This is a genomic window from Microvirga puerhi (assembly GCF_020089865.1).
Taxonomy (GTDB): domain Bacteria; phylum Pseudomonadota; class Alphaproteobacteria; order Rhizobiales; family Beijerinckiaceae; genus Microvirga; species Microvirga puerhi.
Genome location: NZ_JAIRBM010000023.1, coordinates 1 through 56,394 on the forward strand (window position 1 = coordinate 1; position 56,394 = coordinate 56,394).

57 protein-coding genes (1 of these 57 only partly in view) are annotated in these 56,394 nt (G+C 58.3%); 36 read left to right on the forward strand and 21 right to left on the reverse strand.

Annotated features, from left to right (window positions below; all coding sequences use genetic code 11):
• Positions 1–350: 350 nt before the first annotated feature.
• Together K9B37_RS21375 and K9B37_RS21380 are read right to left on the reverse strand one after the other, a co-directional pair.
• A complete protein-coding gene (locus tag K9B37_RS21375) occupies positions 351–1,301 on the reverse strand; it encodes an adenylate/guanylate cyclase domain-containing protein (protein ID WP_224315568.1) in 951 nt (316 codons plus the stop codon).
• Entirely contained in the window at positions 1,291–1,896 is a 606-nt protein-coding gene (locus K9B37_RS21380; RefSeq protein ID WP_224315569.1) for a Pycsar system effector family protein, read from the reverse strand. Before K9B37_RS21380 ends, K9B37_RS21375 begins: the two co-directional genes overlap by 11 nt.
• A 193-nt stretch (positions 1,897–2,089) precedes the next feature.
• On the opposite strand from K9B37_RS21380, the gene K9B37_RS21385 reads away from it, so the two are divergent.
• Positions 2,090–2,518 carry a LexA family protein gene (locus tag K9B37_RS21385; protein ID WP_224315570.1) on the forward strand — a complete coding sequence of 143 codons (429 nt, stop codon included), beginning with the start codon at positions 2,090–2,092 and terminating at the stop codon, positions 2,516–2,518.
• Entirely contained in the window at positions 2,515–3,780 is a 1,266-nt protein-coding gene (locus K9B37_RS21390; RefSeq protein WP_224315571.1) for a Y-family DNA polymerase, read from the forward strand. The genes K9B37_RS21385 and K9B37_RS21390 overlap by 4 nt, the downstream gene beginning before the upstream one ends.
• A 163-nt stretch (positions 3,781–3,943) precedes the next feature.
• Here K9B37_RS21390 and K9B37_RS21395 read toward each other — a convergent pair whose 3' ends face one another.
• Positions 3,944–4,231 (reverse strand): hypothetical protein, encoded by a 288-nt coding sequence (locus tag K9B37_RS21395; RefSeq protein ID WP_224315572.1) that lies wholly within the window; start codon positions 4,229–4,231, stop codon positions 3,944–3,946.
• A gap of 194 nt (positions 4,232–4,425) precedes the next feature.
• Here K9B37_RS21395 and K9B37_RS21400 point away from each other — a divergent pair, with 194 nt between their 5' ends.
• The gene (locus tag K9B37_RS21400) at positions 4,426–4,536 is read left to right on the forward strand and encodes a DUF4113 domain-containing protein (protein ID WP_224315573.1); all 111 of its coding nucleotides are present in this window, start codon (positions 4,426–4,428) and stop codon (positions 4,534–4,536) included.
• 110 nt (positions 4,537–4,646) lie between these two features.
• Here K9B37_RS21400 and K9B37_RS21405 read toward each other — a convergent pair whose 3' ends face one another.
• The 4 genes from K9B37_RS21405 to K9B37_RS21420 all read right to left on the reverse strand — a co-directional run bounded on the left by K9B37_RS21405 (position 4,647) and on the right by K9B37_RS21420 (position 7,098).
• Complete coding sequence (locus K9B37_RS21405; RefSeq protein WP_224315574.1) at positions 4,647–4,931, reverse strand: hypothetical protein; 285 nt, start codon at positions 4,929–4,931, stop codon at positions 4,647–4,649.
• A 51-nt stretch (positions 4,932–4,982) separates the two neighbouring features.
• Positions 4,983–5,552, reverse strand: coding sequence for a thermonuclease family protein (locus K9B37_RS21410; RefSeq protein WP_224315575.1), 570 nt, complete (start codon positions 5,550–5,552; stop codon positions 4,983–4,985).
• 54 nt (positions 5,553–5,606) lie between these two features.
• Complete coding sequence (locus K9B37_RS21415) at positions 5,607–5,939, reverse strand: single-stranded DNA-binding protein (RefSeq protein ID WP_224315576.1); 333 nt, start codon at positions 5,937–5,939, stop codon at positions 5,607–5,609.
• Between the two features lie 655 nt (positions 5,940–6,594).
• Positions 6,595–7,098, reverse strand: coding sequence for a helix-turn-helix domain-containing protein (locus tag K9B37_RS21420; RefSeq protein WP_224315577.1), 504 nt, complete (start codon positions 7,096–7,098; stop codon positions 6,595–6,597).
• Between the two features lie 105 nt (positions 7,099–7,203).
• Between K9B37_RS21420 and K9B37_RS21425 the strand changes: the two genes are divergently transcribed.
• Positions 7,204–10,470, forward strand: a complete 3,267-nt coding sequence (locus K9B37_RS21425) for a calcium-binding protein (RefSeq protein WP_224315578.1) — start codon at positions 7,204–7,206, stop codon at positions 10,468–10,470.
• A 130-nt stretch (positions 10,471–10,600) separates the two neighbouring features.
• Here the strand turns inward: K9B37_RS21425 and K9B37_RS21430 are convergent, their stop codons facing one another.
• From K9B37_RS21430 to K9B37_RS21440, 3 genes are read right to left on the reverse strand one after another with little or no spacing between them, the layout of a single operon-like run.
• On the reverse strand, positions 10,601–11,041 hold the full coding sequence (locus K9B37_RS21430; protein ID WP_224315579.1) for a ubiquitination-like system serine protease family protein: 441 nt from the start codon (positions 11,039–11,041) through the stop codon (positions 10,601–10,603).
• Positions 11,022–12,227 (reverse strand): ThiF family adenylyltransferase, encoded by a 1,206-nt coding sequence (locus tag K9B37_RS21435; RefSeq protein WP_224315580.1) that lies wholly within the window; start codon positions 12,225–12,227, stop codon positions 11,022–11,024. The genes K9B37_RS21430 and K9B37_RS21435 overlap by 20 nt, the downstream gene beginning before the upstream one ends.
• Positions 12,202–12,480, reverse strand: coding sequence for a multiubiquitin domain-containing protein (locus K9B37_RS21440; RefSeq protein ID WP_224315581.1), 279 nt, complete (start codon positions 12,478–12,480; stop codon positions 12,202–12,204). The genes K9B37_RS21435 and K9B37_RS21440 overlap by 26 nt, the downstream gene beginning before the upstream one ends.
• 152 nt (positions 12,481–12,632) lie before the next feature.
• On the opposite strand from K9B37_RS21440, the gene K9B37_RS21445 reads away from it, so the two are divergent.
• The 3 genes from K9B37_RS21445 to K9B37_RS21455 all read left to right on the forward strand — a co-directional run bounded on the left by K9B37_RS21445 (position 12,633) and on the right by K9B37_RS21455 (position 14,577).
• Positions 12,633–13,010 carry a helix-turn-helix domain-containing protein gene (locus K9B37_RS21445; protein ID WP_224315582.1) on the forward strand — a complete coding sequence of 126 codons (378 nt, stop codon included), beginning with the start codon at positions 12,633–12,635 and terminating at the stop codon, positions 13,008–13,010.
• Between the two features lie 114 nt (positions 13,011–13,124).
• Positions 13,125–13,931 (forward strand): ImmA/IrrE family metallo-endopeptidase, encoded by an 807-nt coding sequence (locus K9B37_RS21450; protein ID WP_224315583.1) that lies wholly within the window; start codon positions 13,125–13,127, stop codon positions 13,929–13,931.
• Between the two features lie 202 nt (positions 13,932–14,133).
• The gene (locus tag K9B37_RS21455) at positions 14,134–14,577 is read left to right on the forward strand and encodes a hypothetical protein (RefSeq protein WP_224315584.1); all 444 of its coding nucleotides are present in this window, start codon (positions 14,134–14,136) and stop codon (positions 14,575–14,577) included.
• A 56-nt stretch (positions 14,578–14,633) separates the two neighbouring features.
• On the opposite strand, the gene repC (K9B37_RS21460) is transcribed toward K9B37_RS21455, so the two are convergent.
• Together repC (K9B37_RS21460) and K9B37_RS21465 are read right to left on the reverse strand one after the other, a co-directional pair.
• On the reverse strand, positions 14,634–15,953 hold the full coding sequence (repC, locus tag K9B37_RS21460) for a plasmid replication protein RepC (protein ID WP_224315585.1): 1,320 nt from the start codon (positions 15,951–15,953) through the stop codon (positions 14,634–14,636).
• Between the two features lie 388 nt (positions 15,954–16,341).
• Positions 16,342–16,617 (reverse strand): hypothetical protein, encoded by a 276-nt coding sequence (locus tag K9B37_RS21465; protein WP_224315586.1) that lies wholly within the window; start codon positions 16,615–16,617, stop codon positions 16,342–16,344.
• Positions 16,618–16,830: 213 nt separating this feature from the next.
• Between K9B37_RS21465 and K9B37_RS21470 the strand changes: the two genes are divergently transcribed.
• From K9B37_RS21470 to K9B37_RS21525, 12 genes are all read left to right on the forward strand, one after another.
• A complete protein-coding gene (locus K9B37_RS21470) occupies positions 16,831–17,334 on the forward strand; it encodes a hypothetical protein (RefSeq protein WP_224315587.1) in 504 nt (167 codons plus the stop codon).
• Between the two features lie 3 nt (positions 17,335–17,337).
• Positions 17,338–18,057 (forward strand): transglycosylase SLT domain-containing protein, encoded by a 720-nt coding sequence (locus tag K9B37_RS21475; RefSeq protein ID WP_224315588.1) that lies wholly within the window; start codon positions 17,338–17,340, stop codon positions 18,055–18,057.
• Positions 18,054–18,350, forward strand: a complete 297-nt coding sequence (locus K9B37_RS21480; RefSeq protein WP_224315589.1) for a TrbC/VirB2 family protein — start codon at positions 18,054–18,056, stop codon at positions 18,348–18,350. Before K9B37_RS21475 ends, K9B37_RS21480 begins: the two co-directional genes overlap by 4 nt.
• 9 nt (positions 18,351–18,359) lie before the next feature.
• A complete protein-coding gene (locus K9B37_RS21485) occupies positions 18,360–18,692 on the forward strand; it encodes a VirB3 family type IV secretion system protein (RefSeq protein ID WP_224315590.1) in 333 nt (110 codons plus the stop codon).
• Positions 18,682–21,048, forward strand: a complete 2,367-nt coding sequence (locus K9B37_RS21490) for a VirB4 family type IV secretion/conjugal transfer ATPase (RefSeq protein ID WP_224315641.1) — start codon at positions 18,682–18,684, stop codon at positions 21,046–21,048. The genes K9B37_RS21485 and K9B37_RS21490 overlap by 11 nt, the downstream gene beginning before the upstream one ends.
• Before the next feature lie 22 nt (positions 21,049–21,070).
• A complete protein-coding gene (gene virB5 / locus K9B37_RS21495; RefSeq protein WP_224315591.1) occupies positions 21,071–21,772 on the forward strand; it encodes a P-type DNA transfer protein VirB5 in 702 nt (233 codons plus the stop codon).
• Positions 21,773–21,784: 12 nt separating this feature from the next.
• Positions 21,785–22,741, forward strand: coding sequence for a TrbL/VirB6 family protein (locus K9B37_RS21500; protein WP_224315592.1), 957 nt, complete (start codon positions 21,785–21,787; stop codon positions 22,739–22,741).
• Between the two features lie 488 nt (positions 22,742–23,229).
• Entirely contained in the window at positions 23,230–23,940 is a 711-nt protein-coding gene (locus K9B37_RS21505; RefSeq protein ID WP_224315593.1) for a VirB8 family type IV secretion system protein, read from the forward strand.
• Positions 23,937–24,782, forward strand: coding sequence for a P-type conjugative transfer protein VirB9 (gene virB9, locus K9B37_RS21510; RefSeq protein WP_224315594.1), 846 nt, complete (start codon positions 23,937–23,939; stop codon positions 24,780–24,782). The genes K9B37_RS21505 and virB9 overlap by 4 nt, the downstream gene beginning before the upstream one ends.
• Before the next feature lie 9 nt (positions 24,783–24,791).
• Positions 24,792–25,943, forward strand: a complete 1,152-nt coding sequence (gene virB10 / locus K9B37_RS21515) for a type IV secretion system protein VirB10 (protein ID WP_224315595.1) — start codon at positions 24,792–24,794, stop codon at positions 25,941–25,943.
• On the forward strand, positions 25,943–26,995 hold the full coding sequence (gene virB11, locus K9B37_RS21520) for a P-type DNA transfer ATPase VirB11 (RefSeq protein WP_224315596.1): 1,053 nt from the start codon (positions 25,943–25,945) through the stop codon (positions 26,993–26,995). The genes virB10 and virB11 overlap by 1 nt, the downstream gene beginning before the upstream one ends.
• A gap of 11 nt (positions 26,996–27,006) precedes the next feature.
• Positions 27,007–27,795, forward strand: a complete 789-nt coding sequence (locus K9B37_RS21525; RefSeq protein WP_224315597.1) for a hypothetical protein — start codon at positions 27,007–27,009, stop codon at positions 27,793–27,795.
• Positions 27,796–28,569: 774 nt separating this feature from the next.
• On the opposite strand, the gene traA is transcribed toward K9B37_RS21525, so the two are convergent.
• Positions 28,570–31,803, reverse strand: coding sequence for a Ti-type conjugative transfer relaxase TraA (traA, locus tag K9B37_RS21530; RefSeq protein ID WP_224315598.1), 3,234 nt, complete (start codon positions 31,801–31,803; stop codon positions 28,570–28,572).
• Between the two features lie 242 nt (positions 31,804–32,045).
• Between traA and K9B37_RS21535 the strand changes: the two genes are divergently transcribed.
• Genes K9B37_RS21535 through traG form a run of 3 tightly spaced genes read left to right on the forward strand, consistent with a single transcriptional unit; the run spans position 32,046 to position 34,477 of the window.
• Positions 32,046–32,339, forward strand: coding sequence for a TraC family protein (locus K9B37_RS21535; RefSeq protein ID WP_224315599.1), 294 nt, complete (start codon positions 32,046–32,048; stop codon positions 32,337–32,339).
• Positions 32,329–32,592: a conjugal transfer protein TraD gene (locus K9B37_RS21540; RefSeq protein ID WP_224315600.1), complete on the forward strand. Its 264-nt coding sequence runs from the start codon at positions 32,329–32,331 to the stop codon at positions 32,590–32,592. Before K9B37_RS21535 ends, K9B37_RS21540 begins: the two co-directional genes overlap by 11 nt.
• Positions 32,573–34,477 (forward strand): Ti-type conjugative transfer system protein TraG, encoded by a 1,905-nt coding sequence (gene traG / locus K9B37_RS21545; protein WP_224315601.1) that lies wholly within the window; start codon positions 32,573–32,575, stop codon positions 34,475–34,477. Before K9B37_RS21540 ends, traG begins: the two co-directional genes overlap by 20 nt.
• A gap of 46 nt (positions 34,478–34,523) precedes the next feature.
• Here traG and K9B37_RS21550 read toward each other — a convergent pair whose 3' ends face one another.
• The 4 genes from K9B37_RS21550 to K9B37_RS21565 form a co-directional block, all read right to left on the reverse strand.
• Positions 34,524–34,979: a hypothetical protein gene (locus tag K9B37_RS21550; protein ID WP_224315602.1), complete on the reverse strand. Its 456-nt coding sequence runs from the start codon at positions 34,977–34,979 to the stop codon at positions 34,524–34,526.
• Between the two features lie 170 nt (positions 34,980–35,149).
• A complete protein-coding gene (locus K9B37_RS21555; RefSeq protein WP_224315603.1) occupies positions 35,150–35,545 on the reverse strand; it encodes a type II toxin-antitoxin system VapC family toxin in 396 nt (131 codons plus the stop codon).
• Positions 35,545–35,793 (reverse strand): hypothetical protein, encoded by a 249-nt coding sequence (locus K9B37_RS21560; RefSeq protein ID WP_224315604.1) that lies wholly within the window; start codon positions 35,791–35,793, stop codon positions 35,545–35,547. Before K9B37_RS21560 ends, K9B37_RS21555 begins: the two co-directional genes overlap by 1 nt.
• A gap of 103 nt (positions 35,794–35,896) precedes the next feature.
• Positions 35,897–36,451 carry a hypothetical protein gene (locus K9B37_RS21565; protein ID WP_224315605.1) on the reverse strand — a complete coding sequence of 185 codons (555 nt, stop codon included), beginning with the start codon at positions 36,449–36,451 and terminating at the stop codon, positions 35,897–35,899.
• 605 nt (positions 36,452–37,056) lie between these two features.
• Between K9B37_RS21565 and K9B37_RS21570 the strand changes: the two genes are divergently transcribed.
• On the forward strand, positions 37,057–37,656 hold the full coding sequence (locus K9B37_RS21570; protein WP_224315606.1) for a hypothetical protein: 600 nt from the start codon (positions 37,057–37,059) through the stop codon (positions 37,654–37,656).
• Between the two features lie 512 nt (positions 37,657–38,168).
• Here the strand turns inward: K9B37_RS21570 and repC (K9B37_RS21575) are convergent.
• The 3 genes from repC (K9B37_RS21575) to repA all read right to left on the reverse strand — a co-directional run bounded on the left by repC (K9B37_RS21575) (position 38,169) and on the right by repA (position 41,772).
• Entirely contained in the window at positions 38,169–39,317 is a 1,149-nt protein-coding gene (repC, locus tag K9B37_RS21575) for a plasmid replication protein RepC (protein WP_224315607.1), read from the reverse strand.
• A 185-nt stretch (positions 39,318–39,502) separates the two neighbouring features.
• On the reverse strand, positions 39,503–40,561 hold the full coding sequence (gene repB, locus K9B37_RS21580; protein WP_224315608.1) for a plasmid partitioning protein RepB: 1,059 nt from the start codon (positions 40,559–40,561) through the stop codon (positions 39,503–39,505).
• Positions 40,558–41,772, reverse strand: a complete 1,215-nt coding sequence (gene repA / locus K9B37_RS21585) for a plasmid partitioning protein RepA (RefSeq protein WP_224315609.1) — start codon at positions 41,770–41,772, stop codon at positions 40,558–40,560. Before repA ends, repB begins: the two co-directional genes overlap by 4 nt.
• A 233-nt stretch (positions 41,773–42,005) precedes the next feature.
• On the opposite strand from repA, the gene K9B37_RS21590 reads away from it, so the two are divergent.
• Entirely contained in the window at positions 42,006–42,467 is a 462-nt protein-coding gene (locus K9B37_RS21590) for a WGR domain-containing protein (RefSeq protein ID WP_224315610.1), read from the forward strand.
• A gap of 203 nt (positions 42,468–42,670) precedes the next feature.
• On the opposite strand, the gene K9B37_RS21595 is transcribed toward K9B37_RS21590, so the two are convergent.
• Positions 42,671–43,567: a recombinase family protein gene (locus tag K9B37_RS21595; RefSeq protein WP_224315611.1), complete on the reverse strand. Its 897-nt coding sequence runs from the start codon at positions 43,565–43,567 to the stop codon at positions 42,671–42,673.
• An 858-nt stretch (positions 43,568–44,425) separates the two neighbouring features.
• Here K9B37_RS21595 and K9B37_RS21600 point away from each other — a divergent pair.
• The 12 genes from K9B37_RS21600 to K9B37_RS21655 form a co-directional block, all read left to right on the forward strand.
• Positions 44,426–45,772, forward strand: a complete 1,347-nt coding sequence (locus K9B37_RS21600; RefSeq protein WP_224315612.1) for an aspartate aminotransferase family protein — start codon at positions 44,426–44,428, stop codon at positions 45,770–45,772.
• A gap of 436 nt (positions 45,773–46,208) precedes the next feature.
• Positions 46,209–46,886, forward strand: a complete 678-nt coding sequence (locus K9B37_RS21605; RefSeq protein WP_224315613.1) for an MtnX-like HAD-IB family phosphatase — start codon at positions 46,209–46,211, stop codon at positions 46,884–46,886.
• A gap of 64 nt (positions 46,887–46,950) precedes the next feature.
• Positions 46,951–47,862 carry an arginase family protein gene (locus K9B37_RS21610; RefSeq protein ID WP_224315614.1) on the forward strand — a complete coding sequence of 304 codons (912 nt, stop codon included), beginning with the start codon at positions 46,951–46,953 and terminating at the stop codon, positions 47,860–47,862.
• On the forward strand, positions 47,859–48,209 hold the full coding sequence (locus K9B37_RS21615; protein WP_224315615.1) for a DMT family transporter: 351 nt from the start codon (positions 47,859–47,861) through the stop codon (positions 48,207–48,209). The genes K9B37_RS21610 and K9B37_RS21615 overlap by 4 nt, the downstream gene beginning before the upstream one ends.
• A gap of 12 nt (positions 48,210–48,221) precedes the next feature.
• Positions 48,222–49,073 carry an alpha/beta hydrolase gene (locus K9B37_RS21620; RefSeq protein ID WP_224315616.1) on the forward strand — a complete coding sequence of 284 codons (852 nt, stop codon included), beginning with the start codon at positions 48,222–48,224 and terminating at the stop codon, positions 49,071–49,073.
• Positions 49,070–50,215: a GNAT family N-acetyltransferase gene (locus tag K9B37_RS21625; protein ID WP_224315617.1), complete on the forward strand. Its 1,146-nt coding sequence runs from the start codon at positions 49,070–49,072 to the stop codon at positions 50,213–50,215. Before K9B37_RS21620 ends, K9B37_RS21625 begins: the two co-directional genes overlap by 4 nt.
• The gene (locus K9B37_RS21630) at positions 50,212–50,610 is read left to right on the forward strand and encodes a DMT family transporter (protein ID WP_224315618.1); all 399 of its coding nucleotides are present in this window, start codon (positions 50,212–50,214) and stop codon (positions 50,608–50,610) included. Before K9B37_RS21625 ends, K9B37_RS21630 begins: the two co-directional genes overlap by 4 nt.
• A gap of 120 nt (positions 50,611–50,730) precedes the next feature.
• Positions 50,731–51,969, forward strand: a complete 1,239-nt coding sequence (locus tag K9B37_RS21635) for a class I SAM-dependent methyltransferase (RefSeq protein WP_224315619.1) — start codon at positions 50,731–50,733, stop codon at positions 51,967–51,969.
• A gap of 111 nt (positions 51,970–52,080) precedes the next feature.
• A complete protein-coding gene (locus K9B37_RS21640; protein WP_224315620.1) occupies positions 52,081–52,608 on the forward strand; it encodes a DUF2147 domain-containing protein in 528 nt (175 codons plus the stop codon).
• A gap of 12 nt (positions 52,609–52,620) precedes the next feature.
• On the forward strand, positions 52,621–54,381 hold the full coding sequence (locus K9B37_RS21645; protein WP_224315621.1) for a sensor histidine kinase: 1,761 nt from the start codon (positions 52,621–52,623) through the stop codon (positions 54,379–54,381).
• Entirely contained in the window at positions 54,356–55,732 is a 1,377-nt protein-coding gene (locus K9B37_RS21650; protein ID WP_224315622.1) for a sigma-54-dependent transcriptional regulator, read from the forward strand. Before K9B37_RS21645 ends, K9B37_RS21650 begins: the two co-directional genes overlap by 26 nt.
• A gap of 6 nt (positions 55,733–55,738) precedes the next feature.
• A protein-coding gene (locus K9B37_RS21655; protein ID WP_224315623.1) for a MipA/OmpV family protein crosses the window boundary here: on the forward strand, positions 55,739–56,394 show its 5' portion. The gene runs 214 nt beyond the window's last position; only the first 656 of its 870 coding nucleotides appear in the window; the start codon lies at positions 55,739–55,741; its stop codon lies off the right edge, out of view.

Below are 56,394 nucleotides of genomic sequence, written 5' to 3' on the forward strand. Positions count from 1 at the left end.
CCCACCGGGGAGATGCGAAGCGGCTCCCTGGCCGCCGTAGAGCGGTCCTGGCAGGCCTTGAGGCCGAAGGATGGGGACACCGCCGCGACGGGTTGCTGGGGAGAGGAGGGCAGAGCCCTCGCTCCCCACCAGAGGCAATGAAGAAGAAGGGCACCCGCAGGAGCGTCAGCATAGCGAGGGCTTTAGCCGGGACGCGGTATCGAGTGCCGGCCGATGGGTGGGAAAAAGTGCAGCCGCAGGAGTGCCAGCATAGCGGCGGCCGGGCACGGGACCGACTGCACCCGACACAACGGCGCCGCTCAGGTTTCTTGAGCCCAAAATCAAATGGAGCCTTACGAGACGTAGAGCTTCTACGGATCTTTAAAAGCTTTCTTGATTACATCACCACCATAAACTGTTCCAGAATAGCCAGGCACGGAAATTGACACGGAACGCCACCAATTATTTGCGATCGTATCGGCCTTGGGGTTGGCTGCTTTGTAGCCTTTGTAGACAGCCTCAGTCATCAATATCGGAGGCGTCGAGCTCCCAGTTGTTTTTTGAGAGAGGCAACATGCTCTGAAATAGTTATTTATGTGAACAAGGTGATTGTTGAGGTAAGTAGGCTCTACTCGTTTAAAGAAATCAGGAACATCTTGCTGTATCCAAGACCACTGATCTGTGAGTGGATAATATAAGCCCTCTTGTACAACAGGTTCGGTTTTGTAGCTGGTCTTATTTGCTAAGTCAGTCAGCTTTGAAGCGACGTTCGCTGGACGACCCAACCAGACTAATGACCGATAATTGTGCTTTTCCGCTCCATGGCGTCTAATACCCGTCTTTGTGGCAAGCATCCGGCCGTAGTCGAGCCCGATACCACAGGAAACCTCGTTTTTGGTAAAATGCCTATTGATTACGTACTGAGCGACTGAATTCATCAGAATCGCAGTTTCAACAGCATCAGTGAACGAGGTGGAAGGATTAAAAATCACCATCACCCTGTCGCCAATGATACCCCTGACATGTCCATTGTAATACGTGGCACACTGGGTCATTGCTCGGACGAATGCGGAGTATAGCTTAGCGACCGTTTGGGGTTTATGCTCAAGGTTTAGTTCGGTTGACCGCCGAATATCGATGTATAGGACTGCTGTTTCGATAATCTTACACTTCTGTATCTTCTCATCCAGATTAGGGAATGTGATACCGCTATCACTTGCGTGAGGAACGCTTTGCGTATTTGTGACTTCGATTCTGAAGTCTTTCCCTAGGATTGTCTCGACATCGGACGAGACCTCCTCTTTGAAATCCTTAAGGCCCACTCGCGCGCTCCAAGACAATGGCTGCAAACATGATTGCAGGCACAACAACTATCATCATGAGGAAGGCGACTATCACTGACGAGATCGCCCAATCGAAAAGGCGAAACTTCCGCTCAACAATAGTGCTGATGACGACAGTTTGAACGGAAATATCGCTAACGAAGCCGTCGGAGATGGCGCGATTTTCCGGAGGCACGTAGCGCCCGCGGAGCTCCCGTGCTGCACTCTCCGGAGAGATGGCCTTTAAATCTCCGAAGAACATAAGGTTCTTATGCGTTGCGGTCGCCTTATGTTTCTTTGGAATCCCTTTGGATTGTTTACCGAAAAACTTAATCAGAACGGTTTGAGGCACGAATGAAAACAAGGTGATAATGACTGCTAGAAGAAAGAACGGCAGTCCCGCGCTGGCACTGGTTTTTACGGCCTCAGACACAACTTTATCGCTCGTGATGAAGGTGAAGAGAGCGATGACCCATGCGGACGAGAACGTTAGGAGCGCTGCGTTCTTCGTCTCTGCGAATTTGAGCATGTCGATGATGCGACCCAAATTCGCCGTCAGAACCTTTTCCAGGCTGCTGTCTTGATCCTTATTCATGGGAGCGTCGGCACCAAATCATTGTTATGAAGTTTCGAAGCCCCAGCCGCGCTCCTTTCAAAGAATGGCGGAAATATTCGGATCTGCAACGGCTTACGCTCAGTAATCCACATTCATCAACATCCCCTGTTTGACGAAATCTAAACTTTTATGTTCTTCATTCGTTCTCCTGGCGGAAAACGGGTGACGGGCGATGCTTGCGAAGGTCGTTCTCGGTGCTGAGGTCGTCGTACCTCTCTATATCGAAGGCCTTTGCGCGGGATTTCCGTCGCCGGCGGACGATTACATAGACGAGCGGATTGATCTCGCTCGGCTGCTGGTCCGGAATCCGGCCGCGACATTCCTATGGCGCGTGTCCGGATGGTCCATGAAGGATGCAGGCATCTACGACAAGGATATCCTGGTCGTCGATCGGAGCTTGCAGCCACGGCACAATGATGTGGTCGTGGCAATTGTGAATGGCGAGCGATCGTTAAAGCGGCTCCTGGTCGAAGGCGGGCGGCCGCGCCTGGTCTTCGAGAACAAGGCCCTGCCCTCCTTCACGCTACCGGAGTTGGCGGAAATCGAGATTTGGGGCGTGGCCCGCTGCAATGTTCACATGCTGCGGAAGGGCCGTTCATGAGCAGGACCCTCGCCCTGATCGACGGAAACAGCTTCTATTGCTCATGCGAGCGCGTGTTTGATCCCCGTTTGCATACCCGGCCGGTCATTGTGCTGTCGAACAATGACGGCTGCGCCGTCGCCCGCACAAGCGAGGCGAAGGCGCTCGGAATCAAGATGGGCGAGCCCTTCTTCAAGATCGCGGATCTCTGCAAGCGAGAGGGCGTCATGGTCTACTCGTCGAATTATACGCTCTACGGCGACATGTCGGCGCGCATGAACGACGTCTACCGGACATTCACGCCGGATGTCGAAATCTACTCGATCGACGAAAGCTTTCTCGATCTGTCCGGTTTCACCGGGCGGGATCTTCCGGCAATGGCGCGGGATCTGCGGTCCACGGTTCGCCAGTGGACCGGGATCCCGACTTGCGTCGGGCTCGGCCCGACGAAGACCCTGGCGAAGCTCGCCAATCACATTGCCAAGAAGAACCCGGAATTGAATGGAATTTGTGATCTGACGATGCCGGCAGCGCGGGAGGCATGGTTGCCTCGCGTTGCGGTGTCGGACGTGTGGGGGATCGGCTCGGCCTCAACCTACAAGCTGGCCCGGATCGGCGTCACGACCGCCGCGGACCTGGCGGCGCTCCCTCCTCGGGAGGCCCGCCAGCTTCTGTCCGTGATCGGAGAGCGGACGGTCTTCGAACTCCGGGGCGTCTCATGCCTCGCCCTTGAGCTGGTTCCGCCACAGCGAAAGGGCTGCGCCGTGACGCGATCCTTCGGAGCGCCGATTACCGCACTCGAGGAGATGCTCGAGGCGGTATCTGCCTATGCCACGAGGGCAGGGGAGAAGCTACGCCGGCATGGGCTTGCGACAGGGCACGTGTCGGTCTTCATGCACACGTCGGCATTCAACACGGATCCGCGCTATTCAGCCTCGACGACCGTCGAGCTGCCGGAGGCCTCGAACGACACCCGGGATTTGATCGGAGCCGCCAAGCGCGGAGCGCGGCGGATCTGGAAGGACGGCTATCGCTTTGTGAAAGCCGGAATCATCATGGACGATCTGATCCGGGCGGCGGATGCACCGCGGCCTTTGTTCGAAGCCAGAGACCGGGAGCAATCTGTGAAATTGATGGGTGCCGTGGACAGCATTAACCGTCGCTTCGGCCGCGGTGCTATCGTTCCCGGAAGCGCCGGCATCAAGCAAAGGTGGGCTGCGCGTTTTGAGCGGAGGTCGCCACGCTATACGACACGTCTAGAGGAACTTCCGCTTGTAGGATAACGGGCGTTTGCTCAGTAAATGAGACATGGCGAAGTAACTGAGACAACCACTCTGGCATTATTCCATAGAGCGTCTTCTCGGCAGTTCGCCCACGCGGGCGGAGACCGCGCAGGGTCCCACCCCGCTTGACATCACAGTCCCGCCTTGTGGGCCAATCTGCGGCCTATTCCGCTGGCTTGTGGCTGCGGTAGCGACGTACCAGGGCGTAGCCGCCGGCCAGCAGCAGGAACGGCAGGCCCGCTCCGGCAAGCGGGCCGGGGGCGCCTTTGTTGCCGCCTCCACCACCGGGAGTGTAGCTGCCACCACCGCCGTCGGCTTTGCCGTTCTTGTACCAGCCATTAGCGTAGCCATTGCCGTTGGATGGGCCCTTATCCTTGTCCTTGTCGTCGGCCAGCGCAACCGAGCTTGTCAGGGCACAGACAGCAGCGGCAGTGAGTAAAATCTGATGCAACGGGCGCATGCGTTGGTCCTCCGAAGGCGTATCAGACCTCGCTAGCCAATATCCGAACTATGGCCTAATTCTGCCCCTTACCCTCAATCGTCCATTTCGGTCCGCATGGGCTACTCATACAGAGACCAGCCACAGTTCCATAAACGGCCTTATCAGAAACTGGAGGTCAGAACCGTCACCGCATAACCCAAAAGATGCGGGAGATTGTGAGTGCGGGGATCAAGCAGGTCTGGACTGCGCGCTTCGAGCGACGCTCGCCGCGCTTTACGACACGGCTGGAGGAGCTTTCCGTCGTGGCGGCATAAGTCCAGTCCCGCGCCGCGCAAGGGATCGTTACCCGAATGGGACGAAACCCGTCAGGGGTTCGGTGGAGGCGTCACGCCGGAATAGAGCCCGGCTCGCTTGCGAGTGCGCCCTATGTCTGAACCAGGCGCTTTGCCTCGCCTTCTGCAACGGTGTCATAGGCATGAACGGCATCCTGAAGCGTCTTCAGAAACCGCAAGGCATCAACGGCACTGAATTCATGATTGCTCGCTACAGGATATTCCAACAAACGCGCGAGCCCTACGACTTGGCCTGACTCATCGATATCCAACACACGAAGGTCATAACGATAGAAACCACCACTGAAACCAAGCGCGAAGATCCACACAGGCATTCCACGAATCTGCAACTGGTGAACGTCAAACTTCTGCTGCATCCCCCGGCTCCATTGCTGTCGCTTCTGTTTCTCTTGCTGGGGACGATGACTCTAATCGGGCTGATCTGACCCTGTGAAATGGCGTTGCTGGCGACGCTGACGATACTCCCACGGCATTTCAAATTCGCTCTGCCAGAGGCCTTTACGGTCTTTTCGAGCTTGCTCTTCGAGATCTGCGTAAGCCTGCTCTGTCGGACGGCCACGATACCGATAGGCGACCGCAATGCCGGCGCGGATCATGGCGGCCGCAAGGTCGCCGTGATCTTGGGTCGCGCAGCGGGCCAAGATGCGCCGGTGGGCGTCAGCCCCGGCCGGGATGCACGTCACGGCCTTGCCGAGCGTGGCTTGCACGAGCCACGCGGTCGCCACGGCCCCGCAGGGCCAGGGTTGACCATCCAGCGCCGCGCGCTGGTCCGTTTCGCAGGCGTCGACGCCTGCGAGCCGATAGACGGTCCGGGTTGACGGGTCCTCGAAGGTGTCGCCGTCAACGACGCGGACCTTCATGGGAGGAGCAGGCGGGGCGCTCTGCGCGGTCGCTGCAGACATGGTGCCTGCTGTTAAAATGAGCGCGACGCCATAGGCGCGGGCGCCTTGGCGGAGCTGCGAGCGGATCTTGTTCATGGCATTGACCAAGCAAAAAAGGGGCGAAGGCCTGCAAGGCCCCCGCCGGTGGTGTTAGTCGGCCTGGTCCAGAACCTTAGCGAGGCGGCTGAACTCGGTGCAGATGAGGTCGACCGTGTAGACTGTCTCGCCGTTTTTCTCGTAGTTGCTCTGGCGGATGCGGCCGCGGGCGTGAACCAGATCGCCGGTGGCGATATGCTTTTCGATGTAGTCCTGAGTGCCCTCGCCGAAGATCGTCACGGTGTTGAAGTGCGGGTCTTCCTTCCATTCGTTGGTCGTCTTGTCCTTCGTGCCGTAGTTGGCTGCGAGGGTGACTTTCAGCGCCGAGCCGACCTGGGCGGTGCGAGCCACGCGGCCGATGATTTGAAATTCAGCGATGTTATTCATGGTCTTTCTCCTTGAAGATGGGGCTTCAGACCCCGTTGCGATGGGGCCCGGACATGACGGCAGGGGAGGGCGCAAACCTCGAAGAGTGCGCAGCACCGAGGGGGCGCAGTGGAACGGAGCACCTGAGCAGGCAGGAATTTTGCAGGGCGTCAGCCCGATCGCGAGGAATGGCTGCAGGCCAGGGGAAAATTCTTGAACGCGACGGTTTTGGGCCTGAATCAGCCGGCATAGGGAACCACAAAGAGCAACAGGGGTAAGCCTCCACCCGGAGAAAAGACCGAAACGAAGCTTCCCTGGGCATCATCGGCGTTCGCCTCCGACAACCGGCGCTCTGTGAAGTTGCTGCTGCCTCGCACGAAGGGTCGATCCGGCCTTACCTGGAAGGGGAAGGAGCAGGGGCTTCACCCGGCAAATTACAAGGAGGGCTCGAGTCCTCATCGAAGACCTGACGCGACACGCTGGTTCACCGCCGACGGACACTGCAAAAGCCGACGCACAAGCGGGATCCAAGCGAGAGAGGACGTCACGTGCCTCATGCTCCGTCTGACGCAACGAAAGGAATGGGCTTGCCGAGCGCAGCAGGCCGGGCAAGAGCGGTCTCCGGCCCGCGGGCGCGATCGGTGCGAATTTTGGGAATACCGGTAAGGGTACCGGATTATGAGAGGCCGCCATTGGTGGCCTGCTGCTTGGACTCTTCGCCGGATCGCGGGCGACGAGCTTTCTTATCGGCCAGGCCTTCGACAAGGCTTACGACGACACCTTTGTCTTTCGCCGACAGGCGCGCGAAGCCGTCAATGAACTGCCGGATTTCACGCATTTCCTGCTGAGTGTATTCACTTAACGTCTCCTCGGCCCGCGGGCCGAAGAACACCGTCACCGGAACGTTCAAGATTTCGGAAATTTGGAAAAGCCGACTGGCTGAGACCCTGTTCGAGCCGTTCTCGTATTTCTGAAGCTGCTGGAAAGTCACTCCGATCCGTCGGCTCAGGCCCTCCTGGCTCATCTGTCGAAGATTGCGCTGATGACGGATCAGGCGGCCGATCAATTTATCCGTCTCTGACACGGATTTCGTGCGGCGACGTTGTTCATTCATTGTGAACTTCTTTCTTGGTCTGTCCGGGCAAATATTATCGTTATAACAACTCCTGCGATAGTGCAACGCTTTGTTATATCATGATTGATTGAGTTCTAGAATTATCGTAATAGCAACTCCACCAACGCAACTTTATATCACGTATGGGAAGCACAGGACGGAGCAAAAATCATGACGAGCATAGTCGTTCAGCAGGGAACAACACAAAGCGTCAGAGTTGATGGAGACGATTGGCTGATCGTAACGCCGGATGCCTGGATCAACCCAAGCTCGGTTTCTATAGACAGTGCCATCGGAGGAAGTGGCGTTGGCAACAAGATCCGGGTCGAGGGCTATCTCTATAGCGGCTCGTACGGGATCGACTTGGGATTTTTCGGAGGTCCGAACGGCTACAATGAAATCACGGTGGCCGGATGGGGGCAGGTGTCGGGGACCGATGCTGGTATCAGATCGGGCTATGCCCTCCACCTCAACAACGAGTCGGAAATAGGTGCCGGCATTCAACTCGGTGGCTATGACGACGTCATCAATAACAGCGGGCTCATCACCCAAAATGTGAACCTCGGGAATGGGAATAACACCGTCACAAATACCGGACAGATAGACACGATCACGGGCGGCAACGGAGCAGATATCATCACGAATGGCGCTCAATACGCCACAATCAAAAAGCTGTCCCTTGGGGATGGGAATGATGAAATCACCAACACAAAAGGCTCCTGGATCTACGACCTCTCAGCTGGCACTGGCGCAGACAAACTGCGCAACAGCGGCGTGGTTGGGTGGGTGTTCATGGATGCCGGCAACGATGTCTACGACGGAACTGAAGGATCAATAACTCCCGATGGCTTTGTCCATCTTGGGGCCGGCAACGATTCCGCCCTCGGCGGGACGGGCGTCGACAAATTCTACGACGGGAGCGGCACGGATACAATTTTCAGTGGTGCCGGCGACGATGTGATCATCATGGAGCAGGTTGGCGAAGACGACCGCTTTGATGGTGGAGTAGGCTTCGACGTGATCCAACTCGCGGGCGGGCGTCCAGACACGAACGATGGGGTCACGCTCGATCTGCGCCAGATTCCAGAGAACCTGGGCAGGCTGACGCTGGCTTATGGCGGATCGATCTACGTTCAGAACATTGAGGGATATGTTGGGACGGCGAAGAACGACACACTGATCGGCAATGACCGGACGAACTATCTGGACGGTAGCGCGGGCAATGACACCGTTGAAGGTGGCGACGGCAACGACACCCTGATGGGTGGTGATGGCGTCGATCTCCTCCGCTTTGGGATTTCCGATACGGTCGTGAACCTCACGGACGGATATGCGGAAAGCGTTGCGACGGGTCACGACACCCTGCAGGGGTTCGAGAACGTCACGACGAGCCTTGGCAACGATGTCGTGACCGGGAGCGCCGGGGAAAATGTGATCATCACAGGTGCCGGCTTCGATCGCCTCAAGGGGATGGCGGGCAACGATCAGCTCTTCGGCGGTGAAGGAAACGATGTTCTGGACGGCGGGGCCGGGAACGACACGATCGACGGCGGCGCGGGGAGCGACTGGGCCGTGTTCGGCGATGCCGGCGTGACGGTCGATCTCGCGGCCGGGACGGCGAGCGGGGAAGGCAACGACGTTCTGCGCGGAATCGAGAACGTCAAGGGTGGGGCAGGGGCCGATACCCTGATCGGCGATGATCAGAAGAACGTCCTTTGGGGCGGGGCAGGCGACACGATGCAGGCCGGCCTTGGTGATGATATTTATATTGTCACGGGCGCCAACGTGGTGATCTTCGACACGGGCGGCTACGACGTGGTTTACACCAACGTTGAAAATTGGGTCCCGCCTGAAGGTTCGGGAATCGAGAAGGTGATCTACGATCCTAACTTCTCACTGCCTGACGATCCGGCCAATCCAAGCCTTCCGTCGAGCCCTGGATATGAGCCGCCTCCGATCGTGTTGCCGCCTCCCGGTGAGGTGGTGGACGGCACCCCCGACAGCGAGACGCTTGAGGGCGGTGACGGCAACGACACCATGACCGGCGGATCCGGTGACGACACCATGAGCGGAGGATCCGGCAACGATACGATGGCTGGCGGTTATGGCGACGACACCATGGACGGAGGAGACGGTAACGACACGCTGGACGGTGGCGCAGGTAATGACACCCTCGATGGGGGCAACGGCAACGACTCCATCGATGGCGGATCGGGCAATGACGTTCTGACGGGCGGGGAGGGGGACGACTCCCTGACCGGCGGCGCCGGTGACGATATGATCTTTGGCGGCGGCGGCAACGATCTGCTCGATGGTGGGACCGGCAATGATACGCTTGACGGTGGCGCGGGCCGGGACATCCTCAACGGTGGACCTGGTAACGATCTGCTGTACGGCGGCGATGATGATGACTTCCTGAGCGGCGGTGATGGCGAAGACACCCTGAATGGGGGTGGCGGCGCGGACATCATGCAGGGCGGCAATGGGAACGACACCTATTTCGTCGACAACGCCCTGGACCAGATCAAGGAATACACCAACGGCGGAACGGATCGGGTGTTCACGACTGTGAATTTCAGTCTCGCCGGCACGGTGGTTGAAACGATTTCCTCGGCCGACGGTGCGCACGATCTCTCTCTGACGGGCAATGCGCTCAACAACGTCCTGACAGGCGATGCCGGAAAGAACGTCTTGGATGGCGGAATCGGCGCCGACACCATGACTGGTGGCGATGGCGACGATGTCTACTTTGTCGATGATGCAAACGACGTGGTGAATGAAACCGCGACGGGTGGTCATGACAAGATTTACACGACCGTCAAGGGTTACGCTGCAACCAACGTCGAGGAAGTGATTTACGTTGGACCTGCGGAGCCGGGAACGACTGAGACGGCCAAGACTCTGAATGGAACCGCCAGGGCTGATACGCTCGTTGGCGGCAGCCTAAACGATCGGATCGATGGCTTGGCCGGCAACGACAAGCTTTATGGTCTCAACGGCGACGACACCGTATTAGGCGGTGCAGGGAACGACTACGTCGACGGTGGCGCTGGAAATGACCTACTCTACGGAGGCCTCGGGAAAGATACCCTGACCGGCGGCGCTGGCCGCGATGCTTTCGTGTTCAATGTGAATCCGAAGAGTAAGGGCAATCTCGACAAGATCGCGGATTTCAATGTGAAAGACGACTCGATCTATCTGGAGAACAAGTATTTCAAGGTCGGATCGAAGGGCTCACTGACGAAGCCTGCCGCCTTGTCGAGCAAGATGTTCTATGTGGGCACCAAGGCCCACGATGCCGATGACCGCATCATCTACGACAAGAAGAAAGGCGTCATCTATTACGATGACGATGGCAGCGGCAGCCATGCTCAGGTCCAGATCGCGACGGTGAAGAAGAACCTCGCAATTACCTACAAGGACTTCCTCGTCATCTAGGTGTTTCCCCCTGGTGAGGAAGAAACTCAGGGCCGCGAAAGCGGCCCGCTTTTTATGTCTTGCCGCTAGCGTCATGCCTTGGATCTTAGCGCTCCGTGATGCTCAAGGGGAGGGGCTTATCCAGGACCTGTTAGGCGCCAGTGCTCAGAGGAGGTAGCTTAAGCCATTCCGCGAACCGTTCGAGTAGACTACGTTTAATCGGGGATTCCTTCGGCACGTCGATAGGTTCACTGCCAAAATAGCGGCCCTTGATTTGTCGGTCGCGGGCGCGACCCGCCTCAATGCGCTCCTTTGACCATTTACCGGCCCATTTCACCTGCCCGTTGGTGATGAAGTAGTGAGATTCACAGGGGAAGTTCCAGTTGCCGATCGAGGGATGTAAAGACACACGCTCCCCGTCATAAATTAGCTTCCAGTCCGTCGGCGTGAATGGAGTCACGACCTTTTTCCCGCATCCACATGCACAAAGATGTGAGGCCGAGCCATACTCCATTGAGATATATAGAACCCCATCATCCAGCTTACCCGGAATGAACTCGACGAATTGATGTTTAAACGAGACCTGCCTCATCACCCTTATCTTCATTGATCATGTGGTTTCCATCGATTGTGTAGGTCGAAAAATGCTCATGGTCGAAGTCCCAATAAAAGCCACAGATCTTCTTCCATTTCACAACAGCTAATGCGGCATTAAGCGCGTTAAGGTCGGCTATCTGAATATTCGAGTCGTACTCGTCGTCACCGTCTCGATCAGAAAACGGAATCCGATGACCATCATGTACGTGATTGCGTTTGGAGGCCGTGCTTGTTGTCACTCTCACTATGCCGTCGAGTGCGTTATCTTTTTGATAGATTCCCATCCCTACGTCGATGAAAGGAACTCCATATTGTTCTAATGCGTTGGCGATAATCTTCTTAGGTCCACCCTTATCTACGCACACAAACACAAAATTCATGGCATTCAGCTGCGAGACATTTTCCTCATTGATATATTCTGCGTGAGGGATAACCGAATGCCGCATTTGAGAATATACGGCAGCAAAATGATCCACCTTGTTCGGTTTTGCCTTCAGATCACCCAATGATGCTGCGCCGGGCGCCCTGAAAGCATTGTGAGGAGAGAAAACATCACCGTCGAAAAGGTGAATTTCTTTCACAGGCGTTTTTGCCAAGAGGTCAAGGATATATGAGCCAGTACCTCCGAGGCCGACAATTGCCACTCGGTCCATAGCGAGCTTTTGGGTCGCGTATGTGATTCCCGCACGACTGGACGCACTATCGGGATAGCAAAAGACAGATTCGTCCGGATGCAGCTCAACGACAGGTCTCGTCCGCGCCGTGGCGGACGGCTCAATAGCCTGCGCTTGAGACTCCAGCATTTGAATGTAGGTCGTCAGTTGCTCGTAACAATCCTGATAGTAACCGCGCGCGGGCTTCTGCGAGAATGTGAAGTTCGTAATAAGGGATGGATCGATCTGCTGCTGCTCCGGCCCAAGTATTATCTCTGTCATGGGGCTGCCGTCGGCATGACAAGGCATTTCGCCGGCAAAAAAGGCCCGGTGATCAGACGGCCGCTGCGCGACGTCGTCTAACTGATTGAGCAGAAAGACGAGTGTCCCGAGACGCACCTCTCGCTGGGCCGTTACGTACGGCACCTTCTTCACGAGAAGGTGCACGCCGTTTCGAACCTCGAGGTCGAAGCCTTCGTCTCTCACCCGCTGCAGATCGGGACTACGACTTATCAGTCTGAGTGACATTAAAAATCATCCTGTCCTTCACCTTCACCACCCCGCCGGGGATCAGGCTACCCTCAGGTTTTTCACCGTGGCCCCTACGATACGTCACAGTGTAGACCCAGTTTCCGCCCCTGGGTCCGTCCGGGAATGCCAAATCTACTACCTCGTCGAACGAGAGGTCTCCCTTAGACACTTCGAATTCCTGCGCGTTCACGATGATCGTGACGGTATGACCTTTGGCCTTATCGTCACCGGGATCCTTCAACTCACTCATGTAACCTCACAATCTAGAGCCCATCTCTCGAGCATCTTGGCAGTAAGATAACAAGCGCGCTTGATATGTCAAGCAACCATCAAGCGCGCTTGACGAGCCGTGAGGAAAGGGCAACTACAAAAAGGTGTGTATCGCTCAGGAGGAGTGCTGCTATGGCAACACAGGTTGAAGCGAAGAATGGCGGTGCGGTCGCATTAGGTACATACCTAGCATCTATCCGCTCAGACAGAGGCTTAAGCTTGCGTCGCGTAGAAGAAATTACAAATAGAGAAGTATCAAATGCGTATTTAAGCCAAATAGAGAACGGTAAGATATCAAACCCGTCCCCAAATGTACTTAGCTCTCTTGCAGACGCCTACGAGATAAACTTCGAACACCTTATGGAGTTGGCCGGTTATATAAAGCCCTCAGGCTCTCGATCTGAACATGAAAGGCATGGACGGGTAGCTACCTTTGCGGAGCACAACTTGACACCGGATGAAGAGGTGGAACTGCTTCGCTATCTGAGATTCATCCGCGAAAGACGGTAACTGGTGCCACGCCCTGATGACAGTAGCCTAGACCCAGATCAACTTAGGGCGGTTGAGTCCCGAGCCAAGCGACTACTCGATAGGGCAGCTGCCTGGGACAGATATCCAACACCGGTGGCAGAAATTCTTGATGCCGCGGATCTCAAAGTCGCACATGCCAGCATCTTCGATCCTGCGCGGATGCTGGCATTCTTGCGCGGCAAAGCATCAGATGTCACTTATAAACTAAAGTCGGCAGTTTCGAAAGTTTTTGGTCTCTACGACGCTGCAGAAAACCTGATCCATATTGATCCCTCGGTGCCCTTAGCAAGGCAAACCTTCCTCAAACTGCATGAGGCTGGGCATCACGAGCTTCCTGCGCACAAACGAACCTTCCGATTCTTCCAAGACTGTGAACAGACACTTGCTCCTGAGATAGCAGACCTGTTCGAGAGAGAAGCTAACAACTTTGCTCGGTTTGTCCTATTCCAGGGCCAGCGTTACGCGGAATGCGCTGCCGATAGCCCTATGGCTCTTAAGACGCCGATGGGGCTCGCCAAGCAATTTGGGTCTTCGATCTATGCGTCCTGTAGAGAGTATGCACGGACGCACCACAAAGCATGTGTCGTCTATGTCCTTGAGCGTATTTCCTTTGCAGAAGGGCATGGCGCCGAGGCAGCCGTGAGACGTGTCGAGCCTTCGCCGTCATACATTAACCAATTCGGACAGCCTGCCGATACGGTGATCACTTTAGATCATCCGCTAGGAAAGATCCTTCCGATCGGACGTAGAATGACTAAGCCAACACCGGTTGTCATAACAGATCTAAACGGGGACCTGCATGAGTGCCTAGCAGAGGCATTCGATACTACGTGGAATGTGTTGCTCTTAGTGTACCCGGTGCGCTCTCTTGCCAGTTCGACAGTGATCTTGAACCCTTAGGTTCTGAAAAAACATCGTTTTATCAATTATATCAATAGCTTAGGTTCCATAACAAAGCTTATGCGAATCCAGCTTGGAACCGCCCCGATGGCTTATAGCGGTCTGGCATCTCTACTAGGGGAATTAAGGATTAACAGCCGATGATTCACTAGGAGCAGTTTCTTTTGATCGATAATTTATCGCGACTCAGTTGGAGGGCGCGATGAAGGTCAAAATTGCATTAGACAATCATCAGGGCACCGGGACCGCCTTCCCTACGGTTCGTTATCAAATAATGATGGTCATTCACTATGTGAATGGACAAATATCAAACAGGTTTCCACTTACTGAAGTTTTGCAACCAAGAAGCTCGACACTAGTCGAAATCAATGCTCCCGATAGATTCGACGTTGATGGATGCATGTTTTGTTGGTTTGAAGGAAACCCTCGGATTGGGAGGGCTGGGTATATCCAGCGACCAAAGGAATATGTCGGAAAACCATGGAACGGCGCGATAATCACATGGGCAGACGTCAATTTTTTCGGAAGCGTTCATGAGTATCATTTTGGCGGCATTGGTAATGTCTCCGGTATCGATGACATTGGCTCGTTCGGCGAAATTGCCCGCGATGTTCCAAACATCGCGCCAACTGAAGAAGTTTCCTGAGGTTGCAGGCCGCCAATAGATCCAGGCAAAATTTCCAGTCCTCGTTTTTCTTATTCTCACGCCGTAAACGCTGCGAGCGACCGCGGAGCACTTCGGCTCGAGGAAGATGCTCGGCCGGAATGCGCATCCTGGTGGACGCGCCCTGCTCGCTCTGTCAGCCCGTAGAGGGTCCGAGCAACATGCAGCTCGCCCATGAGCGCCTTTCCGACCATGCCGCGGAGATATCCGCCGGGTTTGGAAACATCTCCGGTACGCTGCTTTTCAAGGATCACGGCGATCGCGACGGCCGCAAGGTTGTCGCCGAGAGTATCGCGGGCCTCGGTCCAAGCGTGTTCACTGATGCCGAGCCATGCGCGGACACGGGCGGCGGTTTCGAAGAGGTCTCGCCATGAGGCAGGGGGCCGCTCGGCATATGTCCCAATCTCGGGACATGCAGCGTTCACGAGGCCTAACGGGATGCTCTCGATCTCTGAGCCCCCTGCCCTGTCAGGCACCGAATCTTGTTGCACCTGCCGCGACTTCGCCACAGGCTTTCTCGGAAAGCCTTTGCCGGCGGAGCCGGCTCTTACTTCAACTTGTGGCGCGGAGGCGCCACTCCGCTGATCTCTACTATTACCAGAAGTGCGGTCGGTTGTAGTTAGTATGTGGGTGCCAGATGTGGCGCCCTTGGGTTCCTGATTTCGTGATTTCGAGGCTTCGTTGAAGGCGTCTTCAGTGGCGATGCGAAGGTCCAAAAGCTCGTTGATGAGTTCTTCTCGTAGACCCTGCGATCGGCGTTGAATCAGGCGATCGAGGTCACGGGCGAATGCTCCCCATGGACCGGGGAAACCTTGCTCCTCGGCTGCCGTGATGATCATGGCGACGGTCCTGCGAAGGATTGTGAATTCGCGCTCGAGCGCCTTGCGCTGTGCCCGCTGCGCCTGGGCATCAGCCGCCAGCTCGACGAATTCCATGTATCGGACAGCGATGGGTGAGAGGTCGAACCCATATGCTGCGACCAGGCGTCCGTCATCCGATCGACGTCCCCACCTTTTCCCGTTCGCGCTGTCGGCCGGAACGATCAGGCCGAGATCGACAAGGGCTCGGATGTGGCGGCGAAGGGATGTGAGCGAAAGGCCGGTCTGCTCGCAAAGCCAGTCATTCGACGGCCAAACGACAGGCCGGACACCGGGCGTCTGCCAATCCTGATCCTCCGAGGTGGCAAATAGCATATCGACCAGGGCGACATGTCGAAGTGACAGGCCGATCGCCGGCGCCGCCCTCTTCAACGCGCCAAGGCAACGAACGCGGGAAGTGAGCGAATTTGGGTCGAACTTCTCTGCCAGCTCTCGCGCATGTGCGAGGCCGTTCGTAAAACGACGGGTACCTTTCATCATTCCTCCTTACGGAGGCAAAGCGAAACCGTTCGCCGAATCGACGCTAAGTCTTGACAATGATTCGGGGGGGATTAAAGTGCCTGTATTGACGTTTCAGGCGACCCACCCCCCAGGGTGGCTATCCAGTTTCAAAGGCCTTCCGAAGTTGGCGCTTCGGGGGCCTTTTGCTTTGCCGATCACGTTCCTTTCTCTGTGGGAAATTTAGGACGTCATTCTCACCACGCATCTTCGTGGGCGTGGATCAGCCGGACGTAGCGTGCCCAACACACAAATTGCGCGTGAGAATCAATTGCAACAATGAGTCATGTACTGTCGATACGACAACAAACGATCGAGCGTCAACCACGTCTCCTGGTTGACTCAGGGGGACGCTAGCGTTGTCCCTGAGTCAACGGCGCTTACCAGGAGGTGTATCGAGAATATGGTTAAGAACGATGTCGTACAGTTCCGGCGTCTTAGCGAAGCTGAGTTCGTAAGCATAGCCTTTGCCGGAGGGAGTATTAATCGGTGTTTTCTCTAGAATACCAACGTCGAAAAGCGTTTTGCAATAACGCGTTACGTTAGGATACCCAAGGCCTGAAAGCTCCGCTACGCTTTGCATTGTTGGAGTTTTGCCCTGATTTTTGAGGGCCGCAATTGTCGTTAGGATGCCGATATACAACATCCTTTGACTGGGTATCTTATCGGAAAGCCGTTTCCGCACGATCTCAACCACATATATGTGTATCGCCGGCAATCCATATATCTGTTGCATCGTTCTTGGTACTGCTATTATAACAATTCTTGTTGAACGTTGAGATCCGCGAATCTCCATCGGCTGGCAGCAGCTTAGCCGTGAGCAGGTCCATGCGCGAATCTCACGAGTACAGGGGCTCGCATGTCAACTCGTAATTGTATTGTTATATCCTTCTGCGTGTGGTTGCTAGCGCCAGGCGCAAAGGCGCAAGATGGCGGCTACGGCTGCCAAGTGATCTTGTGCCTCTCTAATCCAGGCGGCGCGACCCAGTATGCGGAATGCGTACCGCCAATCACTAAGCTCTATCAGGACCTAGCGCAGGGTAAACCATTCCCCGCCTGCACGGGCGCCGGTGTGGAGACATCCGCGCCAGTATCCGACCCGTACTTTTGCAAGGGCAGCCATGTTCTCGATTTCGACAATGGCTATCTATGCCGGAGTCAGGCCAGGACCGTGACGGTGGACTGTCCGAAGGAAGACACCGACACGCCCCGCCCTCCCCTCGGCGGTCCTGTAAAGGACATCGTGGACGGGCAGGAGGTTTGCAAGGACTTCGAGTTCTCGCAGGTCCAGGTCTACGAAAAGAAGTCCTATATCGATGTCCGGATCCCTTCGACCGGCAAGAGTACCCGCATTCGGTTCTGAGCCGTGGATCCTTCGTTCCTGGCCCTGGCGGAGCAATGCGCTCCCCAGGTCCCGGCCGCTACGATCGCCGCGATCGTGCGAGTCGAAACGGACTTCAACCCTCTAGCAATTCGCCTGAACTCCACGGGAGGCCCCGGCCTGCCGCGTCAGCCGCTGTCTAAAGCAGAGGCCATCACACGCGCAAAACTGCTGCTGGCGGCTGGTCAAGATCTCGATCTTGGCCTCGCAGGGATCCCAGCAGACGAATTTGAGAAATCGGGCCTGTCAATCGAACAAGCCTTCGAGCCGTGCCAATCCCTCCGGATGGCGGCTCGCCTGATCGAACCTGTCTGGACCGCGGCCGCGAAGCAAGCCGGTCCGCAGGTAGCCGAACGGGAGGCGCTGGCGACCTATTACGGTCGCGGAGACGCCTCGGCCGGTCGGGAAGCCGGCTATGTCGAGCGCGTCTTAGAAGCCAAGGCGGACCTGGCTTCGCGCCTCCCGATGCTGTCCCTCCGAGTCAGTGAAAGAGCTTTGCCGCAACGAGAGCGGTTCAAAGGGGCGCCGGCTGAGCCTGCGCTTGCATCATCCCCACCATCGGAATCCGAACCCGTCGAAATAAGGGAAACGGTCCGGGAAGAGGCACAGGAAAAACAGCCCTCCTGGGACGTGTTCGGATCCTCGGCCAAGAGAGGATCTTCCATGGTGGTTTTCAGTGTTCAACAAGGGAACCGAACCAAATGAACAAGAAGTCTATTCTCGCCGGGGTGGTCATCGCGGCGACTCTTTCTGCGCTCATGGTCGAACCGGCCTTCGCGCAAGCCTCCGGTGGTGTCAACGTCGAAGGCGTTCTGCAGAACATTCTCGACATGCTGACCGGAACGGTTGCGAAGCTCATTGCAACGATCGCGCTCATCTTGATCGGCATTGGCTGGATGTTCATGGGCTTGGATTGGCGCAAAGCCGGTGTGTACGTTTTGGGAATTATCGTCGTGTTCGGCGCCCCCCAAATCGTCAACATGTTCGTCGGCAGCTGAGGCTCCATCGTGGACGATAGGCTGCCCGCAGATCCATTGTTCGTCGCCTGCACCCGGCCGGCGATGATTGGCGGCGTCACGATCGAGGGCGTCGGGGTCAACCTCCTGTTTTCGAGCATCCTATTCATCCTGGCCGGCAACATCTTCTATTTCGGTGTTGCCGGCGTGATCCATCTGATCTTTCGAGCACTCTGCAAGCACGATCCAAACATCTTTCGCGTCTTGAACGCATGGCGTGACACGAAACTGCGGTGCCGGAACCGTAACTATTGGAGCGGTTCGTCTGTTTCGCCGCTCAAGGTCCATCGACGCTATACGGTGAAGGATTTCAATCTTGAGTAACGCGGCACTGCGCAAGGCTGAGGCGGAGCCCGATCGCTTCATTCCATACACGCGCCATGTGAATGAGACGATGATCGCGCTTCGAGCTGGCGAGCTTATGGCAGTCATGAAGCTCGATGGTGTCTCGTATGAGACGGCCGATCTGGAACAGATCGATCGGCTTCATTTCCAGCTCAATAGCCTTTGGCGTAGTGTGTGCGACGAGCGCTTGTCGGTCTGGACGCACATCGTTCGCCGCCGAGAGGACGTTTACCCGACGGGCGAATATTCATCGGACTTTGCGCGCAAGCTAAATGCAAAGTATCGGACACGGCTTGTCGGGGAAGAGCTATTCCGCAACGACCTCTATCTGAGCATCGTCTGGAGAGACCGCGGCGACGCCGCCACCAAGGCCAGCGGCGGCCTTAGCAAGCTCCTCGGCGTCAAGAAATCCGGCGATGAGCTGTATGCGGAAAAGGTGAAGGATCTCGACAAGATCATCGTCGGGGTGAAGGAAGCTCTGGCAGAATATGGGCCTCGGATCCTGAGTCTCGTGGTGCGCAACGACATGGTGTTCTCGGAACCCATGGAGTTCCTTCACCGGATCATCAGCGGCGAGCATCAGGATATGCCGCTCGTCCAAGGGGTGCTGGCGACGGCGCTTTACACGAACCGGGTCATCGTCGGCCGGGAAACCATCGAGATTAGAGGACCGGCTGAAACGAAGCTCGCCGGCATGTTGGCCATCAAAGAATATCCGGCATCGACCCGCCCCGGCATGCTCAATAATCTCTTGAAGCTGCCATTTGAATTTACGCTGACGCAGAGCTTCAGTTTCATGGCGCAGGCGACGGCGCTCGGTGTGATCTCGCGCAAGGCAAACCAGATGGTGAGCGCGGGCGATAAGGCGGTCAGTCAGCTCGTGCAGCTGAACGAGGCGAACGATCAACTGGTTTCTAACGAGATGGTCATGGGCGAACATCACCTTGTGATGCTCGTCAGCGGAGAGAGTCCAAAGGCCCTGCTTGATAATATTTCCATGGCGCGGGCGCGGTTGTCGGCGGGTGGAGCCATTACGGCCCGTGAGGATCTTGCGCTTGAGGCTGCCTATTGGTCACAGTTGCCGGGGAACTACAGCCACAGGGCAAGGTCCGGGGCGATCACGTCGCGGAACTTTGCGGCTTTCTCCCCCTTCCACGGATATCTGCAGGGCGAAGCCGATGGGAACCATTGGGGACCGGCCGTAAGCCTCTTAAAGACGACAGCCGGAAGTCCATTCTTCTTCAATTTTCATGTCGGGGATTTGGGAAATACCCTCGTGATCGGGCCATCCGGCTCGGGCAAGACCGTCACGTTGAACTTTCTGACGGCGCAGGCGGAGAAGTTCGGGGAGCGCCTGGTCTTCTTCGATAAGGACCGGGGCGCGGAACTCTACATTAGGGCGGCGGGAGGGACTTATCTTCCCCTGAAAAACGGCAAGCCGACGGGATGCGCACCATTCAAGGCGCTGGAACTGACGCCTGATAACATCGTCTTTCTGTCGCAGTTCGTCCGGAAGCTGGCGCATGTCGAGGGGCGCCCTCTAAGGACACAAGATCTATTGGAAATCGACAGGGCCATTAAATCCCTCAAAGCCCTGCCTCGGGAGCAACGTTCTATCCGATCCCTTTGTGCTCATCTTGATCCGACCGATGAAGATGGGCTGTTCGCCAGGCTTGAGCGATGGAAACGGGGCGGCGATCTCGGGTGGGTGTTCGACGGCGAAGAGGACAGCCTCAGTCTCGACGCTCAGAAAATGGGTTTCGATGTAACGGATTTCCTGGACAATCCAGAAATCCGAACGCCGCTGATGATGTATCTCTTTCATCGCATCGAGGCTCTGATCACGGGACAGAGGATCACAATCGTCATCGATGAGTTCTGGAAGATCCTCGGTGACGCCTATTTCGTTGATCTGGTTCAGAACAAGCTCAAGACGATCCGTAAGCAGAACGGCTTCCTCGTCTTCGCGACCCAAAGCCCGCAAGATGCACTGAAGTCGGATATTTCTCACACGATCATCGAGCAATGTCCGACGAAGATCTTTTTCCCGAATCCGGAAGGGAAGCTTGAGGACTACACGGTTGGATACAGCCTATCCAATCGGGAATTCGCGTTGGTGAAGCGCGAAATGTCCAGCTCCCTCCGTCAATTCCTGGTCAAGCAATACCGGAACTCGGTCGTCGTATCCCTGAACTTGAAGGGCTTCGATGACGAGATCGCGATTCTCTCAGGCAGAGAGGAAACCGTGAGGCTGGTCGAGGAGATCATCGCCGAAACGGGTCCGGATCCGGATGCCTGGATTCCCGTCTTCCACCAAAGAAGAAAGGCCTCTTAAGATGCATAGATCAACACGAGTCATGATCGCATCGTCGGCTCTCATTGCCTGGTTGGCATTCCAGCCCGCAGCGGTGGATGCGCAAGGCATCCCTGTCTTTGATGCCTCCGCGATCTCCAACCAACTGCAGCAACTTCAGTCGATGGCACAACAGCTCGATAAGCTGCAGGAGCAGTTGCAGCAGGCCGAAAAGCTCTATGGGTCGTTCAATAAGCTGACGGATATATCGTCCCTGGGTTCTATCCTGAACGACCCGCAGATACGCCAAGCTCTTCCGAAGGAGTTTTCTCAAGTCGAGGACCTTCTTAAAGGCAATGGAGACGGGATTTTTGGGAATCTGACGAGCCACTTTCAGAGTGCGAACCGCTCTTACGAGTCGCCTGCTGATACTTTCTATGCGCAGGAACTGGCCCGTAACAACAAGCAGATCGCCGGCACACAGAGCCTCGGCCAAGCCATGTATGATGCAGCCTCCAAGCGCATGGAGGGCTTGGAAACGCTGAAGCAGCGGCTAGGGACTGCCAGCGATGCGAAGGAATCTATGGATTTGCAAACGCGCTTCAGCTCGGAGATGGCGTTTCTGCAAACCGACATCCTGCGCATGTCGGCCCTCAAGATGGTCCAGGACGCACAGGCCGAAGTGATGAAACAGCGGCAAGCGGAGCAAGCTCAGAAAATTACGGACGGGTTCGCAAATGGCGGATCCTCCTCTGCGACACAGTAGGAGGCCCGGCCGGTGACCTATCCCGTATTTCAATGGTTTGACGACAAGCTCGAAGCCCCAATGCAGGATTTCATGACGCAAGGGGTCGAGAGCTTAGCTGATTATGTAAACGCTCCGCTCAAGGTCGCGGCAATTCTCTACGTGACTGTTTACGGTTTCATGATCCTCAGGGGCGCTACGCAAGGATCCGTCCTGGAATTCGCGTTTCATTGCATCAAGCTCGCGATCGTGATCACACTCGCAACCAATGTAAGCACCTACAATACCTATGTGACGCATTTGTTCTTCGACTCTCTGCCTAAGGAGATTGGAAACGCGCTCGCCTCTGGCAAACAACTGCAGACCAATACGTTTGACCTTATGCTCGACAGAGGGTTCCAGGCTGCCAGGAAGATATGGGCTGAGGCCGGAATCACGAATCCGGGTCCAATGTTCGTCGCCACATTGGTAATGGGCGTTTCCGTTGTCGGGACCGGCATAGCATATTTCGTCTCCCTTTATGCAAAGCTGGCCTTGGCATTCGTTCTCGCGATCGGGCCGGTGTTCATCGCTCTTGCTCTGTTTCAACAGACGAGGAACTTTACTCAAGGCTGGCTGGGGCAGGTCGCCAACTTCGTTGTTCTTCAGGTCCTCGTCGTAGCAGTTCTCTTGCTCGTCGTGACAATTGTGGAAGATTTCACAAAGACATCGACGAGTACGGAAGTCATCGAAACGGCTTTGATCTACTGCGTCGTCTATTGTCTCACGGCTGTGATCGCCTGGCAGCTTCCTGGGATCGCGAGCGCCCTCGCTGCCGGCGGCGCGAGTCTGAGTATGGCGGCCGCTGCAGTAGGAGTCGGAGCGAGTTTAGCTGCCGCCGGGAAAGCGGCTCAATTGACTGGGCGAGGTGCGGCCGCCTTGGGCAACGCCACACAGTCAGCCTCAAATCGCATTGTGCAGCGCGGCCTGTACGGCCGCGATGGGCGCTAGGATAGGCGGTCCATGATGATCAAGGCATTGTCTAGGGTCGGCTATAGCCTGATACTTTCCTTCTCCGTGGCGGGTTGTGGATCTGTGATCCCCAAATCGCCGCCCTCTTGCGATGGCTATGCACGACGTCCCCTCAATCGGTCGCTTTGGGATTGGGAAGGGCGGCAACCCGCTCCAGAGCCTCAGCCGGGAACTCTCGCAAAGCCTCTCGTCCGGAAGGCTAGCCAGGAGCCATTGGCTGTTCCCGAAAAGGCCCTTGCATCAGCGGCGAAGCCTGTAGAGCCGTCCCCTCCCCTTGGAGGACTTGAGCAAGCTCTCCCTGCGGTGGAGTCGACGGCTCCAGCCCGTCCGGCTCTGCTGCAGACCATTCCGGGCGGAGTCGCACCCTCTACAGAGACCAGTGGCTTTGTGAAACGGTCGGCCGCGCCGTCCCGCATCAACATTGCAGCGTCCTACCGGACCTGCTCGGCGACTTGAGAGACGTCACCATGAACATGTTTGTGAAGGATCAAACGGCCGCTCCGATCGTAAAAGGTTCCGAACTTGAGGCCTATTTCCGGAAGGCCCGCTCGTTCGAACTCGATCGGCTCATCGCAGCGCAGCGATCCGTCAAAGTTGCATGGATCACGGCGGGCTTTGCCTGTGTGATTGCTTTCGTGGCGGTCTTGGCCGTCTGCATCATGACACCGCTTAAAACGGTCGTTCCCTTGGTCTTCCGGGTCGAGAACTCGACCGGGATCGTGGAGAACATCACGTCGGTTGTCGATGGAAAATGGACGGGGGACGAGGCGGTAACCAAGGCCTCGGCCGCCCGCTACGTCCGCAGCCGCGAGGGCTATGCTCTCAATGAGGCGGAAGAAAACTTCCGCGTCGTCTCGGCCTTTTCGGCTCCAGAGGAACAGGATCGGTTCGCCAGCTTCTACAGTGGACGCAATCCGGAGAGCCCGCAGAACGTCTATGGACGAACCGGGATCTCCCGCGTGACGATCAAATCAGTCTCGATCCCGAACAAAAGCCTCGTACAGGTTCGATTCCTTAAAGAGGTCAGGATCGGTGACGATCGCAAGGTGTCACATTGGATTGCAACCCTCTCATTCGGCAATGCGGACCGGAAGAAGATGAAAGAGCAAACGCTCCTCATCAACCCGACCGGCTTCGTCGTGACGGATTACCGGGTCGATCCGGAGGCGGTTCAATGAAGCGCCTCGCTCTGGCTCTCTGCCTGGTTGCCGCCTCTGGCGGCGCTGACGCACTGCAGACGCCCAACGGCGGATCCCGTGACGATCGGGTCCGCACGGTCTTTTATGACCCTGCAAATGTCGTGAAGATTATCGGGGTAAGCCGTGCCGCGACGCAAATTCAATTCGCCGAGGATGAGGAGGTCGCCTTCGCAGCCGTTGGCGATAGCGTCGCATGGGAGGTTGTGAATGCTGGCTCGATGCTTTTCATCAAGCCGCGTGAGAGTCATCCTCCCACCAATATGCAAGTCGTCACCACTCGCAGAGACGGCAGCAAGCGCAGCTACATTTTCGAGCTGATGTCGCGAGATGGCGGGATCAGCAACGGCTCTGAAAGCTACTTTCTTGTGAAGTTCCAGTACCCGGACGATGAGGCGGCCCGCGCCCGTGCGGAGGCCGCGGCGAGGCAGGCCGCAGCCGAGGCCCGCGAGGCTGACAACGCCCTGCTGCTGCATCAGTCCTACGGCCCGAGGAACTTCAGCTATTCGGCTCAAGGCTCGGCTCCGTTCGAACCGGTGTCTGTCTATGACGACGGAAAGACGACGGCATTTACCTTCCCCGGCAACATCGACCTGCCCGCGATCTATATGGAAAACTCGGACGGATCGGAATCTCTCGTTCCGAAGGATACGAGGGGAGACCTGGTGGTGGTGCACGCCATCAGTCGCAAGTTCATCCTGCGCCGTGGGGAACAGGCGATGTGCGTGTTCAATGAGGCGTACGACCCGGCCGGCATCAATCCAGGCACGGGCACAACCTCTCCAAGCGTTCAACGCACGATCAAGCTCCAGGCTACGCGATAGGGGGCCGGCATGGCTGACGAAATCCAGACCTTCACCCTTGAAGGCGATCGGGAATCGATGATCGCGGCCGGCAAGACAGGCCCCGATAAGAAGAAGATCGCGACGGTCGTTGCGGTTGTCTCCGTGATCGGCCTTGTCCTGTTCTTCGCGCTGCCCGGCTCCAAATCGAAGGCTCCAACCACGGGGCCGCAAACGACGATCCGGCAGACGACTGAGTTTATCCCGGCGAATCTGCCCCCTCCCGTGGTCCAGGCGGCGATGCCCGTGATCTCCGTGCAGCCGGCGATGCCTCAGCCTGCAGCACAGAAGCCTGCCGAGGACAAAATGCTTCAGGCCAGCCAGCGGGCACCTCTGACCGCTTTCAAAGGGGGCGGCAGCAATGGCGGCCGCCCGGCCGGAGGCACACAAGCCGGCGCGGTAGCGCCGGTCATGCCGGAGGAGAAGAACGATCTGGAATCGAAGCTCGCCGCGACGAAAGTCGAGGGCGTGCGCGCCGGCATGCTCGGCAACCGGGACTTTGTGATCGCGCAAGGAACCTCGATTCCTTGCGTGCTTGAAACGGCCATGTCGAGCGATCAGCCGGGTTTCGTGACCTGTGTTATCACGCGGGACGTTCTGTCCGACAATGGCCGCGTGGTTCTCCTCGATCGGGGGACTCAGGTGACGGGTGAATATCGAGGAGGCCTCAAGCGCGGGCAAAAACGGATGTTCGTCCTATGGTCCCGTGCGAAGACACCCAAGGGCGTCATCGTTGCCCTCGCCTCTCCCGGAACCGATGCCCTCGGCCGCGCCGGCTTTGATGGCGATATAGACACTCATTGGTGGGAGCGGTTCGGATCGGCCATGCTCCTCTCCCTTGTCGACGACGTTGCGAAATTCGCGACCAACCGTTGGGCGGGAGGCGGCGGCAACGTCCAGCAGAACAATTTTCAATCGACCCAGGAAAGCGGCAAGGATGCCGCGGCGATCGCCGTTCAGGAATCGATCAATATCCCGCCGACCCTGAATAAAAACCAAGGCGAGCTTGTGAACATCATGGTCGCGCGGGATCTCGATTTCTCGAAGGTCTACGGCCTGAAGGTCACAGAGACGCGCTCGAAAATCCTCGACCGTGCGTCCACGGGCGATTTCGAGCGATTTACGGGCGTCGCGAGGCAGTAATGGCAAGTCAGGACCTGCCACAGGCCGGGCCAGCGATCCCTGACGGAGAGACGGCGGCCTTCTACGCTCAGGCGAAGCATCTAGAGCGCTTCCTTGCTGACGACCGTTTGATTGAAATCTGCGTGAACCGGCCAAAGGAGGTCCGGACGGAAAGCGTCGATGGATGGGACTGTCATGACGTTCCGGAACTGACTTTCGACAATCTCATGGCCTTCGCGAAGGTTGTGGCGAACCTTTCGCATCAGAGCATTGATGCTTCGAAGCCCTTGCTCTCTGCCACATTGCCCGGAAACGAGCGCATTCAGATCGTTATCCCTCCGGCCGTCCCAAAGAACACGGTCAGTCTCACGATTCGAAAGCCATCGCTGATCACACGCGATCTCGAAAGTTTGAGAGGCGGCGGGATCTTCGAGGATGTGCGGCAGCCAAAGGATTCGAAGTCCATTGAGACGGGTTCAACCGATTGGCAACTGAAGACGGCTCTCGACGCAGGCGATTACGTCGGGTTCCTGCAGAAGGCTGTTCTAGGGCGAAAAAACATCATCATTTCCGGTGCGACTGGTTCGGGAAAGACGACCCTCTCGAAGGCCTTGATCAAGATCATTCCCGGAGAAGAGCGGATCATTACGATTGAAGATACGCCGGAGCTTGACGTACCGCAACCGAACCATGTCAGGCTGTTCTACTCGAAGGGAGGCCAAGGTCGCGCCAAGATTGGACCTAAGGACCTCCTCGAGTCCTGCCTACGCATGCGGCCGGATCGTATCTTGCTGCAGGAGCTGCGTGACGGAACCGCCTTCTACTACATCCGAAATGTGAATTCTGGGCATCCAGGTTCGATCACAACCGTACATGCGGATTCCGCCAGGCTCGCCTTTGAGCAGCTTACCCTTCTGGTCAAGGAGAGTGAGGGTGGCCGGGATCTTGAGCGCAGCGATATTCGCAATCTGCTCTACACCCTCGTCGACATCATCATTCAGTGCAAGCGGGTCAATGGAAAGTTCCGTGTGACGGAGATTCACTTTGATCCGGATCGGAAGCTGTCACAGTAGGAGATGGAACCATGGATCATCAAGCTAATCAGTCTCAACCTGCCGAAAGCCTGATTAAGAAGGACAATGAGCGGTGGTTAGTCCCACCAAGCCAGCCAGTTCTTGACCCAGCGGCCATTACTGAGCGGCTAAATCGGAGCGAAGATTTAGCTCGCAAGGGGCAAGAGATACGCTCGCTCTCTGACAGAGCCTACGGTCCTGAATCTGAGGGTGCCATTGCCAAAGTGATCGAAAGGTTAAACGCTGATTCTGAACCTGCCAGACTAAGCTATCGAATGGCGGAACAGCTTCGTGAACAACCGGAGACTTTAGGTGTGCTCCGAGGCAGACCTGGTGGACCTGTCACGCCAGAGTCGGCAGAACGCGGAATCGCAAGGGCTGCGATTGAGCGTCTTCCGCAAGCCATCCAGGATTACGGGTACTCTGTAGGACTTGAACGTCAGCGCATTTCTATGGATCACAGTATAGCCGAAGAGCGGGGTCGAGTCGGTGTTCTTAAACCGTCGTCTGAGCTGAGGAATGCCTTGGAGGCGCAAGGTCCTCTGGCAAAGAAGCTTCTAAACGAGATCGGCAACAAGGGTGAACTCCGTGATGTAAGTCGCGCGTTTGAAAACCGACTTAGCCATGAGGATCAAGTGGCCCTTAAGGCTGGCAATGTCAGTCAAGTTGCAAAAGGCCTGCGTATCGACGAAAGAGCGGCTTCCGAAGTGGTCAAAACTTACAGTCAAGTAAAGTCAGCGATCGATATCGTCGAAGGTCGAAAGCAAGAGATCAGGCAAGATCGCTCTCTTTCGCGATAATGGAGAGTATGGCCATGACCCCGATCGTTATCTGTGAAAAGCGGCCGCAGGTATCGTCCTCCTCGCGGCCGTCCTCGTGACGGCCGCGCGCTTAACATAGGTGCGGAACTGATTCAGCCTCCTGACCACAAGCGACTGAGGGATTCGAGGAGTACGGCGATATGAATCCCAAGGCTGACGAGATCCTCGAGGATCTCGAAGATGAATTTGAGGAGCGGATAGTGGTGTCTCATGAGGCGATCCCCTTGATTGCGGATGCCTCATTCTGCTGCAGCGCAGATGCTGTTAAGCGCGTGCGCGTCATTCGACAATCGCCTTACGTTAGGCGAGGATAACGTTGCAGCCGCTACGTGTTTCGTATTTATTCCGTTGGGTCGTTATAGGAATATCTGATGGCAGATGAAGCCACGCGTCGCCGCCTCTCTCCATTTGACAAAAAGCGCCTGTCTTACGAGCGGGATACGATCAATGACTACGGTGAGAACAGCAAAGGCTCTCGCAAGGCCATTCGGCGTTTCAAGACGGCTTCAAATCGGGCAGGCCGGCATGGCGCCAAGGTAGCAGTCTCAGGCTTCGATCTAGATGAGGATCGAGCCGATGTGGCCTTGGCCGAGTCAGAACATCTAGCCCTGAAGCCTAAGAAGAGGAAGGCTCCTGATCTTCCTCTTGGCCTCAAGCTGGGAAAGATCCAAGACGGGAAGCGCAAAAGAAGGCTAGCCAAAGGCCGCTTTCCCTATCTCACTTAGTTGCATCTCAGGCCTTAGCGCGTCCGGATCAACGAGACAGACCGCGAGTCTCCTGATCGCGGACCGACCGACGATCCTTCTCCGTGAGAAGAGCGGCTTGTATAAGCGTCGCATGGGCCTCAAGGATGCGCCTGTCGTCCGGTGAGGCCTGCCGCATCAAGGAACCGGAATCCGATGGGACCAGCCCTGCCCCAAAGCGCTTCGTAAGACTCTCGGTGAACCGGGAAATCTCCTCGGATACGGCGGGATTAGTATCCAGCGACACCAGGGCGAGCCGATAAGCCTCCCTGCCCTTCTGGCGCTCCTGATCCAATTCCCGCAGCGTGGTTCGAGCCTCCGCAGAGAGGTCAGGAACCCGAACAGCCAGGCGCTGGCGACGGCGCGTTTCCTCGTCAATGGCGGATTGGAATCCAAGCTCGAAAGAGCGTCCGAGCTTTTGAATGGATGCCCCGATCCCACGCAGGCCCGAAAGAGCCTCCTGCCGCTCCTGGCGGGCCTTTGGTCCGTCAAGGAGACGATCGGATCCGCGGAGCTTCCCTGCCCTGTCCGGGGCGCTTTGCAGCACAGATGCGACCTTCTGAGCGTCCCTTGATGCCAGCAAAGTCGCCTCGATCCGCGCCGTGGCGTCAGCCGGATTCCGGTACACGTGGGTGGACGCTTTCTGGAGATCCGAATAGTGCTCGCGATACGTAGCCGAGGCCAGAACTCGCGTCATTGCCTCATCCTCGATCGAACGCGCGAACGCCGTGACGGCTTCGAGCAGCGGCCGACGTTCCACGGCCGGGATGGAAATCGCTGTGTCTCTTCCGGTCTGTGAATGATCGAACTCGCGGCCGGCCATGCGCACGATCGCCCCTTCCAGCCGCTCCCATGTCTTATGCAGCCGGTCGGCCTGCTCGGTGATCCAAGCTTTCTGTTTTTCAACAAAGGCGCTGAAGCTCGGGGCAATGGATTGAAGAGTCTCAAAGCCGCGACGCTCTGCGAATTCGGCCCGTTCGGCATAGTCGAGCGTCGTCGACTTCCGGCCGGCCTGGCTCAACCGCTTGGTCAGGATATCGAAGGATTTGAAGTCGGCCTGCGCCGCGTAAAGGGTGGCGCTTTCCCGGTGGCGCGTCATCGCAACATAGGTGAGATGACGGTCCATGCCGGGCGTCGCCAGAACGAAGGTTCTGTCGATTGTCGAGCCCTGACTTTTGTGAATCGTCGCCGCGTAGCCATGATCGATATTGTTGTAGGCGATCTGGTTGATCTCGACGCTCCGGCCGGCGTCGAGATCGATCTTGAGCACTCCATGCCCCGCCTTGGTCACGGTCCCGATCATGCCATTCTTTACGCCATGCTCACGGTCGTTCTCAAGAAAGATAACCCGATCTCCCGCCGCAAATTCGCGCCGGCCCCTCGCTGTATTGAACTCCGATCCCTGCCCTAGCTCTCCCTCCTGAATCAGTCGGTTTCGGACGCCCTGGTTGAGGCCGTAGATATCGGCATTGGTGTGGGCGAGGATGAGATTCGAGCCCGATCCTCGCGCAGCCATCCAGTCATTGATAATAGCCTGCTTCGCGTCATCCCGGCTTTGAGAGAATACGACTGCGCCACGGCTCGAATAGGCCGAAAGGGCCTCCGCCGTCCGGCCACGGGCAAAATCCACACTGGCCGCCCTCGCCCATTCCTCATTCTGGCGGCGGATGCCGGTCATTTCGACATAGCCGATACGCTCGGTAATCGCCCGGAAGGCGGCGCCGGCCTCGATCGGCTGAAGCTGCTCGGCATCACCCACGAGAACCGCTTTCGCGCCTTGCTCCTTGATGTGATTGAGGACGCGATCAAGCTGCCGTGACGAGACCATTCCGGCCTCATCGATCACAAAGACATCGCCTCTCTTCAGGAGGTCTTTGCCACTCGACCAAGCGAATTCCCAGGCGGCAAGAGTTCGCCCCTCGATCCCGCTAGACTTTTGCAATTCCTCGGCGGCTTTACCGGCGAGCGCAGCGCCATAGACGCGATAATCGGCGGCTTCCCATGCCTCGCGTGCGGCGGTGAGCATGGTGGATTTACCAGCACCGGCGAAGCCCACCACGGCGCCGATCCGCTCATTGCCCGTAATATGCTGTACAGCGTCTTTCTGCTCGTCCGACAGATACGGACGGCGTGCCAATGCCCGCGTCACCGTCGATTCTGAAACACCATGGGTTGGGGTCAATGCCAGCAGTTGGGCATTGACCGCCATCCGCCGCTCGACATCGATCATCTCGCGCGAGGAATAGAGCGGCTTTGTGATTTCGCGACCGGTTTCCGGATCGTGGATCTCGGGGACGAGAGTGACCAGCTCGGGCGAAGTCATCACGAGGGACTTGATCCGGTCGAAGGCCTCGCGGCTGTCCGTATAGCGGAATACTGCGAGGTCGATATCCCGCTCAGTCAAGACTGACTTTTGCGAAGTTAGGACCTGCAAAAGGGAAGCCGGGTCGCGTCGGATCGCCTCGGCATTACGTTCCCTGACCGCTCCGACGTGATGACTCTTATCGAGGGAGCCGAGCTTGTCCCTGACGGCCGATGCCGCTGGTCCAAGGTGTGCCGTCCCTTCAAGCGCAATGCCCTGATCTTTGTAGGAACGATGATCTATCTGCACCTGATGCCCGGCCATGGCGAGATGTCGATTGGCGACCTGAGCCCACTCGGCCCGCCATTCCGTGAGCTGTTCCGGACCTCCGGCCCACAGACGATATTTGATCTTGCCGTTCTGCCGAATCGCCTCCCCGGCCTCGTCCAGCTCCGCGACCTTCTTTGCGCCGAACCCCTCCTCGGTGAGAGGGCGAAGAGTGGTCATGACGTGAATATGGGGGTTACCCTCCTTGTCGTGATAGACCCAATCGGCAACCATGCCCTTGTCGGTGAAAGCAGTTTCAACGTACTCGCGCACAAGGGCGATATTCTCGTCGCGGGTCAGCTCTTGCGGAAGCGCAATGACCACCTCTCGTGCGAGCTGGGCGTCGCAACGGGTTTCATGGGCCTCGACGGCATTCCAGAAACCCTCGCTGGCTTGTGTAACGGTGCCGCCCTCCGCCATCGACCGCGCCCATTGCGGCGAGTCGGCCGGAAGGGCGAACTCCTCGTGAACAAGATCCTCTGCACGATCGTAGCGATGGCTCGTGCCGACTTGTTCATCCATCATCTTCGTGCGGTGCCGATAGGCCGCTGCCGCGATAGCGGAGCGTCCCTGCCCTCGGGTCAGGACTTGAGCACGAAAGTGATAGATCGCCATAACGAATGTTATAGCGAAGCTTAGCGGTCAAAGCAACGCGTCGGCAACGCCGACGTATAAGTGCGCCCTCGAATATTTCTCGGGGCGAAGGCCCGAGGCCTTCCTTGGAGCTTGCGGGCTGCAGGCTCGCGAGCATCGGCTTGGAAGCAGGCCTTCGGTAGAGGCCGTCGCTGAAAAGCTTGGCAAGAAGGGACATGGCGGGTTAGATGTTATTTCGTTTCACTTAACGCGGAGGCCAAGCCATGGCTCGCACTGCATCACGGGACTCACTGATCAAACAGCGCAAGGAAGCTGAAGAGAGGTTCAAAAGGGAAAAAGAACGCATCGAGCGTGAGATACGGCGTATTGAAGACGAGGAGCGGCTGAGGTTCGGTCGGCTTGCCGAGAAGGCGGGCGTCCTAGACATCGAGATCCCGGACGACGCGATCATCGAGGCGCTAAAGGCGGTCGCCGATCGATTTCGCGGGTCGGCCCAAAAGCCGGTCCGCGAAGCGCCGACTCCGGCTCCTGCAGAAGGCTCGGCGGATGCAGCGTGAGACGGCATCCGTCGTCCAGCGCAAGAAGGAGGCTCGCGCCAAGATTATCTTGGGCGGCCTCGTCTATAAGGCCGGGCTCCAGAATGTGAACCGCGCTTTTCTCATGGGCGGCCTGCTTATGCTCGCCAAGATGGCGCCGGGTTCGGATCAATTCGAAGCGCTGCGGCGCCTAGGGCAAGAAGCTCTCTCCGGCGAAGAAACGGAACTCCCCTCCCCTTCGAAAGATCCTGTCAATGACGAAGCTCTCGCATGATTGGCGGAAGGTGGGTCTCGCCACCTTCCCGGTCCTCATTGCCGTGACCGTGTGGGGTCTATCGGCTGTTTCATGGCCGAAGCTGGCTTTAGCGATGCAAGGCCAGATTCAGTATTGGTTCTTGAGAAGTCTCCCGGCCGTGAACCTCGCCATGCCTGCTGCGATCACACTCGGGATCGTGGCGCTGTTGCCGAGGCATTGGCGGCTCCTGCCGCCACGAACGGCCATGGTGATGCTCTTTCTCGCGACCGCCTATTACGGGTACGGTGAGTATAGCCGGCTGGCCCCCTATGCGGTCCAATACGGATGGGATGTCCTCATGAAGTTCATCGATCCCGTCGCTGGCGGCGGGTTCGTTGCCGGCTTCATGGCGGTCGGTTTTTCAGCACGTCTTTCCATGGGTCGCGGAGATCCGATTAAGCGATCCAGCCGGGCGACCTTGGGCGATGCGAAATGGATGTCCTTGAGCGAGGCCGGGAAGCTCTTTCCCGAATCCGGAGGGATCGTCATCGGTGAGCGGTATCGCCCGGATCTGGATCCGACGGCCGAAACGGATTTCGTGCCCGGCGATCCTTCGACCTGGGGTCAGGGCGGAAAGGCTCCACTCCTGACCTTCAATGCGGATTTCGGTTCGACGCACGGTCTAATCTTTGCCGGTTCGGGAGGCTTCAAGACGACCGGATCGGTGATCCCTTCGGCTCTGAAATGGACGGGACCGCTTGTCTGTCTCGATCCGTCGACGGAGATCGCGCCACTGGTCAAAGAGCATCGGACCCGCAAACTCGGCCGACAGGTCTATGTTCTCGATCCAGGCGGGAGACACGGCTTCAACGTCCTCGATTGGATCTCGCAATCGGCCAATCCTGAAATGGACATTGCGAGCGTCGCCCGTTGGCTTTTGACGGAAAAGCCGAAGACGCATGGATCGAGTGACGGCTTCTTCGAGCAGGCCGCGTTCAACCTCCTGACGGGCCTCTTGGCTCACGTCGTCCTCTCTCGGGAATACGAAGGCGAGCGGTCGCTCCGCGGCCTGCGCGAGCTGGTCGCCGCCCCGGAGGAGCAGCTTAAGGAAATGCTGCAGAACATCTATGAGACGACGGATTCCGTCTTTGTGAAGCAGCAAGTCGGCGTCTTCATTAAGATGACCGAGAACACATTCTCGGGCGTCTATTCGACCGCCTCGAATGACACCGCGTGGCTATCATTTCCGGAATATGCCAGCCTCGTTTGCGGCAACAGCTTCAGAACGAGTAATCTCGCCAGTGGCGAGATTGATGTGTTCCTGAATCTGAGCGTAAGGACCCTCTCGACCTATCCGGCCATCGGCCGCGTTATCATCGGCGCTCTGATCAACGCCATGATGCAGGCGGACGGGCATCACGAAAGCCGGGTGTTATTCCTCCTCGATGAGGTCAATTTGCTCGGCACAATGTCCATACTGGAGGTCGCCCGCGATGTTGGCCGTAAGTATGGAATAACGCTCCTTCTCGTCTATCAGTCGATCGGTCAGCTCGCGAAGAATTTCGGTGATGCCGGTAAGGCCGCATGGTTCGAATCGGCCTCGTTCCTGGCCTTTGCGGCTGTGAACGATCTGAAGGTCGCGGAAGAGATCTCCAAGCGTTGTGGCGATCTGACCGTCGAGGTCAACAACACAACGAAATCGGCGGCGGCTTTTGGGAATAAGGGTGGTGGCCGGGCGTCTCAATCGACGAATCTTCAGCGTCGCCCGCTCCTCATGCCACATGAGGTCATGCACGACCTGCGAACCGACGAGCAGATCGTGTTCGTGACGAACCGCCCTCCCCTCCGTTGCGGAAGGGCAATTTATTTCCGGCGCGATGACATGCGCTCTCTCGTCGGTCAAAGCCGGTTTGCGCAGCGATAGAATGAGAAAAGCCGGCTCGAGAGAGCCGCCTGTTGCGCCGGGATCGTTATCGGATGGCTGAGATGCCCGTAAGCGGCACCTCGAAAGCCTTGCGGATCTTCTGACCGACGATGCGCATGGGTGCAGCTTCGGCGGATTGGCCGCTATCCATGAGCCGTTGGGCTGCGTCATCCAAAATGGATGGGAGCGAGCTCAACGCCGAATGTCGAACGACGAACTCTTCAGAGCTCGTGCGTCGGACTGTCCGGGCACTCCGGCGCATAGACGTTGATACGGCAGATCGGAGCGAGAGAACGGACCTTGTTGTAATCTGAAAAGCAATGAGTGTTGTCGCGAGTGTGGGCGGCGTTAAAGCGTCATCATACTCTGAAAATTCCGTAGCGGCCTCTTCCAGATCAGCAAGGAAAAACCCGATAGCGATCAGGACGACTTTCCATTCGACCCGGCTCAATCGCAACTCTTCGCGCGAGGGTGCGAGTGACTTATCGGCTGCGTGAGTCACGTGTCATCCAACGCGAAACTAGCCGCCCGTCGCTAACATGTAGAACGACACAATGAGCGCGAACACAACGAAGAGGAGAAAGCCCCTTGTCAATGACCGAAGGAGGTTATCAGCAACAGAAGCAGCCTGCTTGAACATTGGATGAGCCCCCTGGCGCAAGCGATGGCTCTCTAACCGAGATCCGTATGGATGAAGTCTTCACCCTTGTAGAGCAAAGGTGCGCTATAGTGTTTCGCACAACCATACGAGAACACGTCGCCCATGTTAAGCTGTGCCTTGTGCCCGGTGCCCTTGCCATACCGGGAGTAGGCCTGAATGGCGCGTTTTCCGACCTCCGGGGTGATGCTGACCACAGAGACCCCACCGGCAGTCAGAAACTCACTGACCAGCTCGTGGCCGGCTTCCTGCGGCACCTTCCGAAGGCGGGCAAGGTTTACCGCCGCCTCAAAGACACTCACGGGGGAGGTGATCAGCTTTGTCGTGGCCTGGTCGATCCGGTCGCCAAGGGTCTCCGCCTCGGGCTCGTCAAGCATGATCGCCAGGATGGCCGAGGAATCGAGATACATCAAAGGCCTCCCGAAAGCTCGTCGTCGTGCCGTTTGATTTCAGACCAGTCGACGGGGGAAGGCGTGCCAGTCGTCTTCACCTTCGCCTGGACGGGCTTTACGCGCTCCAAAAAGCGACGCGTGCTGGCGTCCCGGTCTTCTTCCGCCTTGATGAGATCGCGCAGGAGATCGATGACCGTCCGATTCCGCCTCTTAGCGAGAGCATTGATTTTGCCGAGAAGCGGCTCGTCCTTGATCACGTAGCCCATGACTTCCTCGTGTTGGTATAAGAACCTAGGTATCTTTATACCTTATCTCCTATACCAAATGCAACTTAATTTATACCGAGCGAAACGATGTTTGTGAATCTTCTCAAGCGTAGGAGGTCCAGTTTTGCGGCGTTCCGTCCCAAACGCTGGCGTATTGGCTGCTGTTGATTTTCACGCCACCATGTGAGGAAGCCCGACGCCGGAAGGGCTCGCCCTTGAAACTATCGAGAACAGGGACCGCGCGACCCATCGCCCAGTCTGTGGCGTCGCTGGTCGCTCCGATCTCTCGCAGTTCGACCATATGGGAGCCTACGATGCGGGTGACCTGATAGAAGTTGATGTTAGTCTGATCGTAGCCCCATGACGAAACTAGGATATGTCCGATTTCCAGCGTGTGCGGCTGCGCTTTTTCCTTACGGCGTTCCTTCCTGTAGGCATCCCAAGCGCCGCAACGCTGGAAAAATTCACTAATCTTCCGTTCCCGTTCGGCCTCGGTGCGAAACGCAAAGCGAAACGACGGCTTTGAACCTTTCCCATAGAACGCAACGGCGCAGATCTGGCGATGAGCGTTCGTATAGAGATACGCGACCGCGCTGCTGTTCTTATGAGTGACCTTTACGGCACCGGTCGGAATCTGAAGCTCTCGCGGAAGTCTCATTTCTCTCTCCTTGATATGGGGCGCAAGCCAGGCCTGGCCTGCGCCCCTGCCCCGTGGCGAACGCGGGTGGAGAGGGGGGCAACCTTGAGCGGGGGAGGGGGATCACCCACCGGGGAGATGCGAAGCGGCTCCCTGGCCGCCGTAGAGCGGTCCTGGCAGGCCTTGAGGCCGAAGGATGGGGACACCGCCGCGACGGGTTGTTGGGGAGAGGAGGGCAGAGCTCTCACTCCCCTCCCCTACTGTGAAATGCGGCGTCAGTGGCACTGGACCGGAGCCAACTCAGGCGCTCCGCGCCCAGAGCAGAACGAAGTAGGTCCACGGCCCGCGAGAGAGGTTGATTGAATCGAACGCCGACAACTTTGTGCACGTGAGGGCTTGCCCTCCCCTTCTGCGCTTTCCAGTCGCGCGTGACGGGAGAGAAATGGGGCAGTCCCGCAGCATGCCGCGCCATCGGGAATGCGACGGCACTGTGGACAGGGAAGAGGTCTGGCCAAAAGCTCCCACGTATTGCCAAGGCGCATTAGGGTAATAACCGCGATAGCTAATATGAGAGGTACAGACCCAGTAGGTATAAAGAGCTTCTACGTCACATGCCCCGGTAACTCATGGCATCTGCACAAGAGTTCTTTACCCCTGAAGCTGTGGGCCAACTATCAGGCGCAATCGCTGCCGTCACGGCAATTTCCGTTACCGTTCGACGCGTGACCACCATCAACTCACCGCTGATTCCATTCTTAGTTTCAGTCATCTTGTGCTATGTCACTGCCGGCATCTCCGAGACCTACACGCCGTTGTTATTGGCGGAATTTCCAGCCAAAGAGTTTTTTCAATCTGTGCTTAGTTGGCTGTTGCCAGCTTTTAATGCCTGCTTGTTGTTCACGGCGACCATAGGTGCAACCGAGGTCGGGAATGCCCTGGCCCCTAGCAATATAAAGCAGGAAAACAATAGAATAGCATCTGCATCCGCCGAAAATGCACGCGCAGGAAGAGATGTAGCTGTAAAGGAAGTCACCCCACGAGATTTGGAGCTTGGAACTTCCAAAAACAAGCTAGGCGAGCAGGAGCAGCATCGTAGAAAAGATTATGAGGAGTATCGTAGTAAAACAAACTACAAATACGAAAGGGGAAATTGGGCTCCTAGGGAGGAAGCTTTCCCTTCTCACACGGATACTAGAATATTCCAGAGTTGGTTTGATCGCGTTTGAATGATCTAAGGCTAAGCGTAATGTCTCTCGGCTCGTCAGTTAGAACATTCGCAGCAGATATCGGGCGAGGTCCTATAACAGGTTGCCGGCGATCTGCCCGCTGTCCATACTCCTCCGGCGCGTGAACGTCCCGGCCTATAAACCACGGCACGCAGCCCGGGCGGCCTCTTCCCGTGGCATATTGACTTTGCTGAACTGACGGTAGGCGATGGCGGAGCCGGTCGCCACCATCTGAGGCCGAAGGCCGTAGTGTTCTTTCCTGCTCTCTTTTGTGAAATCACTTATTTCGCCGTTTGTCGATTAAATTCCTCATACAAGCTCTCCACCTCTCAAGCAAAAACTGCCCGAAATCTGAAGCACTCTTCCCATCGATGAACAATGCAAATTTCCCCTCGGTCTAAATGCAAACGCAATTCTCAATCCGAACGAACAGTCCATTAGTGTGGCGACAGACGACGCGACACTTTGGCTGAGCATCATTGCGACCACAATGCTTTCGCTTCTGAAGCAGGCTATGACATCCGCCGCCTCCTCATGGCGAGAAGCTCGGTTTCGAGATCAAGTTTGCGGGTTTTGATCATGCGGACGAGGGCGCGGTAATAGCCGCCCGGATTTCGGATTCGGCTCGCGCCGCTAGCGACATCATCCTCATAGAGCTGCAGCACGTAGAGCACCGCGACCGCAGCGCCGATCGGCCCAATATCCGCGACTGCCTCATTCCAAGCGCTCTCGTGCGCCCCGAGTGAGGCTCTGAGGTAGCGACCTGCACCCACGATGTCTGTGATATCGCGAATAGGCCGTCCATAGTCATTGATCGCGGGGCATGCCTCAACGATCAAAGCCGGTGATAGTTGCTCGGCCGGCCGTTCTTTTGGCAGAACCACCTCAGCTTTCTTCGGAAAGCTCTTTGTACAAGACTTACTGGGAGATCCGTTGTTTGTTTCTTTGTGATTGACTCCGAGTCCTCCATTGCCGGACTGATTAAATGCTTCCTCAACAACCTTTCTCAGGTCCTGCCAATCCTTCATCAGACCTGCCGGAAGCTCTGCCGTTGAGCGAGGTGGCGTGCGGCTGAGGAGTTCGCTGTAGCTGTCTTCCAGTGTGGAGCGGTCCAGAACCGGGAAATGCTGTGCCAGAGCTCTGATGGCCTCTTCCGTGGCTCTCCGGGCCACGGTCACTTCATCATAGGTGCGCTTGCGGATCTCCCGCATGACCTTCTGCTCGGCCAGCATTGCCGTCCACTCCCCTCGCCTCGCGTAGATTGGAGTGAGGTCGAAGCCATAGGCGTCGATGATCTCGCCAGCGAGATCCCTGATCGCGAAGCGCTTCCCGTTGGGGGAATCCTTGGCGACGATCAACTTCAGGTCTGTAAGCTGCGCCAGAATGCGTCGGATGGATCGCTCGCGAAGTCCCGTGCGGCTCGCGAGGTGATCGTTGGACGGCCACACCAGCAATCTTTCCCATTCCTGCTCACCCCAGCAGGCGACGAGTTCGGACAGCACCAGGCGCTGAGCGGGGCGCAAATCGAGAGCCTTCTCCGCATCCCGTGCCGCGGCCGAGAGTTCTTTACGCGCAACCGAGCGGCCCGCCTCCAGGGCAAGCTTCTTCGCGGCCAACGCGGATGGAATGAGCCGCCGGCCTCCTGTCGATGCAGTTTGCACCCTACCCTCCTCTTTGAGAGCAAAGCAGGATCCTTCACCGGAGTCGGTGTTCTTCTTGACAGCCGATTCGCTGGGATGGCATAAAGGAGGTGCGATCTACCTTGTCTGCCATCACCAGTGGCGATGAGACCCAAAGGCCCTCGGAGTTACCAGCTCCTTGGGCCTTTTGCTTTGCCGCGGTTACATCACTTTTCTCCCTCTTCCCCTGCTATGAATTGCTCAGCAAGGGCCGGAAGTTGTTCCGAAAATTTGTCGATCAGGAAATCGACGAATGCAGCGTCGAACTTCCTGTCGATCGCGACCTTCAGGTCGCGGCCACTCTTCACGACCTGAGCGACCCTTCGACCTGAAACTGTGATGACGTGCTGCGGCTCCGCCTTCGAAGCCTTCTTCGGACTATCGGTTGCAGCCGTGAGCACGGTTATGAAACGAGTGTCGGTATCCTGCTCCGAAAACTTCGGCGCCTTTATCACTGCCCTCGCCGCCTTTATCGCGCTGGATGAAATTCTCAGAGCCTCGACCAGTGCTAGCCAGCGCGGCCGGCCGACTTTTGGAGCACGTCCAATAGCTTCGACGATGTCAACTGGAAGCGCCTTAGCGACAGTGACAAGCTTCGATGCCTCAGCCTTGTCGACTGACAATGCGTCCTGCACCACGTTGCGCGCATAACCGGCGTCTTCCAACCTTAATGCAAAGAAAGCCCGTTCGATGAAGGTTAGATCTTCACGAGCAGAGTTCTCGACGCCCTGGGCAATGACCAGGTCCTCGTCAGTGAGCGGCTTGATCACCGCTCTCACCTGAATGCCGAGTTCTTTTGCGGCCCTGACGCGCCGATGACCATAGGCACTCTGATAGCGCCCGGGCACACTAGGATGCGGACGCAATAGGACAGGAACTTCCTGACCTCTCTGATTGATAGAGAACTTGAGAGCTTCGAAGCTACCGTCGTCGTCTTGGAACCGGTCGGATACGGGCGACGGGTCGATCAGACTGGGATCGATGTCCTGAATCGCGGCACCAGTTGCGAGTTTGGCTCGCAACTCTTCGTTCTCGCGCTCGGCTTGCGAGAATGATTCCTTCATCGCCCGAACGGAACCTGAAGAGACCCTCGGCGATACACGAGGCATCGAAGGCGTTGAGTTGTCAGCTGACAACTCTAGCGCTTGGTTGTCAGCTGACAACTTCCCCGGAACATCCTGTGTGGTGGCCAAAAAGCTCCGGATCGCATCCATTCGCTTGTTCATCGACCCCACACTCCTTTGATCAGTCCGAGGATCTCAACATTAACAGCATCCACCGACTCAAGCGCTCGGTCGTAGGCTGAGCGCCCCACGGAGCTGCGGTCGAGTTCATACAGGGACTGTTTCGTCAGGCCGGCATTGGCGATGGCCGTCGATTTCCAGGCTGTCGCCTTCAATACGTCGCCGCCGAAGAGATTGCGGAGCAGCGCGACGATCTGTGTCTCGGGAACATCGTTGGGATCGTGCCGAGTTATGAGGTAGCGGATGAAGTCGTGATCAAGATGACCACCCGCATCCTCCACCACAGAAATCAGCTCTGAAGTCATCAGAAGGAACTGATTCATGGAGGCTACGTCGACCATCTGGGGATGGACCGTGATGAGCATCGCCGTGGCAGCGTTGAGCGCCCCGAGTGTTAAGTAGCCGAGCTGCGGAGGGCAGTCGATCACGACGATATCGTAGTCGTCCGCGACCTGGCTGATCGCTGTGGAGACGCGCCGGAAGAAAAGATCGTGGCCTCGTGCACTGCGCTCGATCATGGCGCGCGGCGTGTGATGCTCAAACTCCATAAGCTCGAGATTGCCAGGTACAAGGTCGATGCCTTCGAAGTAAGTTTTCCGAACCACTTCCTTCATTGGCCGGCGATCCTCGTCATACCGGATCGCGCCATAGAGCGTCTCGTTCTCGGCGATGTCGAATTCTGGTTGGTAGCCAAACATGGCCGACAGGGAGGCCTGTGGATCGAGGTCGATCGCTAGTACGCGGAATCCCTGCAGTGCGAGATACTGCGCGAGGTAGAGCGACGTCGTTGTCTTGGCCGAGCCACCCTTAAAGTTTGTGACGGCGATGACCTGAAGCTTGTTATCGTCTCGGCGCCCTTGTTTGAAGTTCCCAGCCTCCCGCGGGCGGATGCCAGCAAGAAAGTCGCGCATCTCGTTGATTTGAGACAGCGTGTAGGAGCGTCGGCCGCCGGCCCCTATGGTTGGCATCGGGCCTTGATTGTCGAGCGACAGCTGGCGCAAATATCCGTCGGAGACCCCGAGAATTCTCGCAGCCTCACCGGAGGAAAACGACCTTAGAGCCTTACTCGCTGAGGGCGGGAATAGAACGGTGCTCAGTTGATGCAACTGTTGAGAGAGGACATTGGCATGACGGGCGATCCGTGCCGATGTGCTCTCGCCCGAATGCTCTGTCCGCGTTGCTGCCTGCGCCATGACCTTGTCCCAAAACGGCATGCCCTCGTTTAACGCTACTTTGCCGTTTTGTTGTTATGGCCACGATTCGGCGAGTCGAGCAAGTTTTTTAGTCCTAATAAACTGTTAACACGGGCTCGCTTCGGGTTGTCAGCTGACAACATCGCGAACCCATCAAGAGCTGGAATCATTCGATGGTCCTTTGATTCCATCTTTGAATTGGATCATCTCGCACTGGTGCGTAACGCTACCGAATGCACCAAATCAAGATCCAATACCTAGTCCTCGCCCGCTGCGATCACACTGCGAACATCGCCCGGTTTTATGTGCTCGCTATCGAAGAGAGTCTGTTTGGGAACGCTGCGCTAGTCCGCGAATGGGGCCGTATCGGCACCTCAGGCCAGCGCAAAGTTGAACTGCATGAAAATGAAGAAGTGGCTATCGTGGCCCTTGAGACCTGGCTGAGGCGCAAACAGAGGCGCGGATACCATATCAGGGAAGCCAGATTTAGGCCTTTGGAGTCGACTTCGTCGAACTGCGATGGACAGTCATCGACCTGCGGAGAAGCTCTTAGGCGCGACCCTGCGCCTTGTCCTCCTCGTCGAGGCAGTTGCGGCACGTTAGACAGGGAAGGGGTCCACGAACAGGCTACAACTGTCACAAACACTGGGGAGGGCCAGGGAAGGAGAGAAGGTCTCGCGCGGCATCTCACCTAACGTGGAATACCCGCTAGCTTCGACTGCAGGGTAAATAACCTTGCGCCATACTAGCAGGGGAAGCCGCCTCGATGTCCCGGGGAAACTCACCGGCTGGAAGCGGGGAGGGGACGCTCTACGGAGTGGATACTTGAGGTCACGTGTGGGGGTTAGTGCTTCGGCAGGCCGGGCCGCGGATCGCGGAGGCCATTAACTGCATGTGCCTACGATACAAGGCCAAGGCTCCTAGCACGATCAAGTTGATTCTTCACAGAGGAGGCTGACCAACGGAGGCCGCCACGTGGAGTGCGCTCGCGCATGCGTTCCATCTGCGCCCCAATCTCTCTGAGCGAGAGGTTTGGATCAGCCATGGCGATACCGGCAATCAGCGTCATGAGGCGGTCCTGCGGACTCTTGCGCGCGGCAGGCTTGAGAAGGATCGGATCCGCCATGCGCTCCGACACGAGCTTAGCCACGGCGCGCCGCAGGCGGGCTACCGTCCACGATTGTCCGCCGTCGCTTAGCAGGTGCACTATGTCATCCCAGGGATGATGCGGTCGCATTCGACGAACCGTCGGCAGCCACCGGTCTGCGCTGGCGATGAGCCGATCGAGGTAGACCTTCTCACGGGCGAGGGCGATCTTCCGGATGGCTTCTGGATTCCGTTCACGCATCCCCGGATTCCCCGGTTTCCTGCCTCGCGCCTTGGCAGCCTTGATGCCGGCCTTGGTGCGCTCTGAGATGAGAGAACGTTCCAGTTGCGCGACTGCGCCAAGCACCTGCAGGGAGAACATGCCTTGCGGCGTCGAGGTCTCAATCGGATCCCGGAGAGAACGGAAATAGGCCTTCTTGGCTTGTAGTGCTTCGATCACCTCAAGGAGGTGGCTGACGGAGCGTGCCAGCCGATCGAGCCGTACCACGACCAAGACTTCTCCCGGCTGGATCTCGCCGATGAGCCGCGCAAGCACCGGCCGGGCCCGGCTCGCGCCGGAGCCGTGTTCTTGGTGGATCACCTCGCAGCCGGCAGCGCGCAATTCGTCAACCTGGGCGTCATGCGCCTGATCCTCAGTAGAGACGCGCGCATAGCCGATAAGGCGCTTTTTGGAAGGAGAGGGGGCCATCGACGGTGCTCCGGGACACTCTTTAGTGTCTTTGTACATTTTCGCTTGTGATGAGCAACTGGTCGTTTGAAGACGATCGGTGAGGCGTTTTGTTTACCATCCGAAGAGGGTAGGACTTCCCCCAGGCCTGCTAAAATGGCTTAAAACAAGGACTTCTAAGGCCGATCGGCTGTTCATAGGCTTCCACAAGCACCCTTGATGAGACCTTATATGTAATAGATCGCGATGCAGCCGGGCAGAACAGCTTAAAATCGTCTATGAGACCGTAGCCAGTCCCAGCTTAGCTTCCATTGCCCCTGTTCTCTTGTTTTATCGCAACAACTTAGCAGTTGGGCGAAAGCGTAGCTTCTGGAGCAAGCGGGGCAGATTGGGGTAGGAGCAGTTCTTGTTCCCACCCCAAGGACCGGCCGCGATCAGGAGTATCCGCAAGGCTCACTCGGCTCAAATCATAGGCCCGAGCGAGTGAGCTATTGAGAAGAAGCTTGCAAAGTGCCCCGCGATTAGAGACCCCATCAGATCTTGTTCCGACCCCAAAGCGGCAACCTTGCACCGCAGTAGCCGAAGTTTCCGGACCAGGTTGGACGGTCACCTTCATTCTGGGGGGAAGCTCTAAAAAATGGAGCCAGGAAGCCGCGCAAGATTTTCCGATTGAGCGGACTTCGCCAGATATTTCCGCCATCTGCCTTTTCTGCCTCGATTGGCACGCTTCTTGCTACAGCGGCTTGCGATGCGCGCATCTTCCTGCTGTGGCGACGTGGGGCCGCCGCTTGCAGCGTGCCCGGTTTCCTGGCCGGGCGCTCCGTCTTTGCTCCGCTTCGGCTCGCCGTCTGGCGAGCTAGTCCAAACCCGAGAGCTTCCATGAATTTCATGCAGATCCAGACGACGGCGACCCAGACCAGCGGCGCCCTGTTCGAGGCCGCGCGCCGGCTTATCCCGGGCGGTGTCAATAGTACCGCCCGTGCCCAGTGGTCCGGCTGGACGCCCCACCCGCTGTTCGTCGAGAAGGGTTTCGGCTCGCAGGTCCAGGACGTCGACGGCAATGTGTATATCGACTACCTGCTGGGCCTCGGCCCGATGATCCTTGGTCACAGACCTCTGGCCGTCACGCAGGCCGTCGTCGATTTCATCCAGCAGCGGGGAACGGTCTTCGCGCTGCCAACGGCCGACGAGGCGGTTCTCGCACAGAAGATCGTGGATGCGCTCCCGTCCGTGGAGCGAGTGCGACTTTGCAACACCGGCACCGAGGCCGTGCTCTATGCTACCCGCCTCGCGCGCGCATTTACGGGGCGAACCAAGATCATCCGCTTCGAAGGCATGTATCACGGCTTCTCCGATGCCGTGTATTGGAGCAAGCATCCCGCCATCGAGAAGGCGGGACCCGACAGCCAGCCGTACCCGGTACCGCAGGGTCCCGGCCTGCCCGCCGGTGTCGAAGCCAACCTCATTATCCTGCCCTGGAACGATGCAGATGCGCTGAAAGCGGCGATCGAGACCCACGGCAACAAGATCGCCGCGGTCCTGACCGAGCCCGTCATGTGCAACACGGGCTGCATCCTGCCGGAGCCCGGTTATCTCGAGACCATGCGCGCGATGACCGAAAAGGCCGGGATCGTGCTGATTTTCGACGAGGTCATCACAGGCTTCCGCCTGTCGATCGGTGGCGCCCAGGCGCGCCTGAGGATCACGCCGGATCTCTCCGTGTTCGCAAAGGGGCTGGGCGGTGGCTTCCCGGTTGCGGCGCTCGGTGGGCGCCGGGACATCATGGCGCTGGTCGACGATGGACGGGTTTCCATGGCCGGCACCTATACGGCGAACGGTATTGCCGTGGCAGCCGCCAACGCGACGCTCGACGAGCTCAGTGCGCCAGGCTTTTACGATGCCCTTGACGCCGTTTCGGACCGCCTGCGATACGGGCTTCAGGACGTGCTGACGAAGGCAGGGCTGCCGGCCCACGTCGTGGGGATCGGCGCCTTGATGCAGGTCTGGTTCACGACCCGGCCGATCAGGAATTACCGTGACGCAGAGCGGTTTGCGGACCAGCAACTCTTCGATCGGTGGTGGCGCGGCATGCTCTCCCGCGGCGTTCTGTTCCATCCGGGCGCCTACGAAAATCTCTTCGTCTCGGCCGCGCATACCCAAGAGGACATTGACGCAACCTTGGACGCCGCCCGGGACGTCGCACGCGAGCTCGCGTCGGCCATTTGATGTGCCGTAAGTGACTGCGCCGCCGCTGCCGACCTCGAACGGCGAGGAACAGAGGCGGCGGCGCAGCGTCGGTCTGACCGATCCGGCGGCTTGACGAATGGCAGGCGCCCAGCCCTTGCGGAGTGTAACGGTGGTTCAGCGAAGCCCAGCCTCATGCTCAACACCGGAATTGCTCCAACGGGCCGCGTGCCGGCAGATCCGCCTCCGCGGACCAGAGCCGCAAAGGAAGGCAAGAGCATAAGACCAGGCGAAGTCTGCGGGTCAGGACACCCGCAGAAAGGGAGGGGGCTCCAAAATGTGTAGCTCGGTTTTTATAGGTACGGTCGTCCGCCACGTAGAATTCCAGGAAAAACAAGGAAATCATACCGGGCCTAAGAATGGCACGGTTCTTGCGTAAAGGCGGCCAAGGTTCCTTCTTTCTCTCCTGACTGAATCCATGAACACACATTTTCGGGTACTTTGCGATTTCGACGGTACCATCGCCCTCGATGACGTGACGGATGCTCTCCTCGCCGCCTTCGCCGACCCGGAATGGGAGACGGTCGAGGAGGCCTGGAAGGCTGGCCGGATCGGTTCGGGTGAGTGCATGCGCCAGCAGGTGTCACTGTTGCGTGCCGGGTTGGACGACGTGAATGCGCTGCTCGACCGGCTGCCGATCGATCCAACGTTCCCGGCCTTCGTCCGCCTCTGCCAAGGGCGCGGCATCGACGTGGAGGTCGTCAGTGATGGACTCGATCACGCCATCAACCGCATCCTGGTGCGCGAGGGACTGTCACTCGAGGTCAGAGCCAACCGGCTCGTGCATTCGGCCGCGGGAGGGTGGGCGCTCGAGTTCCCGCACGCCGCCGACACGTGCCGTGTTCAGGCCGCGAACTGCAAATGTGCCGCCGCTTCCGGAGGGCGCGATACGCTGACAGTCTTGGTGGGCGACGGTCGCTCGGATATCTGCCTCGCCGAGCGGGTCGATTTCGTTTTCGCAAAGAGCTTTGGCGGCATGCCCTCGACCTTGCTGGAGCATTGCCGGACCCATAGCATCCCGCACCGGGCATTCGAAAGCTTCGCCGAGGTGGCCGAGGGTCTCACCGAACTCGGCGCATTCCGGGATGCCGCGTGACCGCCGTGGCGCTCCAGCCTCGCGAAGGGGCTGGCGTTTCCGGCCGCAGCGGGGGCGGCGCCGCATGACGATAGCGCTCACGGTCCTTGATACCGATGCGACCCTCACCAGCCAGCCCGCCATTCGTGACCGTCTGGCCGCGGCGCAGGCGCGGCGCATAGACCTTCTGGATCTTGGTCCCTCCCTGCGGTTGTGGGCTTGGGAATCCGATTTCGACGCCTTTCGTGCCCGCCTGCCGCAATTCCGATCGGGCATGACCAACGTCTTCATGGCGGGTTCGGGGGATTTCCATCATCTGACGGCCGCCCTCGTCGAACGCGCGGATCGTCCCCTGACGGTCATTCACTTCGACAACCATCCGGACGGCGCGTGGAGCTTTCCGCGCCGCCACTGCGGTTCCTGGGTCAACGCGGCGCTGGCGCTCGCTCACGTCCGAAAGATGATCACGATCGGATGCTGTAGCGATGATCTCGCGCGGCTGGGCGGTCGCACCCCCTGGATGCAGGCCCTCCAGAGCGGTCGCCTTGAGGTTCACCCCTGGTCCAGGCCGCCGGCCACGTTGCGGCGGGGCGTTCACAGGATCCCGGGGCATCGAACCGAAGGCCGCACGTTACATTGGAATAGTCTGGCCGGGACCACGTGGGACGGCTTCGTCGACGATCTGGTTAGGCAGGTCGCGGGCGAGACCCTGTGGATCAGTATCGACAAGGACGTACTCGGACCCGCGGAGGCCGCGACGAACTGGGATCAGGGTTCCATGCCGCTGGCCTACCTGGAAGAGGCTCTGGCCGCACTGGCGAGCGATGCTCCGATTGCCGGCGTGGACATCTGCGGGGAGTACACCCCGCGCCGCCACCGCCACCCGGCGAAACGGCTGGAGGCCTGGATCGATCAGCCAAACGACGCGCCAGCAGGCACCGCCATCAATGAAGCGACCAATGCCCGCCTTCTAAACCTCCTCGAGGCCATCCTGTGACGCCGGTGCTGATCATCCTGATGGCCGCCACGATCCTTCTCGAGGTCGCCGGTCAGATCGCCTTCAAGATGGGCCTTTCGGGAGCGCCCGAAGGTCCGGTGTGGCGAAAGGTCCTTACGAGCCCGGCCATTGTCCTAGGGGTTGCGGCGTATGCGGTCGAACTTGTGCTGTGGCTTGGCGTGCTCTCCCAGGCACCGCTGAGCATCGCCTTCCCTTTGGCGGCCCTTTCCTATTGCGGCGTGCTCCTGGCGAGCCGTGCGGTGCTCGGCGAGCCTGTCTCGACTCGACGTTGGCTCGGGGCCACGGTCATCACCCTCGGTGTCGCGCTGGTTTGCCTAAGTGCCTGAGAAGGATCCAACATGATCACCGACAACAGCTTCACGTTCGAAGGCGGACCCGTGGCCCTGCTGCTGGTCCATGGCCTGACGGGCACGCCTTCCGAAATGAAGGGAATAGGCAAGGCAATTGCGCGGCGTGGCTACACCGTGCATGGCGTGCAACTCGCCGGCCATTGTGGTGACGAGGCTGACCTCGTAAGGACGGGCTGGCGCGACTGGAGCCGCAGCGTCGAAGCTGCCTTTGACCGGCTCCGAGCGAAACACGAGACGGTCTATGTGGGCGGACTGTCGATGGGCGCGCTGCTCTCGATCAAGCTGGCCGCGGACCGTCCGGGGGAGGTGGCCGGCCTCGCGCTGTACTCCACGACGCTGTTCTACGATGGCTGGGCGATCCCGAAGACGCGGGTGCTGGTGAAGCCGGCCCTCGCGCTGGGCTTCGCGAAGTGGGTCCGCTTTGTCGAGGCGCCGCCCTACGGCCTGAAGGATGACCGGATTCGGGAACGGATTGCCCGCGCCATGCTGGGCGGCGACAGCGCGAGCAGCGGGAACGCCGCCACCCCGGGCCGCAGCCTTGTCGAGCTTCACCGGCTGAGCGCCGAGGTGAAACGCGCGCTCCCCTCCGTCCGGACCCCGGCGCTCGTCGTCCACGCCCGGCACGACGACATGACCAGCCTGCGGAACGCGAACTATGTGGCGAGCCGGATCGGCGGCGACGTCGAGAAGGTGATCCTCGAGAACAGCTATCACATGGTGACGCTCGACCGCGACCGTGACCACCTCGTCGGCCGGACAGTCGACTTCATGGGCCGCCAACGGCGTCTGCGGGTTGCGAAGAACGAGAATGTCATGCCCCTCAGGACAGCCCGCCGATGAGGCCATCCGGGCTGCTTCCTCAGGTCTTCGAATCCATCGACGCGATCGACCCCGTCGCGTGGGATCGCTGCTTTCCGGGCGATCCGGAAGGCTGGGCGTTCTACAAGGCCATTGAGGACGCCGGGCCACCCGGCTTCCAATGGCGCTACCTCGCAATCCTGGAGGCCGGCGTGCCACTTGCCGTGGTGCCGGCATTCCTCACGGAGTATCGGCTGGACACGACCGTGCCGCCGGGTTCGATGAAACGTCTGCTCGCGGCACTCACAGCGGCCCTGCCGTCTGTTCTGACGCTGCGCTTGGCATCCTTGGGCTCGCCGGTGGCAGAGACTTGCCATCTCGGCTTTGTGCCGGAGGTCCCCGATGAGCGCAAGCCGTTCCTCGTGCAAGCCTTGCTCGCCGCGTTCGAGGGTATGGCCGCTCAGGAGGGGTGCAGCCTCCTCGGCGTCAAGGACGTTCCCGATGCAGGGCTCGCGCCGTGGCATGGACCACTAGCAGAGCGGGGATTCCAGCGCATGCCGGGCCTTCCGACTGCAACTCTCGCCGTGCCGGCCGGAGGCCTCGATGCCTATCTGGCGACCCTGAGCCGCGCCACACGCAAGGACATGCGGCGGAAGCTGCGGGACGCCACGCTTCGGATCGAGCATCGCCAGTCGGTTGACGACGTGCTCCCGCGGATCGCAGACCTTTACGAGCAGACCTTCGCGCGCGGGGATCTCACGTTCGAGCGCCTGCCGCCCGCATATTTCGCCGCCGTGCTCGCAAGAATGCCGACGGCCGCCACGATGATCCTCTACTGGGCAGACGACGACCTTGTCGCGTTCAATCTCGTCCTCGAGGGGGAGGGCCGGCTGATCGACAAGTATGTCGGCATGGACAACGGCACGGTTAGGCAGCACAACCTGTACTTCGTCAGTTGGCTCCACAATGTCGCTCTGTGCAGCGAGTGTGACCTGCCGGTCTACCAGAGCGGCCAATCGTTCTACGCACCCAAGGTCCGGCTGGGATCGCGTCTTTCCATCAACTGGCTCTATTTCCGCCACCGCAACACATTTGCGAACTACGTGCTTGGCTTGGTGGCCAAGCTTGTGCGGCTTGACCGGTTCGATCCTGAGATTGCAAGGCTCATGGAGGAGACCCGATGAGAGACCGCTCATCCGTTCTGCTGCCTCATTTCACGTTATGTTCTATCTTGGCATGGGGTGGGCTGATTGTTTCCGAGACGCTGGCGCAGGTCGCTCTCAAGGCGGCAGGGGATCGCCTCGGCTCGATGGATTTCGGCGTCGGGTGGGTCATGTCGGCCATCACCGATCCCTGGACCGTTGCAGGTGTAATCGGCTATGTCGGCGCGTTCGCCTCCTGGATGACGGTCCTCAACCGTATTCCTTTGAGCCTCGGCTTTCCTTTGACCTCCGTGATCTACGTCACGGTGACGGCTGCGTCCGTCCTCCTGTTCCGGGAGGAGTTCGGAGTGCTGCGATGGAGCGGAATCATGCTGATTGTCGTCGGAGTGGTGATCATCGGGACCGAGGAGGATTAGACATATGTCCGCCATTCGAATGCTTCAGTGGATGGGCCTCGCGTCAATCCTGGCCGAAAGAGCACTGCATGCGGGCGGGGGCTCCAGCGCGACCTATGCCGTCGAGGGAGAGGAGTAGCCGTGGAGCGCATACTGTCCACGGCCCTGCGCGACATGGTCCGCGAGGGTAATCTCACCGTTACGTTCGCCTCGGGCCGCCAGGAGCAATTCGGCGATGGCGCCGGACCATCGCTTGCCGTTCGCTTCACGGATGCTGCGGCCGAGCTGGCGATGGTGCTCGATCCGGACCTCCGTTTTGGCGAACTCTACATGGACGGTCGGTTCGTGGTCGAACGCGGGACGATTTTCGACGTCCTCAAGCTGTTCTATGCCAATGCGGAAGGGCAGCAGCAGCCGCTTCTATCCCGCATCGTGGACTGGATCCGTTTCTCGGTACGACGCGCGGTGCGCACGAACTTGCCTTCGCGGGCGCGTCGCAACGTCGCGCATCATTACGACCTCGACAGCCGGCTGTTTCGCCTCTTTCTCGATGAGGATATGCAGTATAGTTGCGCCTATTTCGCGGATGACGAGGCCACGCTCGAAGAGGCGCAGGCCGAGAAGAAGCGCCGCATCGTGGCCAAGCTGTGCCTGTGTCCGGGCCAGAGCGTCCTCGATATCGGAAGCGGCTGGGGCGGTCTTGCACTACAGGTCGCCCAAAGTGCTCCCGAACTGCGGGTCACGGGTATCACGCTGTCCACGGAACAGCTCGCCGTCGCGCAGGACCGCGCGGCGCAAGCGGGCCTTGCGAGCCAGGTCCGCTTCGAACTGAAGGATTATCGCGCGATCGAGGGTCCTTTCGACCGCATCGTCTCGGTCGGCATGTTCGAGCATGTCGGTGCAGGCTTCTACGGCACCTTCTTTGAGCACGTCGCGCGGCTCCTCGCCCGCCGCGGCGTCATGCTCCTGCATACGATAGGGTTCTCGGAAGCGCCAGGCTTCGTCACGCCGTGGCTCGACAAATACATCTTCCCGGGCGGCGACATACCCTCTCTGTCCGACATCGTTTCCCCCATCGAAAAGGCTGGTCTCGTCATCAGTGATGTCGAGGTGATGCGCTTCCACTATGCATTGACGCTGCGCGAGTGGAGCAAGCGGTTTCAGGCGCGGAGGACGGAAGCGGCGGCCCTCTACGACGAGCGGTTTTGCCGCATGTGGGAATTCTACCTGGCAGCGGCGGAGTGCTCGTTCTGGCACGAGAACCTCGTCGTGTTTCAGATTCAGCTCGCCAAGTCGGCTCATGCCCTGCCCCGCACGCGACGCTACATGGAGCAGGCTCGTGCCGTTGAGCTCTTCCCCCATGCCGGTGCCGTGGGATGAGAGGATATCAAGCGACGCAAAGTGGCTAATCGCGGACCGCGGCAGGTTGCTGCGGGTCTCAACGATCGCATTCCCGACCTGAACCACCAAGATTTGCTGGGACGTGTTTCAATGCTAAAGAGTGTCTTTGGTTTCAACTCCTCAGAGGATTGTCCTTCGATCACGAAGTCTTTCGCGATTTGGGGCGGGCAGGCCGCACTTCTCCTCGGCATGGCTTTGACTTCCGCAGGCGCAGCGACACCAATCCGCGAGATAACGGGCATCTGGATGCCGGAGGACGGTGAGAGTGCCATCGAGATCTCGGCGTGCGGCAGTGCGCGATGCGGACGGGTTGTCTGGCTCAAGTCCTCCCATGACGAGAGTGGCCGTCCCGTCCTCGACGACAACAATCCGGATACGAGCCTCCGTTCACGCCGGATCTGCAACCTCCAGATCATCACCGCCATCAAGCCGCAGACCGATGGGACTTGGGGCCAAGGCCGCATCTACGACCCGGAAGACGGCAGATCCTACGATGTCGAAGTCCGGTTGGACCAACCCGATGTCCTCAAGGTGACCGGTTACCTAGGCATTAAAACTTTCGGCGAGACGGTCACATGGCGGCGTACGGCGGCGCCGGGGCGCTGTGATGAACGCTGAACGGCACCTGCCATGATCGGCCCACGGCTTTCTTCGCTGCGATGGCGCCTTGTTCTCGCATTCCTGCTTGTCAGCGCCCCTCCGGTGCTCGGAGCCAGCTATTTCGCGGCAAAGGTCATTTCGGCGGCCTTCCAGCACAACGTCGAACGCTGGCTGGAGGAAACGGCCCATTTTTTGGCATTGGATACCGAGGAGGCCAAGGACGAGGCAGACAAGTCGGCCGCGATCATCGTGACCACACTGGAGAGCCGTAAGACTTTCGATCCCGAGGGGCTCGGAGACTTCGTAGCGCCATTTGCCGATCTCCTGGCGTCCGTTGGTTATGACTACGTCCAGATCTACGATGACGATGGACGAAGTGAGTACACGTTCGGCCAATTCACATTTCTCAGTCCACCGCCGAAGGAAGCAAGCAAGTCGCTCTATCGCGTCCAGGTCAACGGCGGCGAGACCATTGTGGGAGGAGCCGTCCGGGTTTTCTCGAACTCCGGGAAGAGGCACTTCGTGTTTGTTGCAAATGCAATCGACGAGGCGTTCTTTGCAGCTTCCCAAGCAAGTAAGACGCTGCAGATCCGGATTCCCGTCGTCAATTCCAATGGCGCGGTCGCAGTCAGGCCGGGCCAAGCCGGGCCACCATTCGAGATCCCTGCGGGGGTCCTGCAATCCCTTCTACAGGGCGCGCAAAGCGCCGTCTCGTCCGGCACGGCACAGGTCGGCCCGGCAACTGCCTTTGCGGCTTTGCGCGACGAGCAGGGTCACCTCGTGGCCATCGTCGCCTGTCGGGTGGCCGGAATGGCCGCTATGTTCGAGCGTCTCACGAAATGGCAATACTTTCTTGCCCTCGCCGGGATCGCGGGACTGTTTTCCGTGCTTGTGGGAGCCCTGGTCGCGGAGCGCATCACCCGCCCGCTCCGGGCCCTAATTGAGGGCGTCCGCGCTGTCACGGCCGGTGATTACCGAAGCCGCGTTCAGGAGACCGGAGGGCATGAACTCGCGGAACTGGCGACAGGTTTTAATCTGATGAACGAGCAGCTCGACCGCCTGCGGAGCAAGGAAGGGGCCATGCGCAAGCGCGAACAGCTTGCCACTCTTGGAGAAGCCGCCGCAGTGCTTGCGCATGAGATCCGCAACCCACTGGGAATCATTAAGACATCCAGCCAATTGGTTCGTATGAAGTCGGCTCTCAACGCATCGGAAGATCGTCTCATTGGGTTCGTGCTCGATGAAGTCTCCCGCATCGATCGGCTTGTCCGCGACCTGCTCGATTTCGCACGACCGAAGGAAATGCAGAAGAGCCTGATCGACTTCCGGAGAGATGTTTTGGAGCGCGCAATCGACTTTGCCGCTCCAGAATTGGCCAAGCGGGGTCTGACCTGGACGATCTCAGGGCCGAACGGCAGTGCGAAAGTGTTCGGAGATCCGGATCGTCTCTATCAGACTGTGCTGAACCTTATCTTGAACGCAATGGACGCAACGGAAGGTGGGGGCACATTAACGGCTACGATGAACCGTCGAGCTCATGCCCTGGAACTCAAGCTTGAGGACGACGGGGTCGGAATAGCGCCCGAGGTCATCGGGCGGATCTTCGACCCCTTCTTCACGACAAAAGCCAAAGGAACCGGGTTGGGCTTGGCCCAGGCCAAGGCTGCCGTTGAGGAGCATGGCGGCTCTCTCACTTGCGCCAGCACGCTCGGTCGAGGGACGGCCTTCATCGTAGAACTACCTTTACCCGAGTTGGAGCATGCCGATGAGACCATCTGTTCTGGTCGTTGACGACGAAGTCCGGCTCGCCGAGGTCGTGTCGGCTGCTCTCGCCGAGCGAGGGTTCGACGGGCAGGCGGTTGGATCCGTAAATGAGGCACTGGGAGTGTTGAATTCCTCGGATGTGAGCCTTGTGCTGACCGACCTTCGGATGCCCGGCCTGGGCGGGCGCGACCTGCTTCGGCGCATTCAGGCGGTGAGGTCGGAGATACCGGTCATCATCATGACCGCATATGCGTCCGTGCGCGACGCGGTCGACCTCGTGAAGCAAGGTGCGTTCGACTACATCTCGAAGCCGTTCGAAATCGATGACGTGATTGCGACCGTCGAAAGGGCGCTCAAGCTCGGCGAGGCGCTCGAAGACAACCGCCGGCTCCGCTTGGAGCTCGAGGAAAAGTACAGTTTCGGTCACCTTACGGGCGAGAGTGCGTCATTCCGAAACGTCCTGCGCCAGATCACCGAAGTGTGCGAGAGCCGGGCAACGGTCCTGCTCGAGGGAGAGAGCGGCACCGGCAAGGAACTCGTCGCCCGGGCGATCCACTACAACAGTCCTCGCCGCCTGAGGCCGTTCGTGGCGGTGAATTGTGCCGCAATTCCTGAGAACCTCCTGGAGAGCGAGCTTTTTGGGCATGTGAAAGGTGCGTTCACGGGCGCTCTGGCAGCCCGGCAAGGCCGCTTTGCGGCCGCAGACAAGGGAACGCTCTTCCTGGACGAGATCGGCGACATGCCTCTCTCTATTCAGGCGAAGGTTCTGCGCGCCATTCAGGAGCAGACATTCGAACCCATCGGGTCGAACAGGTCCGTTCATGTCGACGTCCGGATTATCGCCGCAACGCATAAGGACTTGAGGCGGCTGATAGATGCGCAGGAGTTCAGGGCGGATTTGTATTACCGTCTCAACATCTTCCCGATAGCACTCCCGCCCCTGCGGGACCGGCCGGGCGATATTCTTCTGCTGGCTCGCCAGTTCCTCAACTCCTTTGCGGCGGACATGGGTAAGCGTCTCATCGGCTTCACGTCGTCGGCGGAAGCCGCGATGGCGGGATATTCGTGGCCTGGGAACGTTCGTGAATTGCAGAACTGCGTGCAGCGCGCCGTCATCGTCGCACGCGGCAACACGATCGACGTTTCCGATCTTTCTCATTATGTCGTAGAAGGGAACAGTAAACTTGCCCCGGAGGTCGGGCTGCCGAACGATCTCGACGCCGAACTCGCGCGGATCGAAAGAAACTATATCATCGAGGCGCTGAAGGAAACGAATGGAGTGCAGGTAAGGGCAGCGGAGCGACTTGGAATTTCGGAGCGAAGCCTCTGGCACCGCGTCAAGAAGCTTGCGATCAAGATTGGCCATCATGTTGAGTGAGCACGAATGTTGATCGTTCAGCCAGATCCGAATGCCAGCCGGTTGCCGAAGCGAACGCTGTACATCGCCATTCCGGCCTATTCCGCACTAGCGCTTTCAGTATTGCCAGCGCAGGCTCAAGACATCCTCAGTCCGACACCCTCAGCCGAAGCTTCGTCGGCATGGATCGTCACTCTGACCGGAACCGGACTTGTCAGCCCAAAGTACGAAGGGGCCAGTGCTTACGGCCTATCGGGATTCCCGTCCGTGGGTTTTCGGCATCCCAATGAGCCTGAGGAGTTCAGCGCTCCGGACGATAGTCTCGATTATACACTCTTCAGCACGTCAGGGTGGAAGGTTGGCCCGGTGGCCAACATCAGGTCAGGTCGGTCTGCGCAAGACGACAGCCGCTTGTCCGGTCTCAGAAACTACCCATGGGCCATTGAAGCCGGCGTATTCGTCGAATACTGGCCCATTCAGGACCGCCTGCGCACTCGCCTCGAAGTTCGTCACGGGCTGCATCGTCACGACGGCTTCGTGGCTGATCTTTCGGCTGATCTCATCCAGAAGTTTGGGGCATTCACGCTCTCGGGCGGTCCACGCGCGTCACTGGCCGACAACAGCATCATGGAGAAGGAGTTCGGAATCAGTCCGGCGGGCGCCCTTCGAAACGGAATGCTGCC

Excerpts from the sequence above, each read along its gene's own strand:
- K9B37_RS21535 (WP_224315599.1), top strand. The coding sequence starts at position 32,046 with ATGGCTCGCACTGCATCACGGGACTCACTGATCAAACAGCGCAAGGAA.
- K9B37_RS21540 (WP_224315600.1), top strand. The coding sequence starts at position 32,329 with ATGCAGCGTGAGACGGCATCCGTCGTCCAGCGCAAGAAGGAGGCTCGC.
- K9B37_RS21605 (WP_224315613.1), top strand. The coding sequence starts at position 46,209 with ATGAACACACATTTTCGGGTACTTTGCGATTTCGACGGTACCATCGCC.
- virB9 (WP_224315594.1), top strand. The coding sequence starts at position 23,937 with ATGAAGCGCCTCGCTCTGGCTCTCTGCCTGGTTGCCGCCTCTGGCGGC.
- K9B37_RS21415 (WP_224315576.1), bottom strand. The coding sequence starts at position 5,939 with ATGAATAACATCGCTGAATTTCAAATCATCGGCCGCGTGGCTCGCACC.
- K9B37_RS21505 (WP_224315593.1), top strand. The coding sequence starts at position 23,230 with ATGAACATGTTTGTGAAGGATCAAACGGCCGCTCCGATCGTAAAAGGT.
- K9B37_RS21410 (WP_224315575.1), bottom strand. The coding sequence starts at position 5,552 with ATGAACAAGATCCGCTCGCAGCTCCGCCAAGGCGCCCGCGCCTATGGC.
- K9B37_RS21620 (WP_224315616.1), top strand. The coding sequence starts at position 48,222 with ATGATCACCGACAACAGCTTCACGTTCGAAGGCGGACCCGTGGCCCTG.
- K9B37_RS21385 (WP_224315570.1), top strand. The coding sequence starts at position 2,090 with ATGCTTGCGAAGGTCGTTCTCGGTGCTGAGGTCGTCGTACCTCTCTAT.
- virB10 (WP_224315595.1), top strand. The coding sequence starts at position 24,792 with ATGGCTGACGAAATCCAGACCTTCACCCTTGAAGGCGATCGGGAATCG.
- traA (WP_224315598.1), bottom strand. The coding sequence starts at position 31,803 with ATGGCGATCTATCACTTTCGTGCTCAAGTCCTGACCCGAGGGCAGGGA.
- K9B37_RS21630 (WP_224315618.1), top strand. The coding sequence starts at position 50,212 with ATGAGAGACCGCTCATCCGTTCTGCTGCCTCATTTCACGTTATGTTCT.
- virB5 (WP_224315591.1), top strand. The coding sequence starts at position 21,071 with ATGATCGCATCGTCGGCTCTCATTGCCTGGTTGGCATTCCAGCCCGCA.
- K9B37_RS21480 (WP_224315589.1), top strand. The coding sequence starts at position 18,054 with ATGAACAAGAAGTCTATTCTCGCCGGGGTGGTCATCGCGGCGACTCTT.
- K9B37_RS21380 (WP_224315569.1), bottom strand. The coding sequence starts at position 1,896 with ATGAATAAGGATCAAGACAGCAGCCTGGAAAAGGTTCTGACGGCGAAT.
- K9B37_RS21455 (WP_224315584.1), top strand. The coding sequence starts at position 14,134 with ATGAAGGTCAAAATTGCATTAGACAATCATCAGGGCACCGGGACCGCC.
- K9B37_RS21600 (WP_224315612.1), top strand. The coding sequence starts at position 44,426 with ATGAATTTCATGCAGATCCAGACGACGGCGACCCAGACCAGCGGCGCC.
- K9B37_RS21555 (WP_224315603.1), bottom strand. The coding sequence starts at position 35,545 with ATGTATCTCGATTCCTCGGCCATCCTGGCGATCATGCTTGACGAGCCC.
- K9B37_RS21565 (WP_224315605.1), bottom strand. The coding sequence starts at position 36,451 with ATGAGACTTCCGCGAGAGCTTCAGATTCCGACCGGTGCCGTAAAGGTC.
- K9B37_RS21560 (WP_224315604.1), bottom strand. The coding sequence starts at position 35,793 with ATGGGCTACGTGATCAAGGACGAGCCGCTTCTCGGCAAAATCAATGCT.
- repA (WP_224315609.1), bottom strand. The coding sequence starts at position 41,772 with ATGGCGCAGGCAGCAACGCGGACAGAGCATTCGGGCGAGAGCACATCG.
- K9B37_RS21650 (WP_224315622.1), top strand. The coding sequence starts at position 54,356 with ATGAGACCATCTGTTCTGGTCGTTGACGACGAAGTCCGGCTCGCCGAG.
- K9B37_RS21400 (WP_224315573.1), top strand. The coding sequence starts at position 4,426 with ATGCGGGAGATTGTGAGTGCGGGGATCAAGCAGGTCTGGACTGCGCGC.
- traG (WP_224315601.1), top strand. The coding sequence starts at position 32,573 with ATGACGAAGCTCTCGCATGATTGGCGGAAGGTGGGTCTCGCCACCTTC.
- virB11 (WP_224315596.1), top strand. The coding sequence starts at position 25,943 with ATGGCAAGTCAGGACCTGCCACAGGCCGGGCCAGCGATCCCTGACGGA.
- K9B37_RS21465 (WP_224315586.1), bottom strand. The coding sequence starts at position 16,617 with ATGTTGTATATCGGCATCCTAACGACAATTGCGGCCCTCAAAAATCAG.
- K9B37_RS21445 (WP_224315582.1), top strand. The coding sequence starts at position 12,633 with ATGGCAACACAGGTTGAAGCGAAGAATGGCGGTGCGGTCGCATTAGGT.
- K9B37_RS21640 (WP_224315620.1), top strand. The coding sequence starts at position 52,081 with ATGCTAAAGAGTGTCTTTGGTTTCAACTCCTCAGAGGATTGTCCTTCG.
- K9B37_RS21590 (WP_224315610.1), top strand. The coding sequence starts at position 42,006 with ATGCACCAAATCAAGATCCAATACCTAGTCCTCGCCCGCTGCGATCAC.
- K9B37_RS21470 (WP_224315587.1), top strand. The coding sequence starts at position 16,831 with ATGTCAACTCGTAATTGTATTGTTATATCCTTCTGCGTGTGGTTGCTA.
- K9B37_RS21525 (WP_224315597.1), top strand. The coding sequence starts at position 27,007 with ATGGATCATCAAGCTAATCAGTCTCAACCTGCCGAAAGCCTGATTAAG.
- K9B37_RS21625 (WP_224315617.1), top strand. The coding sequence starts at position 49,070 with ATGAGGCCATCCGGGCTGCTTCCTCAGGTCTTCGAATCCATCGACGCG.
- K9B37_RS21435 (WP_224315580.1), bottom strand. The coding sequence starts at position 12,227 with ATGTCACTCAGACTGATAAGTCGTAGTCCCGATCTGCAGCGGGTGAGA.
- K9B37_RS21405 (WP_224315574.1), bottom strand. The coding sequence starts at position 4,931 with ATGCAGCAGAAGTTTGACGTTCACCAGTTGCAGATTCGTGGAATGCCT.
- K9B37_RS21645 (WP_224315621.1), top strand. The coding sequence starts at position 52,621 with ATGATCGGCCCACGGCTTTCTTCGCTGCGATGGCGCCTTGTTCTCGCA.
- repC (WP_224315585.1), bottom strand. The coding sequence starts at position 15,953 with ATGATGAAAGGTACCCGTCGTTTTACGAACGGCCTCGCACATGCGCGA.
- repB (WP_224315608.1), bottom strand. The coding sequence starts at position 40,561 with ATGAACAAGCGAATGGATGCGATCCGGAGCTTTTTGGCCACCACACAG.
- K9B37_RS21570 (WP_224315606.1), top strand. The coding sequence starts at position 37,057 with ATGGCATCTGCACAAGAGTTCTTTACCCCTGAAGCTGTGGGCCAACTA.
- K9B37_RS21610 (WP_224315614.1), top strand. The coding sequence starts at position 46,951 with ATGACGATAGCGCTCACGGTCCTTGATACCGATGCGACCCTCACCAGC.
- K9B37_RS21440 (WP_224315581.1), bottom strand. The coding sequence starts at position 12,480 with ATGAGTGAGTTGAAGGATCCCGGTGACGATAAGGCCAAAGGTCATACC.
- K9B37_RS21425 (WP_224315578.1), top strand. The coding sequence starts at position 7,204 with ATGACGAGCATAGTCGTTCAGCAGGGAACAACACAAAGCGTCAGAGTT.
- K9B37_RS21595 (WP_224315611.1), bottom strand. The coding sequence starts at position 43,567 with ATGGCCCCCTCTCCTTCCAAAAAGCGCCTTATCGGCTATGCGCGCGTC.
- K9B37_RS21430 (WP_224315579.1), bottom strand. The coding sequence starts at position 11,041 with ATGAGGCAGGTCTCGTTTAAACATCAATTCGTCGAGTTCATTCCGGGT.
- K9B37_RS21390 (WP_224315571.1), top strand. The coding sequence starts at position 2,515 with ATGAGCAGGACCCTCGCCCTGATCGACGGAAACAGCTTCTATTGCTCA.